The organism is Marinobacter sp., from assembly GCF_048259445.1.
GTDB lineage: Bacteria > Pseudomonadota > Gammaproteobacteria > Pseudomonadales > Oleiphilaceae > Marinobacter.
The window spans coordinates 1-47,868 of sequence record NZ_JBLXHQ010000031.1 but is presented as its reverse complement, the minus strand read 5'-3'; the positions used below and the strand labels follow the sequence as shown (position 1 = coordinate 47,868).

The following is a 47,868-nucleotide window of genomic DNA, read 5'->3' as shown; positions in this document are numbered from 1 at the left end:
AATCGTAGCCATAGAGCTTGCCGCCGGGGACGCCGCCGCGAAGAACAGCGGCAATGACGCCTCTGTGTGTTTTGTCGGCAAGGTCTTTGAGGTAGAGCGCATTCATCGTGCTTTTGAGGCCGATATGCAATTCGTTGATAAGGCCTTCACTGACTGTCTCAACGGGCACGCCCAGAAACAGCATTCTCTTAAAGAAGTTGGCTGTGTCAGCTTGATCGCGGCTGATGCGGCTCAAGTCCTCTGCGACAACAAGGTCGAACCTCCCATTGAAAGCCCCGATTAGCAGTGCGCTAAGACCTGGGCGGTTTACGATGTGGGATCCTGAAATCGCCTCGTCACGATAGATCTCTGCAATGCTGTAGCTTTTGCCTTGGCAAAATTCCTGACAGCGCCGGATCTGGTCCTGGGTGCTTGTTCCCTGTTTATCGGTGGAGTGGCGGGCGTAGATTGCTACATGCACTGATTGTGTCCTCGAAGGTTGGATCAGATTGATTACCTGTCGGAATGACTCATGTGCAAGGCAAAAAACGCATGTTCTCTTAAGGGTAGGTATTTATAAAAATATAACAGTTACAATGCATTGTCAGAAAGTGCCAAAGATTGCCAGAGATTGACGGAGATTGCCAGTTTGTGCCACTCTGTGCCTAAGATTGCACAACTTTACCCTGTCGTGCTGGGGGCAGGATAGGTTTGGTGGGCCCACCAAACAGCCCAAACGGGCTTCCTGCTTATTCGCATGGCGGTGCCATGCTCAACGGAAAAGAAAAACGATAATGCCAGATGTGCCACTAGATCTGTTGCATGTAAGGTTTCGCTGAGAGTATTGAGCAACTGAATTAGAATGATTTCTTGGTGCTCAGGCGTGGGCTGTCAGACATGAACTGGTCGATCTGGTTGCGCTGCAAGTCACTTATAAATGGTGGTCGTTAGGCGGATAGCCTTGACCGAGAAAGAAAATACAAAGGTCTAAATGGAACATATCGGTGAAATCGAAAAGCGGCTTTGGTCTGTAGCAGACCATCTTCGTGCAAACTCGAACTTCGCGAGCAACGAATATTTTCTGCCCGTTATGGGGTTAATTTTTCTGCGCCACGCCTATAGCCGGTTCCTTCGTGTCCAAGATGAGATAAAAGCCACGCTCCCGTCCCGTGGTGGTGTCACCCGGCCACTGACGAAAGAAGACTTCTCGCAGCGCGGTTCGATTTTCCTGAGGCCTGACGCTCAATTTGATCAGCTTGTCGCTATCCCTGACGGTGGCGACAGAGCTGGTGCGATTATTGCGGCAATGGAAAGCATTGAGGCCGACTATGTTTCCCTAGACGGAGCTTTGCCGAAAGCGGAATACCAGGAACTGGGAGATGAAGATCTCGGCCAGCTTCTACGGACCTTCAGCGACCCAGCGCTTGATAAAGCGGACGGCGATGTATTCGGCAAAATCTATGAGTACTTCCTGACCCAGTTTGCCGATCAGAAGGCCCATGACGGCGGCGAGTTTTTCACGCCGGTTTCCATTGTTCAAACCCTCGTCAATGTGATCGAGCCTGATCACGGCAAAATCATCGATCCGGCTTGTGGGTCGGGCGGGATGTTCGTGCAGTCGGCGCATTTCATTGAAAAGATGGAGGCGAACCCAAGCGACCGCGTGACCTTTTACGGGATGGAGAAAAACCCGACGACCATTCGACTGGCGAAAATGAACCTCGCTGTTCATGGCCTGGAAGGCGATATTCAAAAGGCGATTTCCTATTACGAAGACCCGCACGACATGGTCGGTAAGGCCGACTTCGTGATGGCCAATCCACCATTCAACGTGGATGAAATCGACGCCGAAAAAATCAAGAATGATCCGCGTCTGGAATTTGGCCTGCCGGGTGTGAACAAGGGCGGCAAGGTTTCCAACGGCAACTATGTCTGGATGTCGTTCTTCCATTCATATCTGTCACCGACCGGGCGCTCCGGCGTTGTAATGTCCTCGCAGGCGTCTTCTGCCGGAGGCGGTGAAGCCAAGGTTCGTGAAGCGCTGATCAAAACCGGCGATGTCGATGTGATGGTCGCCATTCGCGGCAATTTCTTCTATACGCGTGCCGTGCCGTGTGAGCTGTGGTTCTTTGACAAGGGCAAGCCGGAACACCTCAAAGACAAGGTGCTGATGATCGATGCGCGGAATATCTACCGCAAGGTGACGCGCAAGATTTTCGATTTCACGCCGGAGCAGCAGCAGAACATAACCGCCATCGTTTGGCTTTATCGCGGCCAGACGGATCGTTTCCTTGGACTTGTCGAAAGCTATCTGGAAACAGCCTACACCCAAATGCAGGCCTGCGATTTTTCAGGCCTCGTCAAGGCGATTGATGCGGTCACCACCGCGCATAAGAACGACGAACTCGATGCGCTGGCCGAAACCATCGAAGCCGACATAGACCTGCTGGCCGAGAAGGCGAAAACAGTCAAGGCGGAGCATTGGGATGATGTCGCGCAGGATAATGCGGGACTGAAAGATTCAGCCACTGCATTCGAGCCTTTGGCAGATCAGGCCAAGGCCTTGGCCAAGGAAATTGACCATTTCTACAAGCTGGCTACCCGCGTGCATGAGCAGGAAGTGCAAGATGGCACCAAACCGGCGGAGGGTAAAAAGCGCCTGAATGAGCTTGATGTCGCGCGTCATGAGGTGACCGAGCACCTGAAGATGGCGCGGTACTTTCACACCCAGGCCGAATGGCTGCAAACGCGTTTTCCTGATGCAGAGCTCTGCGATGTGGAAGGGCTGGTCAAGCTCGTCAGCCGCGATGAGCTGAAAGCCAATGACTGGAGCTTGACACCGGGGCGGTATGTTGGCGTCGCACCGGAGGAAGAGGACGAAGAGTTCGATTTCGAGGAAGCGCTCAGCGACATTCACATCGAAATTGAAGGGTTGAATACTGAGGCGGTTGAGCTAGCGGCTACCATCAAAAAGAACTTCGAAGAGTTGGTTATATGAGTTGGGCTGAATGCACTCTGGGAGACGTCTTACGTGTGAAGCATGGCTTTGCATTTAAGAGTGCACATTTTGAGGATGAAGGACCATACGTTGTCCTGACACCTGGTAATTTCTTCGAAAGTGGCGGCTTTCGATCTCGTATGGGAAAAGACCGTTCCTATAGCGGTGAAATCCCAAACGGATACATATTAAATGAAGGTGATGTCGTCATCGCCATGACTGAGCAAGGCCCAGGGTTGTTGGGAAGCTCGGCTGTTATTCCCGAAGGTGCACGTTATCTGCACAATCAGCGTATCGGTCTCATAAATCAGATCGATGAAACAAAAGCGGATAGGAAATTTCTCTATTACTTATTTAACACACGAGGTGTTCGGGGGCAGGTCAACGGAAGTGCGACTGGTACAAAGGTCCGCCATACAGCTCCTGAGCGAATCTATCGCGTTAATGTCTCTCTGCCTTCTGTTGATGAACAGAAGAAGATTGCGGCTACTCTGACCGCATATGACGATCTGATTGAAAATAACCGGCGGCGGATTGCGTTGTTGGAGGAAGCGGCGCGGCTTTTGTATCGCGAATGGTTCGTCCATTTCCGCTTCCCCGGCCACGAACACGTCAAAATCATCGATGGCGTACCGGAGGGGTGGGAACAAAAAATCTTTGCGGACGTTTGCGATACTATCGGTGGCGGCACACCATCCACCAAAGTCCCAGAATATTGGGCTGACGCTGATGTTACTTGGATTACTCCAACTGATATCACTAGAAATAACTGTCTCGCATTATTGGATGGAGAGAAAAAGATCAGTCAAGCGGGCTTGAAAAAGTCTTCAGCCAAGCTTGTGCCCGCTTACACAATTTTAATGACGAGTCGCGCGTCAGTTGGTTTTTTTGGAATCATTGATCGTGAGGTCTGTACTAATCAAGGCTTCATCAATATAATTCCCCATGAGGAAGTACTGCGGTACTATTTACTATTTAATCTGATACATCGCGTTGAAGAAATTCGGGCGCATGCTGGCGGTTCCACATACGCGGAAATTAGCAAAAGCAAATTCAGAGCGCTCCCTGCCACAATCCCAACTAACGAGTTGCTTGTGGATTTTGACGAGAGAGTCCGTCCTATCTTGGATCAGGTTCGTCGCTTAAAAAAGCAGATGGAAGCTCTTGCTCAGGCTCGCGACCTTCTTCTCCCCCGTTTGATGGATGGGAGGTTGGAAGTCTAGCTAGTGAACGATTACACCGAAGACAGATTGGCACAACAAACACTGGCGGAGTACCTGGAGCAGGAACTTGGCTGGGACAGTGTGTTTGCTTTCAATACTGAGACCTTCGGGCTCGAAGGAACGTTGGGGCGCAAATCTGATCGGGATGTCGTTCTCACCCGTCATCTGGGCGAAGCATTGGTTCGCCTCAATCCGGGATTGCCCGATGAGGCCTATCAAAGCGCATTGCGCCAAGTCACCGACACACTCGCTTTCCAATCCGTCGTTCAGACCAACCGCGAGAAGTATGAGCTGATCCGCGATGGCGTATTGGCGAGTTACAAAAAGAACGGCGAGATCAAGAAAAGCCGCCTGAAGGTGTTTGATTACACCAACCCCGACAACAACAATTTTCTTTGCGTCCGCGAGATGTGGGTGAGCGGTCCCAACGGGCACCGTCGCCGACCTGATATCATTGGTTTCGTTAACGGCCTGCCCTTGATGTTCGTGGAGCTGAAACGCCCCGACAAATCGCTGCGCCGTGCCTATGACGACAATTTCCGCGATTATATGGACACGATCCCGCAGCTTTTTCACTTCAACGCCTTTGTGGTGCTTGGAAACGGGGTGGAAGCCAAAATGGGCTCCATCTCTGCCAAGTACGAGCATTTCAGTGATTGGAAACGTCTGGCCGAGGGCGACAAGGGCGTGGTGCAGATGGAGACCCTGATCAAGGGGATCTGCACGCGGGCAAACTTCCTCGACATTTTCGAGAACTTCATCTTGTTCGATGAAAGCACCGGCAAGCTCGCCAAGATCGTTGCTCGGAACCATCAATATCTTGGCGTCAACCGTGCGTTACAGTCTGTGATCAATCGCAAAGAGCGCGACGGGAAGCTCGGCGTGTTCTGGCACACGCAAGGCTCGGGTAAGTCCTATTCTATGGCGCTTTTTGCGCAGAAGGTACGCCGAAAACTCGGAGGTGATTTCACCTTCCTTGTGCTGACCGACCGAACAGATCTGGACAACCAGATTTACAAGACCTTTGCCGGGGTTGGACTGGTCAACAACGACAAGGACCCTTGCCGCGCCGATAACGGAGCGGAGCTTAAAAAGCTTTTGGGTGAGCAAAAGGCCTTTGTCTTTTCGCTCGTGCAGAAGTTCAATCAGGAAATCGAAGACGGACACGAGTACTCGGCTCGCGACAATATCATTGTCATGACTGATGAGGCGCACCGTACCCAGTACGGGACGCTCGCGATGAACATGCGCGATGCATTGCCGAACGCCAGCTATATCGGGTTTACCGGGACACCGCTCTTCACCAGCGATGAAATAACCCAGCGTGTCTTTGGCGGCTATGTCTCGACCTACGACTTCCAACGGGCGATTGAAGATAACGCCACCCTGCCGCTTTATTACGATGCGCGGGGGGACAAGCTCGGCCTATCAGCGGAGGGATTGAACGAGAAGCTTTCCGCAGCGATTGAAGAAGCGGAGATTGAAGATGCCGATGTCGCGGCCAAGCTCGAAAATGAATTGAAGCGCGAATACCACGTCATCACGGCAGAGAAACGCCTACGCCATATCGCGGAGGACTTCGCGACGCATTACTCGACCAATTGGGAAACGGGTAAAGCGATGTTTGTGGCGATTGATAAGATCACCGCCGTCCGTATGCATGGCTTTATCAAGGAAGCCTGGGACGCGCGGATTGCTGCGCTGGAAGCTGAGCAGAAAGACGCCCGTGACGACCAGGACCAGGCAGTTCGGGAGCGCCAGATCGCGTGGATGCGGGAAACCGAAATCGCCGTTGTTGTCAGTGATGAACAGGGCGAAGTGGATAGGTTCCGCAAGTGGGATCTCGATATTGGCCCGCATCGTAAGCTGATCAAGGACGGCTTCTTGCTGGAAGACGGGAAGCGGTTGGACGTTGAAACCGCCTTCAAGCGAGAAGAGAATCCGTTTCGTGTGGTGATCGTGTGCGCCATGTGGCTGACCGGTTTTGATGTGCCATCACTCTCGACGCTTTACCTCGACAAGCCCCTTCAGGCGCATACGCTGATGCAAGCCATCGCGCGCGCGAACCGTGTCAAAGAGGGCAAGAATAACGGTTTGATCGTCGACTATTGCGGTATCCTCAAGAACCTTAGAAAGGCACTGGCGACCTTCGCTGGCCACACGGGAGAAGTTGGATTTGACGGCGAAGGGCCGGAAACCGATCCGCTCCATCCAGAGGAAGAGCTGCTGGATGAGCTGTCTGAGACCATAGAATTTGTCCGCCAGCATCTCCATGACAATGGCTTCGAACTCGCAACACTTAAGACCGCAACCGGCTTCGCCAAGAACAAGGCGCTGGTCGATGCGAAAGAAGCGGTGAATGTGGACGATGAGAGCCGCAAGAAGTTCGAAATTTCCGCTCGTTCTGTCTTTCGAAAATACAAAGCTTGCCTGACCTTCAAGGGCGTGCAGGACTATCGCAGCGACTGCGAGGCAATCAATTTCCTCTACAAGACATTGCAGGAAGATCGGGACAAAGCCGATACCTCGGAAATCATCCAGAAGCTGAATGCGATTGTCAGTGAGGCAATCGACGTCAAGGCCGACACAGAATCGGATGACAAGGTCTTCGATATCTCGAAGATCAATTTCGATCTGCTGCGCAAAGAGTTCGCGAAGAGTGAGAGCAAGCGTTCAGATGTTCAGGATATGAAAACGGTTGTTGAAGATCGGCTGCGTAAGATGCTGATGCAAAATCCGCTGCGTGTTGATTTTCAGGAACGCTTTGACGAGATCGTTCGCGACTACAACAAGGAAAAAGATAAAAACACCATTGAGGCGACGTTTGAAGCTCTTATGAAGCTCACAGCCGAGATGAGTGAGGAGCAACAGCGCCACGTCAAAGAAGGTCTTGAGAGCGAGGAGCAGCTCGCGGTTTTCGATATGCTGCTTAAGCCCGACCTTTCAAAGGCCGAAATCAAGAAGATCAAGTCTGTCGCTGTGTCGCTTTTGAAAGAGCTCGAAAAGCAGATGCGGGACGTGCAGGACATCTTCTCTAAGGTCTCAACCCGTGACCGCTTCCGCCAGTCGATCTATGATTTTCTCTATGATGATCGGACGGGGTTGCCGGTGGAGCAATATGACGAAGCAGACCTCGGCATCAAAACCGATGTGTTGTTTAGTTTTTTTGAAAGGCAACGTTCCTCTACCGTAGAAAAAGGTGGGGATTATGCAGCGATCTAATTGGATAGACATCGATAATTTTTATTGTTTTCGGGGTCCAGCTATAAGCCATCGAAGTCTTTCGAGGTTTGATTTCAACAACATATTACGCAGGCTGCCATGAGATTTCATGTCATTCCAAATAATAGCCATGTACCTAGTGAGGGTGCGTCCATCGGATACCTTTGGACAGACAATTGGAATGATTGGTTTGAATACTCAACACTATACAGCGCAACCTTTTTTGATGCTGACGGTGAAAAGCACGAAATAGGGGCGGTGAAAATCGGGCAGTTCGATATGGGTAAGAAACAAGCCCGACCAGAGCTACCTGATGTGTTCAACGAGCTGGATGAACGCTTTTTTTCATTGGGTCAGGACGCCGATTATTATACAGCGGTAATGTCCTTAGGAAAGAAAACAGCCGCTGAGTTCCTGGCAGCGCTCAACGACATATCTGCCGACAAAGAGCTTTATATTCAAGCCCTTGAAGAAAACGTGACGGGTGTATCGCTACTACGTTCCGTCAACAGGAAAACAATTGAAGGCCAATTTCGCCGCATTATTGGCGGCGGTGTCGAACTGACTGACTACAATTTTAGTTATGTAGGTCCAACTCCTTTGCACGAGAGCGTGGAGTCAATTCGTTTGGATTTCGAAGTTACACCAGAATCACTACCCCCTACGAACATCCACGTTTTGATAGGACGAAATGGTGTCGGGAAAACATACCTTCTAAACGCAATGACGCGGGCCCTAGTCTCTCCAGATAGTAGCCAAGATGTGAATGGCCAGTTTATCAGTCAGTTAAGTACATTTGAAGAAACGCATGAAAGCCCATTCTCAAACATTCTATCAATTTCATTTAGCGCTTTCGATGACTTTAAAATTCTGCGCCAACGTCGTAATGCTACAGAGGGCGTGAGGTATACTAATGTCGGCCTGAGAAAAAGAATAAAAGATAATAAAAATGAATGGATTATGACTACCCGTGATCCTGAAGAACTTGCGAAGAATTTTTCGGCTAGCGCAAAACTTTGTACGAGTGGAGTTCGGGCGGAACGGTGGCGCAAAGCGCTAACGACACTTGAGGCAGACCCACTATTCGCCGAAGCCGAAGTCGCCAGCCTTGCTGATGTAGATAAAGAAGATTTCGGGCGGGCGTCAGGCAAACTATATCGACGCTTAAGCTCAGGTCACAAAATTGTGCTTCTTACCATCACCAAGCTTGTTGAACATGTGGAGGAGAAAACGCTTGTTCTAATGGATGAACCTGAAGCTCACCTTCACCCACCTTTGTTAGCTGCTTTTATTCGAGCCCTGTCAGATCTGCTTATCAATCGAAACGGTGTGGCAATCATTGCGACACACTCCCCGGTGGTGCTTCAAGAAGTTCCGCGATCGTGTGTCTGGAAAATTGTTAGACATGGTCACGCAGCGGAAGCAAGCCGCCCTGGAATAGAGACCTTTGCCGAAAATGTTGGTCTCCTAACGAGTGAAATTTTTGGCCTAGAAGTTACGCGTTCTGGATTCCACAGATTATTGGCTGACTCCGTGGACGACGAACAGCAGATCAGAGAAGTGACAGAGAAGTTTGAAAATCAAGTTGGCGCTGAGGGGCGTGCTCTAATTAGCAGCATGATTGCATCACGAAATGCTGGCGAGGGCGAATAGATGTGGCGTGTAGAACAACCTGACTTTGATGCGGGCGAAACATTTACGACTTGCATTAGCCGCGTCAGAAACCCTGAGAACCGGCGCCGTTTGACAGCGATACGCCCAAACATAGAGACAGCAGCCGACGATTACGTAGCTAAAGCTGAGAACAGCGAACTGTGCCTGATACCAAAAATTGATCCTATAGGATTAGTTCCAGGTAGCGAGATGGTTAAGACTTATGAAGGGCGCATGGCAAAGAAAGGTCAGCCGGGCCGCCCTATTTATGATCAGATCATGCTTTTGCCCGAGGGCGATCGCTGCCCATTTTGTGATCATAGGAATGTCTCTACTCTGGATCATGTTCTTCCAAAAACACTGTACCCAATATTTGCTGTAACGCCGATCAACCTTGTTGGCTCATGTATTGACTGCAATAAGTTGAAGTGGCACGCCGAGCCAACAAGCGAAAACGATACGGTCCTACATCCATACTTTGATGATGTGACTGAAATACAATGGCTCGGAGCGCATGTTGTCCAGCAGACACCTGCCGCACTTATCTTTCATGTCTTAGAAGTAGGCGAGTGGGATGAAACCCTCAATGCTAGAATAGTGCACCAGTTTGATCTGTTGGAGCTCGCTAATCTTTATTCAAGCCAAGCCGCGCGCGAGATTACTGATATTAGGAAAAATTTACAGCGGCATTTCAACTCTGGTGGGGCCGGTGCTGTGCGAGCAGAGCTTGAGTTTCAAGGGGAATCGCGCAGGGCGAATCGTATTAATTCTTGGCAGACGGCTACGTATGAAGCACTCGCGGAATCTGACTGGTTTTGTACTGTGGGGTTTGACAGATTCTGAACGATTCATAGACTTTATGAGATCTGTTAATGCCTGCGGGGAAGCCAGAGGTTTTTTGCCTCTTTCTCCCTGCTCGGTAATCTGCTTGATCGCGTCAATCTTGAAATCTTCGGTAAATCGGGAGGTGCTCATAATCTTCTCCTTGTCCTCATTTTTAGGGGGCAAGGTGTCTACAAATCTAGGGGCTGTTCATATCTTATTACCTTGGCTTACCGCGCGATGATCCTTGACGCTGAGAGAGTTCGGTCATAACAGGAGCATTGAGCCTCGACGCTCATATTTTAATGTGTTACGGATAATTAAAATGTGTGCAATTAATGTGAGGCAGTCTTGTCATATGAGGAGTTTATATCGGAACTCGGCAAGGCTGGTTTGAGCGTGCGCAAGTTTGCCGATTTGGTCGGCATGCGTCCCAATTCTGTATCGAACAATGCGAAACGCGGTGAAGTCCCGACGCATTTGGCCGTGATCGCCGCGTTGCTCTCTGAGCTACGGGCTAACCGCATCCCAATCGACCCAATCTTCTCGCGTCTCAATTTGACCAAAAGCGCAAAGAAGCCCCGGGGAGCTTCTGCTGCAGGCAAGTTCGGAGGCGACAAGCAAGGTCGCCTTGATTTGCTGCCATGACTCAATCCGTCTCCATCACGCTTGATATGGCGCACGCGATGCTCGGATGGCCCGAGCCGAAGCAAGTGACCCATCCTCGGGGTTCCGGGGCGTCTGTCTATGCGTCGCTGGTCCATGACAAGATCGGGCGCTCCCTTGGATCTTCCCGCGATTTTCGCTATGCACGTCTTGGCGTATTGATGGCGGATCCCGACGCTGTGACTTCCGAGCCGCCTCTCGCGATTGTCGTTGAGTTCGATCAAAGCCCAAGCGCCGATGCTCTGCGCGAGCTTCAGCGTCTATCGTGGAACTTCTCGCACTCGCCCACGCTCATCACTATTGAACCAACGACGCTGCGGGTATGGAGCTGTTGCGAAGCGCCGGATCCGGATCGGCCAATCGCTGACTATCTTGTCACGGCTCTCACGGCCGGCGAAATTGCAGGAGATCAAGGGACAGATTTGCAGAGACGTGCGGCGCGCGCGCTTCACTGGGTTAACCTGATCTCCGGTCATTTCTTCGCCATGCATAAGGGGCGGTTCGACCGAGACGGTCGCGCCGATCAGATGCTGCTCGGCAATATGCGCTATATCCGCGACGAGCTTGCCGCGCGCGGGTTGGTCGATGACGATGTATGCCACGATCTCCTTGCTAGGGTTATCTTCGTCCAGTTCCTCTTCGATCGCAAAGACCAAGACGGCAATCCGGCACTGACTGAGGCCAAGTTACACCGCCTTCACAAAGATCAGGTTCTCGAAGAGCGCCATTCGTCGTTCAGCAGTGTCCTTGCAAATTACGAAGATACCTACAGGTTGTTCGACTGGCTAAACACTAAGTTTAATGGCGACCTCTTTCCTGGCAAGGGGGATACCGCTGAGGCTCGCGCCATCGGATGGAACAAGGAACGCAGCATCGTTTCGCGGGACCATCTTGAATTGCTCGCAGAGTTTATACGCGGTGATCTCGACATGCACTCGAGACAAGCCTGTCTGTGGCCGCAGTACGCCTTCGACGTGATCCCGCTAGAGTTTATTAGCAGTATTTACGAGACCTTCGTAACCAAACGTGCGTCGCAGGATGGGATCTTTTATACCCCGCCGCATATGGTCGACTTCGTACTCGATCGCGTGCTGCCCTGGCATGGCGCGGCATGGGATTTGAAGATCCTCGATCCATCCTGCGGCTCCGGCATTTTCCTTGTGAAGGCTTTCCAGCGGCTGGTGCATCGCTGGAAAGCTGCGAATCCGGATCAGCCGGTGCGTGCCGAAGTGTTACGGCGCCTCCTCGAGCGCAATATCTTTGGCGTCGATATCGATCCGCACGCAGTGCGTGTCGCGTGCTTTAGTCTATACCTCGCGATGTGCGACGAGATTGAGCCGCGGCACTACTGGACACAGGTCAGTTTCCCGTCGATGCGCGACGTGCGTCTGATCCAGTCGGATTTCTTCAACGAGGCCCACAAGGGATTCAGTTGTGAGAGCGATGAGAATTCCTACGACTTGATCATTGGCAACGCGCCGTGGGGCGACGGCGTGATCACTGACGGCGCACGCGAATGGGCTACGGATGAGCGCCGCAAATGGCCGGTCACCAACAATGACATTGGTGGCCTGTTTGTTGTCAAGGCAGCCGAGCTAGCAAAGGGCGACGGACGGGTCGCATTGATCCAGTCGGCGAATAGCCTGCTGTTCAACATTAGTCCGACTGCAATCGAATTCCGAAAAAAGCTGCTGGGCTCTCACCGGGTGGAGACCATTTATAATCTATCGGCACTTCGCTTCAGGGTCTTCAAGCGGAAGACACATACCACCAAAACATCGGCGGCGCCGGTTTGTGTAATTGTTTTGACCAAGGCGGCACCTACCGCTGAGGACACAATAGACTATATCAGCCCGCGATATTTGAAACCATTCGTCGACGAATTTACAGTTGTGATCGAGCCCAATGACCGGCGTGCTCTAACAGTGGCTGAGGCTATCGGCAATCAATTGATTTGGACGCAGCTAATGTGGGGCAGCAAACGCGACATTACTCTGCTCAAACGGCTGCGAGCTTACCCTTCGCTCTCAAGCAGGGCGGATATGCTGAGTCAACAAGGCATCAAGTTCGGAGATCGCACCAAAGTCGTCCCCGCTCTCAGCGAATGGCGCATCTTCAACGACACTTCTTTTCCCGATGGCGCATCCCGCTATTTAGATGTCGCCGATTTTCCAAAGATAGGAAATACGCCGATTCACTCGCGGGCATCTACGAGCGTTGCCTCCTTCGCCGCGCCGCAGTTGATCGTCAAGCAAAGTTGGACCAAGCCTTCAGGACGCTTTAACGCACGTCTGACACGAAGCGCGCATGGCGAAGGGATACTTTGCAACGAAAGCTATTATTCGATCCACTGCGATTCAGAGGCATTGCTTAATGCCGCGTGTTTGGTATTCAACAGCAAGGTCGCGGTCTATGTCCTACTCCTAACAAGCGGTCGTTTTCTTTACCGTCCCAAACCATCCAAGGGAGAATTACTCGGCCTGCCGGTGCCGGACAGCGACGCGCAATGGACCTACACACTCGATACGCCGGAGACGATTGATCGACTGAGCTTCGACTTGTTTCAGCTCAATGAGCCCGAGCGGATACTGGTCGAGGATATGATCGACTATACCTTGGGCGATTTCATCGGAAACGAGCAGTCCATTGGCCGCCAGTCCACACTATCGGCGGGGGCAGATCCTGATGAACATCTACGGGCCTATTGTGAGATTTTCACCCGAGTTTTGAAAGCAGGCTTTGGCGAGCAAAAATCAATTTCTGCAACCATTTTCCAAGTTGAAGAAGAGTACATCCCTTACCGGCTAGTCGCATTCGAGCTTGGGGGGCCGTCGATTAACAGCATCGGTGTTAAGAAAGTGGACTCTGACGAACTTCTCAATGAGTTCCGTCGGCTCGACATGCGCATGCGCTCGCAAGGGGGCATTTTTAATCAACGAGTGGTGCGCATCTACGATGTCGAAGACGGGGTGCCGACAGTTTTCGTTGTCAAGCCAGACCAGAAGCGTTTTTGGACGCGAAGTACCGCTCTGCAGGATGGCGACGAAGTCGCGCTGGATCTCTTCCAATGGACCCAGACCACCGAAACAACACCGGAAGGCTCGTTGCATTGATAAAGGAGGTTGATGATATCCGATCGGCAAAAATCGTGGACCCAAACTTCATCGTCCAAGCCAAGTCGTGGATGCAGAATCCGACGGAAGCACTGTTAGGTTTCATCTGGACTGCATATGCATGTATGCAGGCTGACAAGCCTCAGATTGACTCGCGTGACTTGGAGAGGAGTATTACCCAGTTGCTCGAACCGCGCGTGCGGTCTTCGATGTCAGGATTTGAGCCCTTCTACATTCAGCATGGTCCCTTCGAGCGCGAGACAATGATGCCTCCACCTGCACAACCGCCCGAATATGATCTTGCCTTCGTTCTTAGGGGCAACGAGCGAATTATGTGGCCGATCGAAGCCAAGGTTCTCAAAACCCCGAATGCCGTCGCAAGCTATGTGTCCGACGTCACCAACCAATTTCTGACATGCCGTTACGCTCCATTCTCTAACTCTGGCGCAATGTTAGGCTATTTACTGAACGGCGATGCAGACGATGCATTCGTAACGATTGCGCAAAAGCTCGCTTGCACACTCGATCCGGTACCTGGGCAGGTGGCGAGAAAAAACCGCGTTTCCAACCATTCGAGGACAGTGCCCGCCGGTAAGGCTTATCCCGCCGCCTTTTCTTGCTACCACCTCATCCTAGAGTATCCCGGTTTAACAAGAACCAGCGTTTCCTAATCGTCTTGCCATGAGTGCTTTCCCGGTACTCCATATAGCCATTGCCGGAAGAAATCCGTATCGCCCAGTGGTGTGCGGTGACCGGCGGTTTTATAGGGCCTTTGGCGGCTATGTCGCTAAGCTACTCCGAGATTGGGCGCGTCTTATCCTCGATGTCAAAGCCCTCAATCGATAGGCCGACGATCATATTAATAAACGCTTTCGTCTCAGTGATGATTTCATCGGCCTCCTTGGTTTTGCTAAAGGAGCCTCGATGGACGACGGCATTGCGGGCCAAGTTGATCTTCTCGGTCGACCTGATGAGCGCCTTCGCCGTCTTGCTTGTCCCCGGAGTTGCAAAATAGACCGGCACGAACAGGCGCGTCACCTTCAGTTGCAGTCCGTTGGCCCAGCGGAGAAACTGATCGATGATCACAGCATCGAACTGCGTCTTCTGGGCCCATTCGGTCCGGATTGCGTATTTGGCGGCGATCTCCGCTGCAGTCGCGTAGCGCACGTAAGTTAATCATTCTTGTAAATTATTGATTTTTACAAAGGGGCCAGCTCAGGGGCTGTTTCCCCGCAGGCGCGGGATAGACTTTACGCCCTCTAAGGAGATATCAGTCCCTGAGTGATTACTCGGCAGGAGCGAGAAACGGCCACTCTCCGAAGCCTTCGCCAAGCCCTGTGCAATCGCTTATCTTGACAAGCCTGTGTGGATATTTCTTCGTTCTTGAGAGTTCACACGGGCTGCGGCAGGTTTGGATGAGAGGATGTACAGCATCTCGTGGTGCGCTATGACCAACACCATGGCCAGCGGATCCTGGTATGCTTCCGTTAGCAGAAACATCTTCCAGTTTCGTAAGGCCCGGGCCGTCAGGCTGAGCTGCCGGGGCAGGGGTTTGCGCTCGTCAAGGTAACGACGCCAAAGGGCAGGGGTGTTGCGATGCCGAACAAGCGGTCGGGGCCTGTAGTGTCGTTTCGTTCTGGTTAGATGTTCACCTTTTTTGCGTGGTTTGGCTTGCTGCGCCTCAAACACCCCGAACCGTTCTTCGAGCTTCTTCTTGCTACAAGATCGATCCAATTGGCTTGCCTTTATCGCCTGATCATCCGGGCTCATCAGGACCATACCATTACCGCGCAGCTTTAGGCTAATGTCATATCCGGACAGAACCTCATGCGCTTCCTTCCAGTTTTTGGCTTTTCCCAAACCTTCCAGTATTTCCTCACGGTGCTTTAGAACATGCCGTTGGAATGACTCCTGCCAAGTATGGGCTTCATAATCCCGCGCTGCAGGCGAAAGCTTGTTTGGGTCGCGCTCTTTGCCATCGGTCATGCCGGGATCAATGGCGAGACCGTATTTCTTCTCCATCTCGCGCGAGACCTTGGCGAGGAGCTTAAAATCGCGATGCGGTGTGATGACCTTAAGTGTTTCCGGATGCACTTTGTTAAAGGCGATATGCATGTGGAAATTATCGGTATTGATGTGTGTTCCAACCACCCGCTGATGATCTTCGTAGCCAAGTGCCTTGGCATATTCGGCCTCAATCGCCATTAGGTCATCCTTGGTCAGTTTGTCCTGCTCGCCAGGGCGGAAAGAAACGACAAGATGATAGGTTTTATCTGCAATATCGGGCTTTTGCCGCCGAACCGCTTCGATTTCCAGAAGGGCAAGATCGAGATCCTCGATATTTGTGCCGGCATCGCAATTGCGGATCCAGAACTGATGAAGCTTCTCACCTTTTTCCTCGGCTGCAGCGATGTATTCGCCCAGACGGGTGTAGTTATCCGGCACCCCGGACTTTTTGCCGATTTTGGTCGCGATCATGATTTGTCCTGTTTGCGAATGCCCGGTTGAAGCTGGTCGCGGATATCGCCAATGGCAGCCTTCAGGTCTGCTCGGGTTGTTTCAATATCACGGACCAGGCCGTCAAACTTCTTGAGCAGATCTGCCGAGAGCGGCTCATCGAGAGCGAGTTTAAACAGGTTGCCCAATCGCGCCTGATCGGCATTGACCTTGAGAAGATCACGAATGCCCTGCCATGCCGCAAAGTCAGCGGCACTCGGCAGCTTGGTGTTCATCAATAGCCGCTTGAGCAATTCCGAGCGTGACAGACGCATTTGATGCGCAAGCTGATCGATACGCTCTTTCTCTTCGTCGTTGAGATAGGTCTTGATGACGTGACGTTCGGTGGCCATTTCTTGTTCCGCTATTGCCCGGAAGATCCTGCGGGAGAACCGCCTGGCATCATTTCGGTCTGGATACTCTCGGGAAGGGTGGCATCAAAACCACCAACCAGATTGACGATGCCACGCGTAAAATCGGCACCGAACTTACGGTCATAGACCTCTTTGGCCTTTGCGATGAGATGCGGCTCTCGTTTGTCGGGATTGCTGTAATTGATCAGGTTCGCAAAATACCGTGGATCAAAAGTGATGGTCTTGGCGAAGACCACGTTGCGATCTCCATCACAGACTTCAAACTCGATCATCTCGATCAGGCTGTCGTCTTCGGTCTTGAAGCGGTAATCAACAAAGCACCAGGTCACTTGGTAAAATTGATCACCTTTTGCGATCCGCCCTTTTTCATCAAAACGGGCATGGGGAATGCGCTCGGTGATCGCTTGGCGCAGTTTGTCCTGTCCGTTACTGATTTTCTGACCGAAGATCGAGAGTCCTTTGGAGCGATAGGCAAACATCCAAGGAATGTTGCGCAGGGTCGCATCGTGGAAGCGGTAGCCTTCTGCTTCAATCCAGTTTTCCAGCATGGTGACAGCAATTTTTGGTGAAATCCAAATGCCGGTCTCTTTACGGATGACGTAAATCACACGGTCAAACTGAGTGAGAACGATAGCAAGTATCTGAAGGCTAATTCCGCCCTCTCCACGTTTCTCGCCGCTGCCTTTACTCTTGTTCTTTCTGATGTAGGGGCACCAGTCAAAAATGCCTTCTTCGAACTCAAAGCCTGGGATTCTCCTCTCCGAGTGGCGTCCGTAAGGACGGTCGGTGTGAGGAAGTTCTTCATAAAGACCAATGATCTGGATCGGATTGTCACAGGCCGGGCATACGGCATACTCACGTTGCTTGTTACCCGCTACTTGATACCAAGGCTCAAGTTTTCTGGTGTCGCGTTCAAAGGCCGTCCGCTCGATGTCTTTCTCCCCAATCGTACCTGCCTGCAATTTATAAACGTGCATTATCTGATCTCCCGGCGACGGTCTCACGGATGGAAGAACCGATATTATAATGGTTTATGACACTGTTCCACCATGCAGCCCCCAGCTTGGGGACAGATGCCTTTTGCTCGGCAAGGTAGAGGCATTTCAGCAGGGTGGGCAGATCAAGCGAGAAGGTATGCTCGCCTACCTGCAGGGCGAAGACAACTGCCGGGCCACAAGCGTTGCAATCAAGGTCCTGAGCCCCTTTAATTGTGGCGCGCTTTTCAAAAATATCCTTCACATGCTTTTCGGTCATGAGGTGTTCTCCGGGTAAAATGGCAAATAGGAAAGAGGTGCCGGTGGCATTCATTGTGCCACCGGCTTTCGGGGGTCAGACTGCCAAGCTGGCAGCCTGATGCTCGCGTCCCCGTGTTCTGGTTTTGGCTTTCGGCTTGGTCAGGCCGAGCTGTTCGGTGACAAGGCGTTTCAGCGCCTCAATCCCGCGTTCCCGATGAATGTCGTTAAAGTCAGTCAGGCCTTTGGTTTTTTCCGCGTCATTCAGATCTGGACGCAGGATCTTCGCACCGGTCAGTTCAGATGCCCGTTCAGCACCCTTGATCCCGGCGTTAACATGCTTGGCATGATCGTCATCAGCGGCAATCACTAGGGCGCGATCCGGATGCTGCTTGTGAAGAGCCTCAGCAACGGGGGCGAGATTTCCGGAATCAAGTGCAACGACGACAGTCAACCCGCTGGCCATATGCAGACTTTGACCGGTGGAGTAGCCTTCAGTCACGATCATCGGACCTTTGGGATTACCATCGATCACATGCATCAGACCGCGCTTCTTGCCGTCCTTGAGGAACATCTTGGTGCCATCGGGATGGATGGTCTGGATGTTCTCGATAAAGCCCTTGTCATTGGCCATCGGCATCAGAAGGTTACCTGACTGATCAATGCGCAGATCCCCTGCGGGCACTTGTTTGTTTTGCAGGTAAGCATGATTGGTCGGAGCTGGTTCGGCGTTCTGGAAGATCCCATAGGCCCGTTTGGCAACGGCACGATATTGCGCACGCAATTCCTGTTCCTGGGCCGCCTTGCGGGCAGCGGCTTCGGCTCTGGACTGTTCAAGCTCCTTTGGATCGATCTTGGTGCCGGTCGCCACCCATTTGACCGGGTCCTGTCCCGATTTGTAATTGGTGATGTTGCCTGCCGGGAGACCTTCAAGGAACCCGCGATAGGACCCGCTTTTCTGGCCTTTGCGATCCCCATCAACCGCAACTCGGTGCCATTTGCCATCCATGGTCGGAGGTCCATCGAGGATCAGGCCGTTTTCCTTCAGCGCCTGGGCAAATTCGTCTTCAGGATTGATCTTCGGTTCCGGGGCTTTGGCTTTGGTCTCCTGCCAGCGTTTAAACGGTTCGAGCTCCATATCATCGCGCGCATACCAGGCTTTGGCGCGGCGATCCCATTTTGCCCCGAGCGCCTTGGCTTCATCCTTTTCACTGAACGGCACATTGAGATAGATGCGTTTGCGGTCAGTGTTGGCGTCCTGGTTCGGAGCCTGTGACATCTCGGCTTTCATGGCATTTTCCTTCTGTCGTTCAACAGCCGGGGTTTGGGCAATGGTCTTGGCTTGTTCTTTGGCTTTAACCGGGATCAGGCTTTGGCGCAGATCCGGCTCCATGATCCAGGTGCGGATGTTCTCTGCATCCCGCGCAGCGGCAAACAGCGCATTGCGATCTTCCTTGATGGCTTTCATCCAGGAGCCGACATAGGCGGCGTGGCGTTCCGGATAATGGCCAAGACCAAGCTCGGTGGTCAGCATGTAGCTGGCGATTTCGGCCCGCAGTTCTTCCTTGACATAAACCTCCGAGCCAAACGGCCCAAACTCACGCGCCATACGCGATCCATGGCCGGTAGCATGGCCAAGCTCATGCAAAGCCGTGGCGTAATATTCATACTGGCCTTTAAACGCGGCTTGGTGGGGCATGTGGATGTCATCAGATGAAGACCGGTAAAAAGCTCGGTCATTCTGATCATGGAAGATCGGGACATTGCCCTGTTTGAGGATCAGCTCAGCCCGTTCAACCGGGCTGAAGGTCGGCTCGGGCGCGATATAAGAGGCAAGGCCATCGATCTGATCGGCGTTAAACACGACAGCATGAAACACCCTTGGCCGATCAAGGCGCACGTCTCGGGTTTTGGCGACACCCTTGTCGTCGAGAACCGGCTTGCCAGTGTCATCGAGCACCTTCTCGCGCTCGGACCATTTCCAATATTCGATCATGGTGCCTTTCTCACCCTTGCGGACCTGGGCGTCCTGAGCCGCCGCCTGGCGGTAGGTCATCCAGCGCGGATCGGAACGCCCGCGCATTTCAAGCCAGAGCGCATTGATGCCGCGATAGTCCTTGCCGGAAACAGGATTGAACGGGGCCATGCGGACCTTTCCCGGTTCCCACGGCTTTTGCCCGGGGGCGGTGCCTGCTTCGATATGGCCAAGCAGTTCTTCGACCACCTGATCGCGATAGCTTTTCTTCTTCTCAGCCATGGTTCGCGCCCTCCGCATCAGCAGTCGGATCGATGCCGTCAAAGTGACTGTCGAGCGCGTCATCGGAAGACAGCGCGTCTTCGGTGAAAGCTCCCATGGCATCGGCAATGTCCGGATCAACCGGCACCGGGCCGTTCAGGCTTTCGGTATTAATCATCGAAGAGGCCAGAGCGAGATAGTCCTGGTCATTGAGGGCTGCAGACGCAGGCGTGCCTTTGTCAGGTGTATTGGGTGTTGTCATGATTTGGGTCCTTTGTGAGATGCAGAGGGTGTGGAAGAGATCGCCATTTGGGGGGGCGTCATTTGCGAACGGCGCGACAGTTCGCGATCAAGGAAGTAGAGCTTTTGACGGCCAAGGATGGGCGGCAGACCGGCAACAAAGATCAGAGCATCGCCGGGGACCGGTTTGCGGCCCTCGGTATCAATGATCTGCAGGCGCATGCATTCATCAGGGGTAAGCAACGGGCGGGAGGTTTCGGCGAGATTGTCTGAGACCGATCCGAGATCACCCATGCGCCCGGAGTGCGAGCGTCGCTTTTGCACAATGGTTGCCTTGCCGGTCATGTCCGAGAGCAGCTTGGCGGTTTCGAGTTTGTTCGGCGTGAAGGCAATGCGGATCTTGCAATTGGCCATGATCGACTCATCGCGACCGTAATGCTTGAACAACTGTTCGGTGTTCTGGACGATGATCATGGCTTTGAGGCCATAGCCCGCCATGAAGGCGAGCGATTCCTCAAAGATCTCCAGTTTGCCGATGGCGGTGAACTCATCGAGCATCAAAAGCAGGCGGTGTTTATATCCGGCCAGTGTCTGGCCCGATCCAAACTCCATGCGTTCGGTCATGCGCCGCATAAAGAGATTAAGGATGATGCGCAGCAAAGGCCGCAGGCGGTCCTTGTCCGCAGGTGAAACGACAAGGAATAATGCCATTGGCACATCGCCATTCATCAGATCATGCAGACGAAAATCGCTGGTGGCGGTATTGCGCGCAATGATCGGATCGGCAAAGACGGTCAACTGGGTTTTGGCCGTGGAATGTACGCCGGAGCGTTCTTGGGGGGCCTTGATCATCATGCTGTTGGCCCCGCGCCGGACTTCCTTATTTACATGAGCTTTGCCGTGATCAAAGGCGGCCATGTCGGCAAGAATATGCTCAAAATTATCGTCGCTTTCTTCTGCTTCGCCGTCGCCGGTAATGCCTGAGAGAAAGGTATTCACATCATCAAAACAGGCCGCGCGGTTTTCATCACGCCGCACGCGATAGATGACATGAAGCAAGACGACCGAAAGCCAGCCATAGCCTTCCTGTCGCCAATAATCCTTCATGCCCTGGCCATCGGGATCGATGATCATGGCTGCGATGTTTTGGCAGTCGGCGATGTCCTGTTCGGTATCGACGCGGACTTCGGCCAACGGATTGAAGCGGGCCGACCCATTGGTCGCGGATGGCTCAAAACGCAAGACTTTGTGCCCGATACTGGCAAGCCAACCACCGGTCTTGGCGAAGTTCTCCCCTTTGATATCAAGACAAAGAATGCTTTCACGCCAACTGAGCAGGGTCGAGAGGATCAGGCTCACCCCTTTGCCGGTGCGGGTTGGGGCCCAGACCAGAACATGCTCTGGCCCGTCATGGCGCAATTCACGGATCCGGCCAAACCAAGTTGGCCAGCCACCGACAACCACACCGTCTTTGCGAAACAGCCGGGCTTTCTTGAGATCACGCAGCTTGGCCCAGCGGGCGGAGCCATGCAGTTCATCGCCTTTGCGGTTGCCTCTGACCGTGCTGTTATTGGCACGAGATGCCAGTGCCAGTACGCCAAACATTGAAAGCAGCCCAGTGATGCCGATCCAAAGAGCGGGATAGAGCATTTCATCGGGAAGGCCAGCTGGGTGGGTGGCTGCACTCAGCGACCATTGCCACCAACGCAGATCAAGCGCGTCAAAGCCAACAGCCAGATGCCATTGCCAGAGAATGGCGGTGATCATGGCAACCAGAATGACCGGCAGTGTCAGACGATAGAGTGCTGTCATGACAACACCTCCTTGCTGTCTTTCAGCACATAGCGATCATTGCGTGGTTCCCAGATGTCGGTAATCCGTCGCCAGCCATCGGCGTTGCGTTTGATCTGAACGACAACATCAACCAGCTCGGCGAGAAACTCCGGCACACGTGGCATGGTCTCTCCCGCCCAGGCGATGTTTTGATCGAACTTGCGGTGAATGGCCTGCCACGGGCTTTCGGCATGGATGGTGCACATAAAGCCGGTCACGCCGGAGTTCAGGGCCGCTAAGGCAGCAAAGGCGTTCTGGGTGCTGATCTCGCCAAACAGGATATGGTCGGGCGTGATGCGCATCAGATGATCATAGATCTCGCGCCAGCCGACCATGCCACTGCCGGTCCCGGCCTCACGGGCTGCAATCAGGCCATTGCCATCCCAGAACTGCTCGATATGAAGTTCTGGTGTGTCCTCTATGGCCAGCACACGCCGCGCCGGATCGACGGTGGCCAAAAGCATGTTGAGCAGGGTGGTCTTGCCGGTGTTGGTCGCCCCGCTAATGATCATGTTGGCATCCCCCGCCACCTTATCGATCAGATAGTCGCGGATGGTTGGTGTCACCCCGGCCTGTTCCCAGGTCGGGGTGAAAGGATGCTTGCAGCGGATGGCAAGGCTGAGGTGGCTGCGCACCGATGCACCGACGAGGATCTCGCAGCGATGATTGCCCGGCAGGACGCAGGAGAGCTTTGGACTGTCATCGGGATTGAACTTCAGACCGCGCTGGTTGGCGAGGCTGATGGCGATCCGTTCGATGGCAGCTAGCGTAAGGGCTGGATCCTCGATCTCACGCTTGCCTTCCCCGCGTCGTTCGGTAACGACGCGGTGTGGGCGGTTCATACGGATTTCGACGGTGGAGAGATCGCCGTAATAGCTGGCCAGAGGCCCGAGGATCTTCTCAAATAGGGGATTGGGGGAAAGGGCGTTCATCACCACCATCCCCACGCAGCCATGCAATTGGTTTTTGCCGCGTTGGTATGTGCTGGAAAGGTGTAATTGTATTGTGCGAGGGCACGGTAGCTAAAGTAGCCGACAACATACGGATAGGTGTTCGGGGGCGTTTCGCAAAGCCGGGTATCAGGATCCCCGATAGCCACACCGTCTTCACGGATAATCGCTTTGGTCGCAGAGGCACGTGACCAGGTGCAGTTCATGTTGCGGGTATCAGACCAGGGGCTATCGTTACTCCCGACGGTTGTCGAATACGAACTTGTGCCGCATGGACCGCCAGAGCTTTGACCATTCGAACTATAGGTTCGGGTGGTGATCGTGCTCCACGCGACATTCGGAGTGCATTTGTCCCCAAGGTTTAATGGTGTGGCATCGCCAACAATGACCTTGTGAGTTGAGCCATCCGGACGTTCATAGGACTGGACCAAATCCCGCGCATCAAAGCGCGTGCAGTCTTCATAAAAATGCTCGCCGTTCGTTGCAGGGGCTTCGCCGGAATAGATATAGGCGGTCTGGGGCTCACCCGGCAAAACCTCACTGGTTTTGATGTTAAAGCGGCCTTTGGGCGTGCCTTCGATATAGACCGTGGTCAGACGATAGGCGAATAGCTGGTCATCATGGGGTTGCCAGCCGGTGGTTTCGACCTGATGCGGATAGGCAATCTCGCTATCCTGGCATTCGGTGACATATTGCGGAACGCCATCAAGCTGGTAGTAAAACCGCTCACGGCCATAGCTGGCACCAGCCGCCAGATCATGGTTCCAAAGCGATGGATTATCGCAGCCATCAATCGTCGACTGGATCGCAATATTGGCCGTATCGGGTTTGCATTCGGTGATGAATTGCTCAACCCCGTTGACCACAATCTGTTTGCGGCTTTGACGGGTTACCGTGCCAGCCGCCTGATTAATGATCGGTGCGCAGACTTCCTGCCCGGCAGCGTTCTTGTAAACCGTTTCGTGGGGATATTCGGTGCCATTGTCCGAGCAGGCATCTGCCTGCCAGGTGGTGCCGTTCAGCTCATAGATATGACGACCGGTTTGCAAGGACAAACCAGCGGCAAAATCATGCCGGATTGAACAGCCATCGGTGACAGATACCAGCGGAACAGGTTCAATTTCTTCAGACGGTTCGCAACTGCGTACCTGAACTTCGTTGTTGCTGGCATTGTCATAGGCGAGTGAGGCCTGTGGGACCGCCATCATCTCGTTGTAATCAAGATAGACCGAGCAGGCAGAGGCCTTCTCGGTAATATCAAAGACCTTGTCTTCGTCCTTCAGGCAGTCGGTAACTTCCTGTCGGTTGCCGCCGCCATCGGTGTAATAAAGCAGGTATTGCGCGACTGCCTGACGGGTTTCCATATCGACGGTATCGCCGCAAACTGAATAGCTGCGATCCAGCGGATAGCGATCTGCGCCATCTTCACAGGTGCCCGCGCTAACATTGCCGTCTTCGGTGGTTTCGACACGGCTTTGCTGGACAGCAACGAGCTGGGCCAGATCCACCCGGATGTTGCAGCCTTCTGTCGTCACACGCACGGTTGGCGCGCTGGTATCTTCCGCAACATCCAAAGCGGCAGGCGAGGAATAACCTGCCGCATCGGCATTCTTTGAGGCGTTTGATCCGACAGTGTTTGACGCCCCGGTATCGGCCTCTGACGTCTCGGTTTCTTTTTCTTCCTTGTCGTCGTCGTCTTCGACCGCATTCAAGCGCTGAAGGGCCGCAATCAGGGTTTCCTGATTGCCTTCAATGGTGACCGGCGAAGCCGGATCAAGCTCCGGGCTGTCCATATTGAACTGCGCGACAAAATCGTTTGAATCAAGTGGCTCGGATCTGCCGTCTTTCTCAACCCCGGTCAGGACCAGTTGGGCAATCAGGCTGTCTTCGTAATTGACATAACGGGCATAGGCTTTTGCCGTCACACCTTCGGTCAGTTTGGGCGGTGCACCGGGCACATCGACCAGACCAAGATCAATGGCCATCGGTTCATTTTGCGAGACGGCGGTGCGGGTTATCGCACGGGTCACGATGTTGACCTTGCGCACCATCTCCTCGATGCCGGGTTCAGAATTCGTTTCGGATGATGGGTTTGGTGTTTCTTGCATCTGTGCCAGTGCCGGAGACACCAGACAGGATGACAGGAGCAAACACCAAAGCGTTTGTTTGTTCATGCTATTACTCCACATTTGCGATGTACCAGTCCGTTGCCGGACGGATTTGAAGGCGTGTGCCTTGGGGAATGGTGATGATGGGTTGCAGGGAAAGGGTTTCTTCGAGCACGCTGGCGCTGATCTCACCAAAGCGGGTCGAGAGCTCTTCAGCGGCTTTTTCAGAAGCCGCCGTTGCGACTTCGCCGTCGCTGTCTTCGGATTTTGTTGAGGCCGCGGCATAGCGCACAGCCGTCGAAATGCCGGTCAGCATGAAAGCGGTGCCATAGCGCTCCCAGAAACGGCGATCCACCTCGCCAGCAGCCCCTTGTCGGCCCTGAATGTCACCGATGGGGGAGGCAAGCTGGCGGATCTCGGCACGATGTCCGGCAATCAGAATGCGTTCACAAGAAATCGACAGGCGTGAGCTGCCCATATCCTTGGGTGGATCATAATTACAAATCAGCCGGGATCCTTTGGGGATCAGGACATTGCGCCCGTGATAGCCATAAACATCACGCGCCGACTGCACGATCACGGTGCCGGTTGCGTCACCGCCAACCTGGCTGTTGATCCCGGTTTCGAGAATGACGGTGATGTAGCGATCTGCCGTAATGATCCGGCTGTTATCGACCGGCAGCGTCGAGGTGCGACGTGGACCTTCATAATCAGCCTTGTCGTTTTCACCGACCGGCAGATCTAGCGGATCCATTGCCGCAGGTGCCGTCATGCCGGGCAGGGAGGCTTTGCCCGACAATCTTGCCATATCGCCAGACTGCCACGCCGGAGCCCCCCAGCCTGACGACAGGGAAACGCGCTGTTGCCAGGCGGCCTCCAAGGCCGTGCGGTATGGATCTGGCGCAGGCGGTTCAGGAACGGGTTCAGGTTCCGGCGCGGGTTCGGGTGCCAGTGTCGGTTCGGGGGCAGGCTTTGCCTCCTTGATGATGATCGGTGGCATTGCCGGGGCAGGCGTTGCAGGCGCTGGTGGTGGCGGTGCCGGAAGTGCCCAGACCGATGGATCATCGGCAGGCAGGGTTGGTGGTTCATTGACCACCGGTTCCGCACACACGCCACCAAAGGTCAAACCAAGCACCAGGGCAATATCACAAAACGCACTCATGCTGCGTCCCCGGTATATTCAACACAGAGGAAGCTTTGACCGCTTTTGAGCGTGATCAGCGGACGCGTGCTTTCGATGATGTAGGTCTCGCCCTGAACGCGGGTATTGACCAACTCATCAATGCCATCGACCACGACATAGGCGGTCGGCAGTTCGACATCCTTCCAGCGTTTGCCAAAGCGGATATACGTAAAATGATCATCGCGAAAAACGGTTTCGGGGCGGAGCGTTTCATCGCCCCAGAGGTCATACTCACCCCAGCCGCGCAGCGCATTTGGATCGAACGGGGATTGGGCAACAAAGTCACCGTCAGGCGTGCCGGGATTGGTCTCACTCAGTCCGGCAATCGCACTGTCGATAGCAGCAGACTTATTGCCTTGCCTCGGAACAGACATCGCCGGAAGGGCCGGTTTTCCTGTGTCGTCCAAAACACCAGTAAAGCCGGGGACAGCCGGATCGCTATCGATTTGCACCGATCCTTCGATGCGGACAACGAGATCGGGCACATTGACCGAATTGAAACTCTCGGCCCGCAGATAGAACGGATAGACTGCACCGGACTTGCCATAGACGACCAGTGAGGTGTCGTAGCCATAGCCACTTGGACGAACAGCAAGACGGCGCTCCCCACGCGGTTTGACCGAGAACCCGCCATCATCCCCCAAATCAACAGCTTCGATGATCTCGCCGCGTGGCAGTTCAACAACTGTGACCATGAATTCACGGGTGCGGATTTTATACGTGCAGTCACTGCAGAGATCCGTTGCATAGACCGCATCATCAGGTTCGGCCCGATCCCAGACATCCTGAACTTGCCCGCTTGTGCGCGGTCGGCGCATGGCCGAGAAATAGCCTTCATTCTGATCGCGTGCCTGATCGACCACGCTGTCAGGTACGGGCATGGCCGGGGCGGAGTGTTGTGGTGAGGCAGACGAATCAGAAAACGGTTGCTGCGATTGACCGGGCATTGGTGGGCGGGCTGCTGTTTGCGCATTGGCGCGTTGATAGCCAAGCACGAGGACAGCCAAAATCAGGCTGCCCAGAACAAGATGGAAAACAAGATTACTCAGGCGTTTCATGACGCACCTCTTTCTCTCAGCACCATGTCGAGCACGGTGACGCCAAAGGGATTTGTGTATTTGTCGGCTTCGGAGACGTTCTGCTGGCGGGTGGCCAGCGTCAGGTAAGCGCGCAAGGCTTTGCGCGAGATCTCTTTGCCGCGACGGTGATCGATCTGGATAAAATCGACTGCGTATTTATGGTCCGATGACAGGGTGGCGATGGGATCGATGGAGACGATCCGCACTTCGCGTTCGATGCCTTTTTCAAGGGCCTCGGTGATCAGGCCGCTATCGATCCGTTCGCGTTTAAAACGTTCCCAGAAGCGGGCATCGGATAACCGCGATGCTTCGCGCTGGCGTTCTTCCTGTGTGACCGGATCGATCTCGTTGGTGATCAGGACAAAGCGCTTTGCCTGGGCTTCAAGGAAAACCTCAAAGCCACCAACTTTCTTGCTGATCGGTTCAACGACATAGGTGCGCTCATCCGGGCCATAGGTCCGAACCAGGGCAATCTCGGTTTCCTTGAGCGGTACGAGATGGGAAATGGTTTGCGCTAAAACGACAACCCCGGCCCCCAGCACGATGTTGGTTCCGGCAGACAGCCGCAGCATCCAGGCCAACCGGCGATGGCTTGCCTGAAAGCTGTAAGGATCTGCTGCGACCGTCTGCGCATGAGGGGATACCGGAGCCGAGATCGACGTGCGCTCGTGATCGCGCTTGCCGATACGTCCTAACCAAGCCATGAGAAACCCTCGCCGTTGAATTCGACGGGATCGCAAACGCACGGGCTGAGTTTCATTTCATCGGTGCCGGTTCCGTCTTTGGGGATCTCGCGATCCTTTGAAGCGGTGACACAGCCCGACAGAAGAACGACAAGGCAAAGCATGGGAATGAGACGTGGTTGGATCAGGCGCATGGCTGCGATCCTTTCTGATTGGTAGCGGTTTGGGGGGAAGAGGCACCAAGCCCGAATGCAAGTCGGGCAAGGGCAAGGACGATGGAAAGTGCGATCCAAATATGGACGGCACTGCGCATCAGACCGGCAAGCTGGGCGGCATCGACTTCTCGAAGCGCCATGACAAAGACAATCAGGCTTTCCGGCGAAATCATGCCGGTCAGAATGAGCAGCCAGAGCGCGACTAGGGGGAAGGCGAGGATGATCCGCAGGGCATCACGCAGGAACTGTTTGAGGCGACTCATGACTTGTCCCCCCGATCAAAGGTCGGGGTTTTAAGGCGTTCCATGACGCTTTGACGATGGGCATCAAAGGCTGAACCGAACCGACCAAATTGACCTTTGGCCGCATTCAATGCGCCAGCGGGGTCGCCCGCAGCAGCTTGTCCCATTCCAAACCCTTTTGCGCCTGCAGCAAGAGTATTCCCCGCAGCCTTAAGGCCAGAAGGTGCGAACTGTTTGGCGTGGTTCAGAACAGTAAGACCGGTTGCGGTCATGCCTGCGGTAATGACCGCAGCCGCCTGATTGGTCAGCTGAGATCCGGCAATCGAGTTGGCCATGCCGGTTGCCTCGGCCATAAAGGCCGTGCCCATCCAGCCAAGAACAATGGCGACCCACAGACCGGGATTATCGATGGATGTGATCTCACGAACGTTTTCGGTGTTCTGGATATCAAGCGAGGCCGCACCATAGAGGCACAATGCCAAAGCCAGTGTTGAACCAAACAACACCATGAAGGCGGCGAAGACGGTACGAACACCGGTAATCGCCATCCCGCGTCCCCAGCCAAACCCGAGGGCGAGCATCAGGATCGGGGAGAGGGCTGAAAACATCATCACGCGGAAGATGCTAACAACGACCTGGCTGAAATAGACAATGATCAGGATGATATAGGGCAGGGCCAGCAGCACGCCGTATACACCGGCCATAAGGTTGCCCAGCGAGATTGACGCCCAAATCTCAAAGGCAATCCGCAAGACAACCATTAAGCCGCGTTCGGCGACATAAACCAGTTGGGCCATGCCACCCAGCGATGATGCTTCGCTTGGGATTTTGGCGCTTGCGATGCCACCTTCCATTCCGGCAGACAGCACCACTCCGGCAGCACTACCCATCGTTGATAAAGCCATCTGATAGATGGAATTTACGAGAGTGGGCCCTTGCCCGCCGAGCAGCAGACCGGCTATAGTGATGAACGCGAATTCATGAGCGAATCCAATCAGATCGCCCTTTCCCATGATCATCTTGCCGCCATGAATGACGATCCACAGACTAACGACGGAGAGATAGATGAACCACATGGGGTCGAGCAGCACACTGCTCAGGTTTTGGGTGAAGCTGTTTGCCAGATCGACATACTCCGTCACCACGTCGCAGGTCATGCAGGTGATGTCATCTTCATTCATTGCCGCTTTCCTTTTGATTTTTTGGGGAACCGCAAACGCGCAAATTTATGCCCAGAAATCTGACTATCTGGACTGGAGTTACGCGGTATCTCTTTGGGAGAGTTACGACCGCGCAGAAGCGGTCGCTGAATGGGATCTCGTGATGCCGGTATATGAAGCTAACAAAGCGCTTTTCTCTGGCTCGCGAGATGAAGTGCTGCAGCGTTTGGCAAGTCATCCGGAAGGCGATCTGATTAAACGCGGGCATGACTTGGACCGGGTCTATCAAGTCTGGAAGCACGTCTATCGCGCCGTTACCAACAAGGACAAAGCGTTCGCCTGGAACGATTGGAAATCGGGTGGGTCTTGCTGGACGATGGAACAGCGAAACGTTTTCACGCACTCGTGCCGCGATCTTCCTGATTGGCGCACAGAGAATGACATCAGACGCGACAACGCCATACTTTCCGAAGCAAAACAGTAGAGAGTGAATACGATGCTTGAATTCGTCCTTTACATCGTCTGCATCACCGGGTTGCTTTTTCTCAGTGTTGGGATGGCGGACGCATGGAACAAAAAGACTCCCCTGCGGATATTTATTGCAATATCGATTTTTGTTGGAGGTACTTACATCGGGTATCTCTACCCCTTTGTTCCGGCCATATTTCTCGTATTTCTTTTGCTCGGCGTCTTCGGAAAACTTAGGAGCGGTAAGGATAAAAATCCTGAGAACACAGGAGCCCCAAAATTTAAGAAAAACAATGCAGATACTGACCAGAAAAATGATGGTCCAATAACGGGTTCCCGCGCTACCGAGGCGATACTTTTCGATGGAGACCCAATACGCATAAAGCGGGCACGAAAGATCAAAAAGACGTTTGGACACTATCCCTGGTATATGGGCGGGGATTTGTAATTTCTTGACGATCATTCCGCTTCCTCCCCACCATCACGTTGCTGGGGCGGCAGGTATTGCAACAACATCGTCGACTGGATCTTGACCAGTTGCGCCGTAAGCTGCTGTTGTTGAACCTGCTGGCGGTTTGACATTGCCATCCATTTGGCAAGCGCCATCAAAAGCCGCTTCATATCCGCCGCACCATTGGTGGCGGCTTCAAGCTCTTCAATGGCCTGCTGGATTTCCTCTGTGCTTTGAACGATCAGGTCGCTCTGTGCGAGCCCCGTGGTGACAGCATCTTTGGTCAGCTCTTCGCGCCGGGCTTCGACCATCGCACGGGCTTGTTGTTGTGCTTGCCATTTGGCCTTGTTGACCGGGTGATCCGGATCCGACCAGACACCGCTGCCTGAACCAGAGCCACTATTGGTTCCTTCAAATTCGCTGCCCTCCGGAAACGTCCAGGTCGAAGGATCGTTCGGATCGAACCAAAGCGATTTACGGTAAATGCTGCGCCCTTCGCAGATGCTGAAGAAATCAAGATCATCAAGATTGAGGCCCGGCATCAGACCCGACAGATCCGGTGTCAGACACTGAATGTCGCGCATGATCCGGCTGGTGAGTTTTTGCATGTTGAGGATCGGCAGGGTGATCTGACCCATTGCGCCGATAGCATCAATCGTGCCCTGTGCCTGGGCACTGAGTTTGGTCAGCCATTCGGTATGTTCTTTAAGCTGATCGATCTGCTTTTGCATTTTGCTCAGCTGCTCGCCCAGTTTGGCGATGGCCGACACATCGATCACCGGATAGGTGGCATAGGCAATGGCAGGTGTTGCCAGAACAATCCCGAAGGCCAGAGCTACTGAACGCAGACGCCTGTTCATGACGCACCTCCTGCACGGAGAATGGCGACAAGTAAAAGGATCAGGATCGCGCTGGTGGTGATTGGCCAGTTCAACATGCCAATCAGGCCGATGACACCAATGAGACTGGCAACGGTGATAGAGGCCAAAGGCACTTTCATCATGTCCGGGTGATTGGTACGGGTTACAGATGGCTCTGCCATGCATCCCCCCATTTGGTTTGGATGGTGGCCAGATCGTTGTTGGCATCCGGGCCAGAACGATAGAAACGGACGGCATCACCAAGCGGTGTCAGATCGACATCAAGAATGGCACTTTCCTCAAAGCCGCTGGCTTCATCGCGCTTGATAATCAGAACCCGCCGATCATTCTTTTTGCGCGAACGGGTACGGCCCTGGACAAACAGCTTTTGTTCTTCATTGAGATTGAACGGCTTGAGGCTTTCTTCCGTCACCTTGGAGTTCGGGAAGAAAATCATCGTCGCGGTGTTCTCGATGATGGCTTCCGCCGCCCCGGTTTTGCCAAGACCTGCCGGATCCTGAAACGCCATGCCGACCGCACCACCAAGCTTGCGGTATTCGCGGTACATCTCAGCCCCGAGATCCCGGAAGCCGGGGTTGGAAAGAAGTTTGGCGGCTTCATCAATGAAGATGACAAAGCCACCATTGCGCCCGGCAACCGATTTACTGATCGCCTCAGATATATGGCCAACCACAGGCGCACCCAGCGCTGGATCGGCCAGCGCCTCGTTCATATTGATCCCAACCATGTGTGATTGGTTCAGTAACCCGCCGAGGCTGTCATGGGGGGCATTGAAGATATGGCTGCGAAGTCCGGTGTTTCCCTTGTCGTCAGAAACCCACTGCGCAAAGGCACGCCGGAGTGTTGAACGGCGGGCAAAGGCAAAGGGATAGATTGCATTGAGCGTGCGGTGTGGCGGTTCAATCTGAAACGCAAGATCGACGGCATGGTTCAGCGCATCAATGTCTCCGTCTTCCAGATCAATCCCGGCCAGAGATTTGAGGATCGCATAGACACGTTCACGGTTCTTTGGGCTATCGTCTCCGACATCCAGCGGGTTAAGCGACAATCCATCATAGGCCTGATAAAGGCCGCCCATGGCTTCGACCATGAAGCGCGTGCCTTCCTTGGAATCAAAGATGTAGGAGCGGATATTGTCGAACTTTGCCAGCCCACCCATCAGATGCATGATCAGGGTGGATTTACCGACACCCGACGGAGCAAAGACAAGGAAGTTGCCCAGCGAGAAGGGCTTGTTCACGACCTGAAACTGAAACGCATAGGATTGGCCTGTCGGGGTTTTGAACCAGCGCACGGGTGCCGGGCCAAACTGGCTGGCCAACAGGCCGGTGGCTGAATGCGGTAAAGCCCAAAGGGCCGCGATGTTCTGATCGCGCAGATCAAGCGGGGCCATAAACTGACTGCCCGGCAATCTGATCTTGCGTTTGGAGACGACAGGCAAACGGTTAAACCAGCAAACCGGTGCGCCGCGTGTTTGCACCGCATAGCCGATCCGTTTGTTGCCAAGAATCTCTGTGATCTCGCGGATCAGGGTGTTGAGTTTATCTTCGGTTGCAGCACGCGGAATGATCTGGAACTGGGTGGCAAAGAGGGCTGTTTTGCCTTCGGCCAAAAGATCGAGCAGGGTCGAGACTTCTGCCGCAGCTGCCGGATTTCCAAACCACGAGTTTGACTCACCTGCCATACGGCGCTTGTTGACCAGCATCGCCTGATCACTGCCCCATGGATCACAGATCTGGCAAATCTCGATATCACCCTGCAGGGCAAGGATCTCGCCGATCAGATGACCAGACACTGTTTCTGGCCACAGGGTAACCGTGATGACTTTCTGAAACTGCTGTGCCGGAACCTGAGTGGTGATGGCGCCATTCACCTTGTTGCAGTGAAGGTCGGAAGCAGGCAGGTTGGCCGACAGATTGCGGCTGATCGCCGGAAGATCGCGGCGATATTCGCCACTGACCAACCCATTGAGGAACCCGGTCAGAAGACAGGGTTGATCGTCGTTAGAACGGGCAAGCAACTCCGGGCGGTATTCGGAAAGAATGGCCGGGATCTTCTCTTCGGCATCCAGCAAGGGCTGCATGGCCTGTGTTGTTGCCATCAGATACCAGTCGATGAAATAGCTTGATTTATATTGCTGAGCTTCAGCCCTGCCGATCTCATCCAGCACAGTGTTTGGCCATGTGGCATCTGCGGCAATCTCGCGTCGGCGTTTAATCGCAAACAGGCGGACAGCGATGTTGCGTTTGCCAAGCTCCTGCAGAAGCGATTGACGGCCTAGCAACAAGCTCTGCTGCTCGGTCTCAATCCTTGCGTCATAGCTTGTGCCCTGCAGGTGCCAAACACGCGAAAGCGATTCATCCTTGCCACGGACGGTGACGCCATCAACAGGATCGATCCCGTCGAGTTCCAATTCGTCTTGGAGCCAGTCTTGGGTAATGTCGCCCAGCAACAGGCGGCGGCCTGCTGGAACGACCAAGCCGCCAGCCATCCCGCTCACAAGGCCCGTCGTGATCACATCGGTCCAGATCATTTGCGCCCTCCTGTGGTCAGGAGGCGCGCACCCTTGCGGCTGCCCCAGAACATTGGGGCAACCAGCAACTCGCGGTCATGGTTCGGATTGATCTGCTGATGTTTGACAAGATAGATCCATGCGACGATAAATCCGAGAAGACCGCCTGGAATAACCAAAACCGGAAAGTCGAACACGACCGGGAGAACAAAACCCAGCACACCGGCAAGCCCTGCGACGAGAAGCAAACTGACGGGCAGGCCGATTAGGGTCATTTGGCGCTGGGCCTGGATAAGAACAGCACTGGCAGCTTTCATTTGAGAACCCCCAGAAGACCCGAAGCAATGGCCGGTCCTGCGGTGACCAGAATGCCGCCAATCACCATCATGATGCCGCGTTGCGGATCAAGCCGACCGGTAAAGGCCGCCCAGCCGCCGTAAACGACAAGACCAAGACCCAGTGCGATGGCAAAGATCTTGCCAAAGCCTTCGGCCAGCAGTTCGAGGAAGGAAACAACCGGATCCCACCAGTTCCCACCGGCAGTACTTTGAGCAAAGGCCGGTTCGGTCATGGCCAGTGTGGCGAGGCCTGCGATGGCGACAATTTTGAGAAGGTTACGTTTATCCATGGTGTGTTTTCCTTGTCGTCAAATCGTCAAAACGGTGAGGACGCCCAGCGTGAAGACGACGGCGACCAGATTGAGGGCGGTGAGGATGGAGATCAGCTTGACCATCTTGCGAAAGCGGTCCTGTGCCGTATCGGCAAGACGGGCAGCTTCCTGCATGGCCGACAGACGTTCGCGCACGGCATCTGTCAGAGCTTCATTCTTGAAGTCCTCGATGGCGGCGGTGACATCATTGGTAAAAGTTTCTGCCTGTGCCTGGATGATCCCGGACAAGGTCCGGTTATGCTGATCAATCAGGCGACGATGCTCGTCGAGCACGACCTTGTGGATGGTGTAGATCATCAGCACCGGATCACCGTCCTCGACGGTGACCTGATGAACTTTCCACAAATGCGTGCGCAGCTCTTCGATGCTGTCCATGGTCAGGGGCGGCGGGGGAGCCTCATCAAGAACACTGGCCATTACAGCACCGCCTGTTCCATGGCGGATCCAATGCTGCGCCAGGTCATCATCAGGCGTTGGCGCGACATCAAGGGAAAGTCTGCGTGGCTGCCTGCTTCATCAAAGGTCAGGCGGGCACGCATCATCTGTTCGATGTCATGGCCAAAGGTTTCTTTGCGAACCTCGGGCAGACGAACCAGCGCGTGAATGCGGTTCTTGTTTTTCTTGTAAAGCCCGGACTGCTCGAAGCTCTCGATCTCGCCGGATGCATTCTTGCGTTCGATCCGCCCGAAATACTCATTGAGCCAAACGACGACGGGAATATCAGGAACACTCTGCAACACCTGATGCAGACCTTGCATGGTGTCGTTAAGCGCCTGGCCGCCTGTCAGCACCGTATGGAGGCGAACTTCATGACCGGCATCGGCGAGCATCTGCAGCGCCTGCGCTTCGACCATATAGCCAAGCAGCGGCAAGAAGGTGCTGGCCCCGTTATCAATCACGACAACGCCGTCTTCCGGGCCGGTCATGATCTGTTCGATCAGCGCATCGAAATAGCGTGGGTTGATCTCGTCGGGACGTTCGCCAAGGCGAATGGTCTCGACCGGGAAAGCTTTGTATCCGGCAAAAGTCTGGTTTACCGGATCTGTGTCATAGCAATGAAGCGGGGTGTCACGTTTGAGGTAATGCTGCGCGAGAAGGCTGGCGACAAACGACTTGCCGACCCCGCCCTTGCCCTGAAGGGTGAGATTAATCAACGCCATCGGCGATAACTCCATCTGAAATGATAATTTTGATGCCCAGCACATGGGCGAGGCGAAAGACATGGGCGGCAGGCAGATCGGTTCGGCCTGCTTCAAAATCGCGATAGGTGCGTTCGCACACGCCAATGCGCTCGCCTGCACCTGCTTGAGTGAGACGTTTGGACTGGCGCGCTTGCCGCAGCCGGGTATGGAGGGTGAGATAGTCAGATTGCCAAGCGCTCATTGGGTGTCCTCTCCATCATCGGAGGGTGCATCCCATAGGCGATTAAACTCGGCCTGTTCTTCGGCTTTGAGCGTTGGCAATGTGCTTGAGATTGGAGTGTTGTTTGGTCGCCGTGCCGGATTGCTGACTTGGCTGGACTGAAGCTGTGTTCTTGCCGTGGTCTTGGGCGCAGAGCGCTCAGCACGAAGCAGTTTCACGCGGCGATAAAACGACCGGCGTGAAATGGTGATCCGCTTGGCGGCGGATAAATTGTCAAAGATTTGGCGGGCGGAAATACCCTTCTCGATTTCTGCAAGGATTTCATCCTGCAGAGCGAGAATTTCGATTTTTGCCTGACCCCATTCGGCTGGCATTATAGACCCCCATCGCGTCGTTAACGACTTGACAAGGATCGGAAATGTATGGTCTCAATTCTCTACCGAAGGCACCAAAACTGATGTTTCTCGGGGAAAAGAATTGGGCAATCAGGTATGCCCCCGCAACCAATAATATCAACGCCTTAGCTGAGAAATCAGCTGAGGTGTTTTTTTATTTGGAAGCTAAACGGATGAAAGAGAACAGGTGAATGCTGTTTGTGGCGCCGGTGCAACCGTCCTTCCGGCCGTCGATGATCAATGTTTGATTTTAGCAAGGGAATGGCAGCGGCTGTGCTCTAAGCCGTGGACGCTTGAGAATGCCTGTATTTAAGTAAATGAAGCTATTGATCGTGTTACGCTGAGTTCATGCTCTACGAAGACGATGACTAAGTTCGTATGTTTCAGACGGGGTCTTATCATTTGGCAGGCGTTTTTGCTTGGTCACGGTTGAGAGCAAGAAACAGATCGTGCGGGACGCCGTCAAGCGGCAGATAGACCCGTGGCGCGGCGGCGATGACTTCTCCGTCAAGCCGAGTTATAGCTATGTCTGTTTGCTCTACGTGAATGTTGCATACAGTATCGGCCACCTTCAGTCGGGCGGAAAAGCCCGGCCAGTCTTTTGGGATGTTAGGGGCGATACGCAGGCGGTTGCCCTCACGAGTTATGCCAAGGATACCCTCAATCGCGGCGCGGTGCATCCAGGCGGCAGAGCCGGTGTACCAGCTCCAGCCGCCGCGTCCAACATGAGGGGCGACGGAATAGACATCGGCAGCCACAACATAGGGTTCGGTCTTGTAGCGCTGAGTTGCCTTCGGTGTGCGTGCATGGTTGATCGGGTTGAGCAGAGCAAACAACTCGGCTGCGTGGTCACCATCGCCCAGTCGGGCCCAGGCGAGAATTGCCCACATGGCAGCATGGCTGTATTGCCCGCCGTTCTCGCGCAAGCCTGGCGGATATCCAGCAATATAACCTGGGTCATGCGCCTCGGGTACCGGACCTGTTCCGAAAGCCGGGTCGAAAAGCAGCGACAGACCGTCGTTATGGCGGACAAGATATTGGTCGAACGCTTCCATCGCTTGTTTGGCACGCGCGGGATCGGCCTGCCCCGATAGCACCGACCAGCTTTGCACGATAGAGTCTATGGCGCAGGCAGGGGACGCAGCTGTGCCCAGCCATGTGCCATCGTCAAAGGTTGCGCGTTTGTACCATGCACCATCCCAGGCATTGGCTTCGATGGACTGGCGCAGTTTCTCGGCCTGTTCGCGCCAACGATGTGCAATGGCGCCATTGCGTGGTTCGGCCAGCGATGCAAAAGCCAGCAGCGTTTGCAACAGCAACCAGCCGAGCCAAACGCTTTCGCCTTGTCCTTCGGCACCCACGCGGTTCATGCCGTCATTCCAGTCGCCAGTGCCAATTAGCGGCAGGCCATGTTGACCGGTTAGCCTCAAGGCACGATCCAGCCCCAGCGCGCAGTGATCAAACAACGAGGCACCATGGCCCGCATCATCGGGCAGGAAGAAAGCATCATGTTCGTCCTCGTGAAGGCTATGCCCGTCGAGGAAACTGATTTTTTCGTCCAGTACTGCCGTGTCACCTGTGGCAGTGACATAGGTGGCAACTGCGTGCCCGAGCCAGACACAGTCATCCGAAATACGGGTGCGCACTCCTTGGCCGGAATGGGGGAGCCACCAATGTTGAACGTCTCCTTCGGGGAATTGACGCGCGGCGGCGCGTAGCAAATGTGCACGGGTGCGCGCAGGTTGGGTCAGGGTTAAGGCCATATTGTCTTGTAATTGGTCGCGGAAACCATATGCACCGCTTGCCTGATAGAAGGCAGCGCGGGCCTCGATCCGGCAGGAAAGTGTTTGATACGGCAGCCAGCCGTTGACCATGATGTCCATGGCGCGGTCTGGCGTCTCGATTTGAAGATCCCCCAGGGTTTCTTGCCAATACCCCTGAACCTTTGCCAACGCTGCGTGCGGATCGGTAGAGCGCATCTCTTTCACGAGCGCAACAGCTGCTGTCGCGTCGGAGCATTGTCCAAGCAGATGTATAAACTCCACGCTTTCGCCGGGGGCCAATGTCACAGTTTTCATCAGAGCCAGACAGGGATCAAGCCCGGCACCAAGCCTGCCCGACAGTGTCACGTGATGGCGCAGGCCTGCGGGCGCGGCCGGGCTGCCGCCTGATCCGAGAAACTCTGTGCGGTCGCCTGTCCAGCTTTCGGTGTTGCTGTCAGGGGAGAAGAGGTCGGCAAACATGACACGGCCTGGAAAGGCGGTGTTCCAAGGGTTGCGCACCAGAAGTGCACCCGTCTCATTATCGCGAGACGTTATAAGGAAGGGGGCCGAGGCTGCGCGCGAGACACCCATGACTGGTTCGCTATAGGCCGCAACGCTAAGCTGACGTGGTTTTGTTCCGGTATTGCTCAGGCGCAATATAGATATTCGGACCGGTGCATCACGCGGAACAAATTGCACCATGTCACAGGCGATGTTGTCGGCCTGATGGGTGAACCGGCTATAGCCAAAACCGTGGCGCACGACATGCAGCCCGCCCTCACGATCCTGCCTGTTCCCGGTTGCAGAAAGCGGGCGTGCTGTCGGCGAGATCAATACGCCGCTCGTGTCGTCGCGGATGTAAAAAGCCTCGCCGGACGGGTCGACTACGGCATCGTTGGACCATGGTGTTAATTGGTTGTCTCTGCTGTTTTCGGACCAGGTGAAGCCACTGCCGCTTGCCGAAACCTGAAAGCCAAAGCCGGGATTTGCGATGACATTGATCCAGGGCGCGGGGGTTGTGTCGTTCGGACCAAGCTGGATTACATATTCCCGTCCGTTCAGGTCAAAACCGCCTGTGCCGTTAAAGAACTCGAGCCCCTCTCCACTGGCTTGGGGGATTGTTGCATTGAGACGGATTGGGCGTGTATTCGGAGCTGTGACCGCTGTAAAGACGAGTTCAGGATCATGGAGTAATGTACCAAGTTGGCCACTGATGTCACCACGCCGTGCCAGCAAAACTACCCTTGCGGCGGACAGAAGCTGCGCACGTGCCTCGGGCGAAATCAGATCAGCGCGTAGCGCGAACGCCGATCCGTGTGCCATGTGTTCGCCACTGCCTGGCCGTGATTGGCTACGGCGAAGGGCGGTATCAATCGCTATCTGCAGGTCTTGGACATAGGACGCCGGGTGTTCATTCAGGATGACCAGATCGACGGTGAGCTGTTTGTTGCGCCAATATTCATGTGCCTGAAGCAAGCTACGAACTTGTCCGATATCAGCTGGGTCGTCAATACGCAGTAATACAATCGGCAGATCACCCGATATTGCCAGAGGCCAGAGTCCTGATTGACGTCCCGCGCCTTGTGCAAGCACCTCGGCGGGGGGACGAAAACGGGCGTCGTGATAGAGGATCGGGGCGGCAAGGCGTTGAAAATCGGCAGCTTCGCTCGGCGAGATGCCGAGGTGACGCAATTGTACCTGGGCCCGTGTCCAGGCCAGCGTGCGAGCACGGTCATAGGCATTGCGATCATGGTGACGATCAATCAGATCGATCAGTGCCTCGCGGCTGTCGGCGGCCACCATCCAGATCATCACACGTGCGGTGCGCCCCGGTGCGATACGCAGCCGGTTGCGTAAAGCGAAAACGGGATCAAGCACGGTGCCTGTATGCCCCGCCAGTGGGGCAGGGTCACTTGTGGCGTACGGTTCCACTTGTGCGTGGTCACGACCAAGCGCAGTGGCTCGATCGCTGTCATATTGCAGGGGGGCAGTCGTCTCGCCTTCGACGATGGTGAACTGCGCGGCCCAGATCTCGGGCTCTTTCGGGTTGCGCCGACGCCGCCAGGCAATTAGTGCGCCGTATTCGGGAAGGAATTCTGTCTGTACGAACATCTGCGAAAAGGCGGGATGTGCTGCTTCGGAGGCGGGTGTGGCGAGCGTCAGTTCAACATAGGAACTGACCTCCATCTCGCAGGCTTTACGTCCAGAGTTGGTAACCGACAGGCGGCGCACCTCGGCATCCGCCTCGCCCGAGACGAGGATGTCTAGTACCGTGTCGAGCTGGCCGGTCCGGGCGGTGAATGTCGTGTGGTCCTCGAAGAATTGTACATCTTGCTGGGTATTTTTCGTGTCAGGGCCACAGGGGCCAAAGCTCTGCTCTGTCCCTTCCGAAAGGTTGCGCAGATGCAGAAAGGCGCCCTGATTGTCGCGCGTGGCATCTTCACGCCAGCGGGTCAGGGCGATGTCGCCCCAGCGGCTGTAACCACCCCCGGTTGCTGTCAGCATCACCGCGTAACGTCCGTTCGACATCAGATGGCTGACTGGCGGTCCGCTCGGGCAGCCTTCGATCCGGCGACCGCGCTCTGCGTCCGAAGGGAGGGTACGTGGCGCTGAGGGCTCCTCAAGGGGGGGCAGAGCGCGGGCGATGTCGCGGGGCAGGCGTTCGTGCAGTAGCAATTCACTGGCATGGATCATTGGTTCGCGGTGGAACCTTCGGCGCATCAGCCCGTCACTGAGCGCATTGGCGATGGCGACGATGGTCATACCCTGATGATGCGCCATATAGCTTTGCACCACTGAAACGCGTTGTCCCGGCAATACCCGTTCGGGTGTGAAGTCCAGCGCCTCGTAGAATCCGTAGACGCCAAGCCCGCCTAAGGCCTCCAACGCGTCGTAATTGCGTCGCGCGGCACCCGGGTCGAGCATCGTCGCAAGCCCGGTTGCATAGGGGGCGATCACCAGATCGCCGGCAAGGCCGCGCTTCAGCCCGAGCCCCGGTACGCCGAATGTCGAATACTGGTAGGTGAATTCGACATCTCGCGCGTTGAAGCCGGATTCAGAGATGCCCCAGGGTACGCCTTGCGCTCGACCATAGGCGATCTGACGTGCGACGACCAAACGGCAGGTGCGGCCGAGTTGGCCGCCCTCGGGTTCGCGCATCACCAGTTCGGGCATTAGATATTCGAACATTGATCCGGCCCAGGAAACCAGCGCTGTGCCGCCGGGGATCGCCGTCGCGGCGCGGCCCAACCGGAACCAGTGGCGCAAAGGCACGTCCTGCTTGGCAATGGCGAAGAGGCTGGCCAGACGAGCCTCGGAGGCCAGAAGGTCATAGCAGGATGGATCAAGGGTGTTTTCGTGGACCGAATAGCCGATCGAGAGCAGCTTGCGCTCGGGATCCAAAAGGAACGTGAAATCCATATCTATGGCCAGTTGGCGCGCGGTTCTCCCAAGTTGGCGCAGATGTCCGGTCAGTTCTGCACATTCGATTTCGGTTACGGTGGCGTCGACGATCGCCTTGACCAGACCGTCGCGCAGCAAGGACATCCACGAGGGGCCAATTCCGTTTGCCAGGCTACCGGCCCAGGCGGGGCTTTCGACCTTGGCGGCAAGGCGTTGCAGATCGTGCCAGTCGATCTTTGCCTGCTTCAGGCCTTTGCGTAGCTCCGCGATTGTTGCGGTCAGGGATGGATCCGTTGGGGTTTGGGACTTGGCGGCGTCAATCTCTGCCAGATCCAGAAGATCGATCATTCCGTGTGCCCTGCGCTGCAGGTCGGGTGCGGGGACTTCAGCCCACTCGTCGCAGGTATTTGCCAGCGCGATCAGATGACCCGCCAGATTACCACTGTCCACTGATGAGATATAGGGCGGGTCGAGAACCCGGCCGTCCCGCGTGTCATACCAATTGTAGAAATGCCCGTTGAGACGCGGTAACGCCTCCATCGTGGTAAGGGTCGCTGCAATCCGTTCGGCGGCCTGCCGGCGCCCAATCCAGCCGAAATCCCGAGCCGTGGCCGTCGCGAGAAGATAGAGCCCGATATTGGTGGGGGAGGTCCGGTGAGCAACTGTTGGGCTCGGTTCTTCCTGAAAGTTGTCAGGTGGTAAGTTGCTGTCCTCGGCGGTGACGAAGGTTTCGAAATAGCACCATGTCCGGCGGGCGATCAGGCGCAAGGTCTGCGCATCCTGCGAGGTCAGCGCAGCATCTGGCTGAGCTTTGGGCGGCTGACTGACGCGGAAGGCTATGAATGGGGCAGCAAGCCAGACCCCGGCAAAAGCCAGGATCAGAGGTAGCGCGGTAGGAGCAGCCATGCCGACCAGCCCGGCTGCTGTTAGTCCCAGAGCAGTACCGGGCACCATGGCACGGGCAAAACCGCGTAGGTCGGGGCGCGGCGCGGCGGCGGCGGAGGCGGCCGTGGTCCATTCCAGCAGGTGTCGTCGGGATATCCCCAGTCGCCAGAGCGTACGGGTGATGGCGTCTAGTGATCGCCATGCGGCGTCGGCCAGAAATGCCGCAGCAAGCCCCATTTGCAGAAGTGCTAGCGCCAGATCCTCGCGCATTAGGCGCAGATGCGTTCGAAGGTGCAGACCTGTGCGGTGCGGTACGGCGGAGATCGCCGCATGAAGGAACGCAGGAAGCATCAGGACTACCAGAGCCAGCGCCGTCGCCAACGCAGCAGCCAGACCGGGAAACAGCCAGCCCAAGATCAGCATCGCCAGGGTCGCAGGTGCCAGCAGCGAGCGCCGTAGAGTGTCGAGTACCTTGACCCGTCCCAGCGTACTCAGCCCGCCGTTCGGGCCGAGCCAGGGCAGAAGTTGCCAGTCGCCCCGGCACCATCGGTGCACGCGTCGAGCGGCAAGGTCCTGCCGATCAGGGAAAGCCTCGACCAGTTCCACGTCCGAGGCCAGCCCCGCCCGCGCGAAGATTCCCTCAAGCAGATCGTGACTCAGCAAGGTGTTTTCGGGTACGCGTCCGGTCATTACCGTTTCAAAAGCGTCGAGATCATAGATGCCCTTGCCGGTGAAGGAACCCTCGCCGAAGAGGTCCTGATAGATGTCCGACGCGGCGGCGGCATAGGGGTCCATCCCGCCTGGCCCGGATGTGGCGCGCAAAAAGGCCGTACCGGTTCGGCCTGCAGGCAGGGACGGGGTGACCCGCGGTTGCAGAATTGCGTGGCCCGCACTTACCCGACGCAGATCGGGGTCAATCACTGGCCGGTTCAGCGGGTGGGCCATCTTGCCGATCAGTCGCAGAGCTGTGTCGCGCGGCATCCGTGTGTCGGAATCCAGCGTCAGCACATAGCGTACGCCAGAGGGCACGACGGGAGTGCTGCCATCGGGCCCACGGTAATCGGTGTCTGTGGCGCCGCGCAGCAGGCGGTTCAACTCGTGCAGCTTGCCGCGCTTGCGCTCCCACCCCATCCAGATCATCTCGACCGGATTATAGCGGCGCTGGCGGTGCAGGTGCAAAAAGCGAACACCAGAGGGCCCCGGACCGTAGCGTTGGTTCAATTCAAGCATCCGCTCGGTGATAAGTGCCAGAAGTGCAGCATCTTCCGGCATGTCCTGTTGCGGTGCGTCCAGCCCGTCGGTTAGAAGCGCGAAGGTAATATCTCCCTGCGCGCCGGAGAGAAAATGCATTTCCAGCCCCTCGACCTGCTCCTGCATGTCATCGCGGGAATTGGTCAGAAGGGTCGGTACGACCACAAGTGTGCGGAGCGTCGCCGGAATCCCGCCGTCAAGCGAAAGTCCCGGCAGCGCTGCTGCGGGTACGGTCCAGCCGACCAGCCGGTCGACCAGAAGCTGTGCAATGGCGCTGGCCGGGATCAGGGCGGCAAAGGTCCAAAGGGCCCACAGGGCCCACAGGGCCAGTGATGGTCCGGTTGTGTTCGGTCCAGCCAGAATGCCTAGCGCCCAGAGGCCGATCGCAAGCAGTCCAAGGGTGACACCGATGAGACTGCAGATATAACCGGAGAGCCCGGGGCGGAAACCTATCCGATGCCATCCCGTTTGCCGATAGCCAATCTGGCGGTTAAAGGCTGTTCGGCCCTCGGCTAGCAGATGCCAGCCGGGATCGCTGCGGCGCAAAGTTTCCGTATCGGCAAGTCGTGTATCGGCCGTCCCCGGTGCTGCCTTTGCAGCCGCCAGCACCTGCTCTGCTACCTTGGTTTCGCTGTTGTCGCTGTGGCGGGAAAGATCCTCGATGGCCGTGCGGTAGAGATTGCGGCTTGCGAAATCCATGTCGGCAAATCCGGGATGTTCCCGTAGTTTTGCATCGACAAGGCTGACGCCTTCGAACAGATCCTGCCAGTCCATCTCGGAAATTGTGCGCAGGCTGGTGATGACGTTGCGCACAGTAACGTTGGATGCCCCTTGTCGTTCCTGGGCATGTTGTACCACCAGATCGACTTTGGTGCCCTGCGTCGCTAGCCGTTTTTCGAGCCATGCAATGGCTGGTGTGGTAAGCGGATCGCAGTCGCGCAGTCGTTTGGCCAATTGTGCGGCAAAGACTTCAGGCAGGAGGTCGCCATTAGGGCAAGCATCGACGTCGGTAAGCTGGACGGGCTGCACGCTGTCGATGCCCAGAATTCGGTCGGCCAACAGGTCAGCGTCGTGGCGATGTTGATGCCCGAAGGCGATCTGATCAGCCAGACGCCGGAGATTTTCCAGAAGGACGAGGCGAAGCGTAATCGGCACGGCCCAGAGTTCGCCGATGGTAAGAGGCTGGACCCGTTGATATGCGCGCAAATACCGTGATAGTGCTGGCCCGTCTAGATGGCTGTCAGTATGTGCGACATAAGCCCAGACCAGTCCGAATACCCTTGGATAGCCGCGAAATGGTCCTTCGGCGAGTTTTGGTAGTATCCGATAGTAGCTGGGGGGCAGATCAGTGCGGCATTCGCGAATTTGAGCGTCCACCTGGTGGTAATTGTCCAGAAACCACTGAGCCGCAGGTACAATCGGGTGACCTGCGGTAAGTTCAAGGCTGCAGGCTCTGCGGGTGGCCAGCAAGGCGATTGCATTGTCTTCCAGTCGTTGCTGAAGCGAGGCAACATGCGGTGGAGATGCAGAGACTTTCTGTTCCCGTGCAAGACTACTCGCATGCTGTTCCAGCCGTTCCAGCCCGAAAAGCTCGGCCCGTACGGGATTAATGTCATTCCAAGGGGCTGTGTCGCCACGGCGGAGCGGTAACCATCTAGGCAATCGGCCGCTCATTAAGAAGCCTCCAGGGCAATAATTGGCTAAATACGCGCCATAGAATGAAATATCCCGCATACAGAACGATGAATGCGAAAATATTCGCGCTACAGTTTATAGCTACGGGATGGACAACGATCTGCCCTGTATGGGCCTTGGGGCGTTCGCTGTGCTTCTCATTTCGGTTTGAAAGATCCGTATCTGGAATCCGGGTTAGGTTTTTTTGGCCTTCGGTTTTTTCGCGATGGTCAGGCCCTTGTTGAGTGACAGGATCGGCGCGGGCGCAGTCTTTTTCTGCTTCGGTTTCTTTTCTTCTCTGCCGCGGCGGTTGTTGCCTTTTGCCATGTCGTTCTCCTGAGATGTTTGAAGCTGTGAAATTGTCGCCAAACGTTGATGTTCGGCAAAAGTTATGGCCGCGAGTTATCGGTTCCGATACGCACGCAGGCGCTGGTAATGCACATGACGAAGAGTTCCGAAGAATGTGTGGAGCAGAGTTGATCGACATTAGGTGTCGGATTTTTTTTAGGTAGGTATATGGCAACCCGGTTCTGTGGCCATTTCACAAGTGGGATGGCTATGTTTCGGGCTTTACGTTCGGCAATAATGGCCGATTGGCTGACTTTGCGATCAGGGAGCTATGCCGGGAGGACTCTGAAGGTCGAGATCGCGTGGAGGTCGAGCTATGGACAGGTCAGAAAAGGGGATCTGATTGTGTTATGCCGCAAATGTGAGGATTTTTTATTCGATCAATCTCAGGGTATATGAATTGCATGCATAACAACTGCTTTTCGTACCTCTGATCCATTCAATTTATAAGCGTCACGAACTCAATCGGAAAGAGAAAAATTATCATAAAAATCGACTTAACAGCGAATTGTCGCTTGCAAGGGGATTTAGGTCCCCATTTTTGAATATTTTGTCCTTAAAAATAGCTGTTGCTACGACGGAGCGACCAGTTTGACTGTGCAGATTTTTATGATGTTGAAGTTCATCCGGTTAGGCCGAAAAGAGTGTTCCGTGCTGCTTTCAGTCTTGTTCTGCAGTCGGTGTTTGTTGATGCGACAGCCGGAACCATTCGTCTTCGTCACGTAAATAGGTGGAGGTACAGAGCGCTTCGTAAATTGGCACCTCGGCCCGTTCTGCCGACACGTGATAAGCAAGAACAGCGACATCGCCTTTGAGGGTTATGACAGGTTCGGTGAATGCAACCGTTCGCCATCTTTGTGCGACGGCATTATCACGCCAAATGGCTTCATCAACAAGAATTCCGGCGGGATATGGAAGAACAGCAAGTGCTCCTTTTGCGGTCAAATGGTGAACACCGTCCGCACCTTCTGTCCAGAATTTTTTTTCCAGTACCCATAGGTTGTCTGTATCGGTCATCAAAAGCCCTTCCGGCAGGATGTCGCACACAATTTACGAGTTATTGTGTGAAGCGCATTCTAGTCTCTGAATATCAGAATGCTTACTTGCACAATAAAAACTGCGATTGCGACAATGAAATAAATGCGTGTGTCGAATGCTTTTGGCGTTCGATTGCCGGTCGTTTTGGTATTGTCGTATAGGGTGCCGTGCGGCAAAAATGCAATGAGGCGTGTTGTAACGTCAGCGCGTTCGGTAATCAAAGAAGGGACATCGGTGAAGCGTGCCATCAGCGCGTCTAACCGTTGCCAAGCAGAACCTTTGGGGAGAGCTGCCAGATCAGATGCTTCTTGCCATGGGTCGACGCCAAGCCTTGCAAGCATCGAAAGCACCGTAACGCGGGTTCCTGTTTGATCGTTGCCGACCAGTGTTTGCAGGAATTGATCATATTTGGTGTCTAGGCCAAGTGGTGTTGGAACATATGCCAAGGCAATATCCTTAACCAGCTAGGTGTGGTTCAGCCAGATTGACTAATCCAATGTACTGTTAGGCTGGTTAAATGAAGCACATGGTTGTTACCATAGATGAAATGGGCGAAAATGAACAGAAATCATATTTTTTCTTATGATTTTCGGATGTTATTCCGGTGCCCAATTTAATAATCTCGGCAGTAATTTCCTCTTGTCGGGCCCGACGAAGCTTAGCCTAAGTTCGCGCTCGATTTGGCGGCCTGCCGAAGACATTGCTTCCAATCGTGCCTCGTTTTTTGCAAGAAATTGCTCCAGTGAAGCAATTTTAGTCTGAAGGTTGAGTGCGGGCGTTAGACCGCGCGCAGACTGCATCATTGCAGGATATTTAAACATATTGGTTATCAGCTCGTCTTTATGGATAACCACTGCGTTTGGGGATAAGGCACGTGGATCTGTCAGAGGCTGCGGCGCAAGGTTTCAGAAGGTAAAACACCAAAGTGCTTTGCATAGGCATGGGAAAAGCGGCCCATATGAATGAAACCCCATTTTGCCGCAATTTCGGAAACTGTACCATCCGGGCCTGCATTCATAAGGTCGAGGTGAGCCCGTGCCAGTCGCACCGACTTCAGATAG

The 47,868-nt window shown here is 54.7% G+C and carries 41 protein-coding genes; 10 read left to right on the top strand and 31 right to left on the bottom strand.

Features of this window, described 5'->3' with window-relative positions; translation table 11 throughout:
- A partial coding sequence (locus ACN0RL_RS17555; RefSeq protein WP_417519132.1) for a recombinase family protein occupies positions 1–460 on the bottom strand: 460 nt, incomplete at its 3' end.
- A gap of 510 nt (positions 461–970) precedes the next feature.
- Here ACN0RL_RS17555 and ACN0RL_RS17550 point away from each other — a divergent pair.
- The 8 genes from ACN0RL_RS17550 (at position 971) to ACN0RL_RS17515 (ending at position 14,347) form a co-directional block, all read left to right on the top strand.
- Entirely contained in the window at positions 971–2,977 is a 2,007-nt protein-coding gene (locus tag ACN0RL_RS17550) for an N-6 DNA methylase (RefSeq protein WP_417260436.1), read from the top strand.
- Entirely contained in the window at positions 2,974–4,200 is a 1,227-nt protein-coding gene (locus ACN0RL_RS17545) for a restriction endonuclease subunit S (RefSeq protein WP_417260435.1), read from the top strand. The genes ACN0RL_RS17550 and ACN0RL_RS17545 overlap by 4 nt, the downstream gene beginning before the upstream one ends.
- A 3-nt stretch (positions 4,201–4,203) precedes the next feature.
- Complete coding sequence (locus tag ACN0RL_RS17540; protein WP_417260434.1) at positions 4,204–7,422, top strand: type I restriction endonuclease subunit R; 3,219 nt, start codon at positions 4,204–4,206, stop codon at positions 7,420–7,422.
- A gap of 99 nt (positions 7,423–7,521) precedes the next feature.
- Positions 7,522–9,075, top strand: a complete 1,554-nt coding sequence (locus tag ACN0RL_RS17535) for an ATP-dependent nuclease (RefSeq protein ID WP_417260433.1) — start codon at positions 7,522–7,524, stop codon at positions 9,073–9,075.
- A complete protein-coding gene (locus tag ACN0RL_RS17530; protein WP_417260432.1) occupies positions 9,076–9,918 on the top strand; it encodes a hypothetical protein in 843 nt (280 codons plus the stop codon).
- 330 nt (positions 9,919–10,248) lie between these two features.
- Positions 10,249–10,545: a hypothetical protein gene (locus ACN0RL_RS17525; protein ID WP_417260431.1), complete on the top strand. Its 297-nt coding sequence runs from the start codon at positions 10,249–10,251 to the stop codon at positions 10,543–10,545.
- The gene (locus ACN0RL_RS17520; RefSeq protein ID WP_417260430.1) at positions 10,542–13,676 is read left to right on the top strand and encodes an HsdM family class I SAM-dependent methyltransferase; all 3,135 of its coding nucleotides are present in this window, start codon (positions 10,542–10,544) and stop codon (positions 13,674–13,676) included. The genes ACN0RL_RS17525 and ACN0RL_RS17520 overlap by 4 nt, the downstream gene beginning before the upstream one ends.
- The gene (locus ACN0RL_RS17515; RefSeq protein WP_417260429.1) at positions 13,631–14,347 is read left to right on the top strand and encodes a hypothetical protein; all 717 of its coding nucleotides are present in this window, start codon (positions 13,631–13,633) and stop codon (positions 14,345–14,347) included. The genes ACN0RL_RS17520 and ACN0RL_RS17515 overlap by 46 nt, the downstream gene beginning before the upstream one ends.
- Before the next feature lie 121 nt (positions 14,348–14,468).
- Here ACN0RL_RS17515 and ACN0RL_RS17510 read toward each other — a convergent pair whose 3' ends face one another.
- The 16 genes from ACN0RL_RS17510 to ACN0RL_RS17435 form a co-directional block, all read right to left on the bottom strand.
- Positions 14,469–14,843, bottom strand: a complete 375-nt coding sequence (locus ACN0RL_RS17510) for a hypothetical protein (protein ID WP_417260428.1) — start codon at positions 14,841–14,843, stop codon at positions 14,469–14,471.
- 180 nt (positions 14,844–15,023) lie between these two features.
- Positions 15,024–16,154, bottom strand: a complete 1,131-nt coding sequence (gene traI / locus ACN0RL_RS17505; RefSeq protein WP_417260427.1) for a TraI/MobA(P) family conjugative relaxase — start codon at positions 16,152–16,154, stop codon at positions 15,024–15,026.
- Complete coding sequence (locus tag ACN0RL_RS17500) at positions 16,151–16,525, bottom strand: plasmid mobilization protein (RefSeq protein ID WP_417260426.1); 375 nt, start codon at positions 16,523–16,525, stop codon at positions 16,151–16,153. Before ACN0RL_RS17500 ends, traI begins: the two co-directional genes overlap by 4 nt.
- An 11-nt stretch (positions 16,526–16,536) precedes the next feature.
- Positions 16,537–17,523: a hypothetical protein gene (locus tag ACN0RL_RS17495; RefSeq protein ID WP_417260425.1), complete on the bottom strand. Its 987-nt coding sequence runs from the start codon at positions 17,521–17,523 to the stop codon at positions 16,537–16,539.
- Positions 17,510–17,854, bottom strand: a complete 345-nt coding sequence (locus tag ACN0RL_RS17490; protein ID WP_417519126.1) for a hypothetical protein — start codon at positions 17,852–17,854, stop codon at positions 17,510–17,512. Before ACN0RL_RS17490 ends, ACN0RL_RS17495 begins: the two co-directional genes overlap by 14 nt.
- 21 nt (positions 17,855–17,875) lie before the next feature.
- Positions 17,876–20,035: a zincin-like metallopeptidase domain-containing protein gene (locus ACN0RL_RS17485; RefSeq protein WP_417260423.1), complete on the bottom strand. Its 2,160-nt coding sequence runs from the start codon at positions 20,033–20,035 to the stop codon at positions 17,876–17,878.
- Positions 20,028–20,276: a hypothetical protein gene (locus ACN0RL_RS17480; RefSeq protein WP_417260422.1), complete on the bottom strand. Its 249-nt coding sequence runs from the start codon at positions 20,274–20,276 to the stop codon at positions 20,028–20,030. The genes ACN0RL_RS17485 and ACN0RL_RS17480 overlap by 8 nt, the downstream gene beginning before the upstream one ends.
- A complete protein-coding gene (locus tag ACN0RL_RS17475) occupies positions 20,273–22,021 on the bottom strand; it encodes a type IV secretory system conjugative DNA transfer family protein (protein ID WP_417519123.1) in 1,749 nt (582 codons plus the stop codon). The genes ACN0RL_RS17480 and ACN0RL_RS17475 overlap by 4 nt, the downstream gene beginning before the upstream one ends.
- Positions 22,022–22,062: 41 nt before the next feature.
- Complete coding sequence (locus tag ACN0RL_RS17470) at positions 22,063–23,019, bottom strand: ATPase, T2SS/T4P/T4SS family (protein WP_417260420.1); 957 nt, start codon at positions 23,017–23,019, stop codon at positions 22,063–22,065.
- Positions 23,019–25,211: a hypothetical protein gene (locus ACN0RL_RS17465; protein WP_417260419.1), complete on the bottom strand. Its 2,193-nt coding sequence runs from the start codon at positions 25,209–25,211 to the stop codon at positions 23,019–23,021. Before ACN0RL_RS17465 ends, ACN0RL_RS17470 begins: the two co-directional genes overlap by 1 nt.
- Before the next feature lie 4 nt (positions 25,212–25,215).
- Positions 25,216–26,307 carry a TrbI/VirB10 family protein gene (locus ACN0RL_RS17460; RefSeq protein ID WP_417260418.1) on the bottom strand — a complete coding sequence of 364 codons (1,092 nt, stop codon included), beginning with the start codon at positions 26,305–26,307 and terminating at the stop codon, positions 25,216–25,218.
- The gene (locus ACN0RL_RS17455; protein ID WP_417260417.1) at positions 26,304–27,386 is read right to left on the bottom strand and encodes a TrbG/VirB9 family P-type conjugative transfer protein; all 1,083 of its coding nucleotides are present in this window, start codon (positions 27,384–27,386) and stop codon (positions 26,304–26,306) included. Before ACN0RL_RS17455 ends, ACN0RL_RS17460 begins: the two co-directional genes overlap by 4 nt.
- On the bottom strand, positions 27,383–28,111 hold the full coding sequence (locus tag ACN0RL_RS17450) for a type IV secretion system protein (RefSeq protein ID WP_417260416.1): 729 nt from the start codon (positions 28,109–28,111) through the stop codon (positions 27,383–27,385). The genes ACN0RL_RS17455 and ACN0RL_RS17450 overlap by 4 nt, the downstream gene beginning before the upstream one ends.
- The gene (locus ACN0RL_RS17445) at positions 28,099–28,284 is read right to left on the bottom strand and encodes a hypothetical protein (protein ID WP_417260415.1); all 186 of its coding nucleotides are present in this window, start codon (positions 28,282–28,284) and stop codon (positions 28,099–28,101) included. Before ACN0RL_RS17445 ends, ACN0RL_RS17450 begins: the two co-directional genes overlap by 13 nt.
- A complete protein-coding gene (locus ACN0RL_RS17440; RefSeq protein WP_417260414.1) occupies positions 28,275–28,568 on the bottom strand; it encodes a hypothetical protein in 294 nt (97 codons plus the stop codon). The genes ACN0RL_RS17445 and ACN0RL_RS17440 overlap by 10 nt, the downstream gene beginning before the upstream one ends.
- Complete coding sequence (locus ACN0RL_RS17435) at positions 28,565–29,728, bottom strand: hypothetical protein (RefSeq protein ID WP_417260413.1); 1,164 nt, start codon at positions 29,726–29,728, stop codon at positions 28,565–28,567. The genes ACN0RL_RS17440 and ACN0RL_RS17435 overlap by 4 nt, the downstream gene beginning before the upstream one ends.
- Here ACN0RL_RS17435 and ACN0RL_RS17430 point away from each other — a divergent pair.
- On the top strand, positions 29,712–30,191 hold the full coding sequence (locus tag ACN0RL_RS17430) for a hypothetical protein (RefSeq protein ID WP_417260412.1): 480 nt from the start codon (positions 29,712–29,714) through the stop codon (positions 30,189–30,191). The two genes, ACN0RL_RS17435 and ACN0RL_RS17430, sit on opposite strands and share 17 nt — an antisense overlap.
- Positions 30,192–30,203: 12 nt before the next feature.
- Complete coding sequence (locus ACN0RL_RS17425) at positions 30,204–30,623, top strand: hypothetical protein (RefSeq protein WP_417260411.1); 420 nt, start codon at positions 30,204–30,206, stop codon at positions 30,621–30,623.
- An 11-nt stretch (positions 30,624–30,634) separates the two neighbouring features.
- Here the strand turns inward: ACN0RL_RS17425 and ACN0RL_RS17420 are convergent, their stop codons facing one another.
- The 14 genes from ACN0RL_RS17420 to ACN0RL_RS17355 all read right to left on the bottom strand — a co-directional run bounded on the left by ACN0RL_RS17420 (position 30,635) and on the right by ACN0RL_RS17355 (position 47,855).
- On the bottom strand, positions 30,635–31,486 hold the full coding sequence (locus ACN0RL_RS17420) for a hypothetical protein (protein ID WP_417260410.1): 852 nt from the start codon (positions 31,484–31,486) through the stop codon (positions 30,635–30,637).
- On the bottom strand, positions 31,483–31,668 hold the full coding sequence (locus ACN0RL_RS17415; protein ID WP_417260409.1) for a hypothetical protein: 186 nt from the start codon (positions 31,666–31,668) through the stop codon (positions 31,483–31,485). The genes ACN0RL_RS17420 and ACN0RL_RS17415 overlap by 4 nt, the downstream gene beginning before the upstream one ends.
- A complete protein-coding gene (locus ACN0RL_RS17410; protein WP_417260408.1) occupies positions 31,650–34,040 on the bottom strand; it encodes a VirB4 family type IV secretion system protein in 2,391 nt (796 codons plus the stop codon). Before ACN0RL_RS17410 ends, ACN0RL_RS17415 begins: the two co-directional genes overlap by 19 nt.
- Positions 34,037–34,336 (bottom strand): hypothetical protein, encoded by a 300-nt coding sequence (locus ACN0RL_RS17405; protein WP_417260407.1) that lies wholly within the window; start codon positions 34,334–34,336, stop codon positions 34,037–34,039. Before ACN0RL_RS17405 ends, ACN0RL_RS17410 begins: the two co-directional genes overlap by 4 nt.
- Positions 34,333–34,647: a TrbC/VirB2 family protein gene (locus ACN0RL_RS17400; RefSeq protein WP_417260406.1), complete on the bottom strand. Its 315-nt coding sequence runs from the start codon at positions 34,645–34,647 to the stop codon at positions 34,333–34,335. The genes ACN0RL_RS17405 and ACN0RL_RS17400 overlap by 4 nt, the downstream gene beginning before the upstream one ends.
- Positions 34,648–34,665: 18 nt before the next feature.
- Positions 34,666–35,106, bottom strand: coding sequence for a hypothetical protein (locus ACN0RL_RS17395; RefSeq protein ID WP_062952323.1), 441 nt, complete (start codon positions 35,104–35,106; stop codon positions 34,666–34,668).
- Positions 35,106–35,849 carry a conjugal transfer protein TraL gene (locus tag ACN0RL_RS17390; RefSeq protein ID WP_417260405.1) on the bottom strand — a complete coding sequence of 248 codons (744 nt, stop codon included), beginning with the start codon at positions 35,847–35,849 and terminating at the stop codon, positions 35,106–35,108. Before ACN0RL_RS17390 ends, ACN0RL_RS17395 begins: the two co-directional genes overlap by 1 nt.
- Positions 35,836–36,072: a helix-turn-helix transcriptional regulator gene (locus ACN0RL_RS17385; protein WP_007092567.1), complete on the bottom strand. Its 237-nt coding sequence runs from the start codon at positions 36,070–36,072 to the stop codon at positions 35,836–35,838. The genes ACN0RL_RS17390 and ACN0RL_RS17385 overlap by 14 nt, the downstream gene beginning before the upstream one ends.
- Positions 36,069–36,425, bottom strand: coding sequence for a hypothetical protein (locus tag ACN0RL_RS17380; protein WP_417260404.1), 357 nt, complete (start codon positions 36,423–36,425; stop codon positions 36,069–36,071). Before ACN0RL_RS17380 ends, ACN0RL_RS17385 begins: the two co-directional genes overlap by 4 nt.
- A 419-nt stretch (positions 36,426–36,844) precedes the next feature.
- Positions 36,845–45,481 (bottom strand): GH36-type glycosyl hydrolase domain-containing protein, encoded by an 8,637-nt coding sequence (locus tag ACN0RL_RS17375; protein ID WP_417519116.1) that lies wholly within the window; start codon positions 45,479–45,481, stop codon positions 36,845–36,847.
- 135 nt (positions 45,482–45,616) lie between these two features.
- Positions 45,617–45,748, bottom strand: a complete 132-nt coding sequence (locus ACN0RL_RS17370) for a hypothetical protein (protein WP_281251311.1) — start codon at positions 45,746–45,748, stop codon at positions 45,617–45,619.
- A 681-nt stretch (positions 45,749–46,429) separates the two neighbouring features.
- A complete protein-coding gene (locus ACN0RL_RS17365) occupies positions 46,430–46,786 on the bottom strand; it encodes a hypothetical protein (protein ID WP_211274840.1) in 357 nt (118 codons plus the stop codon).
- A 59-nt stretch (positions 46,787–46,845) separates the two neighbouring features.
- Complete coding sequence (locus ACN0RL_RS17360; protein ID WP_417260402.1) at positions 46,846–47,253, bottom strand: hypothetical protein; 408 nt, start codon at positions 47,251–47,253, stop codon at positions 46,846–46,848.
- Positions 47,254–47,690: 437 nt separating this feature from the next.
- Entirely contained in the window at positions 47,691–47,855 is a 165-nt protein-coding gene (locus ACN0RL_RS17355) for a helix-turn-helix domain-containing protein (protein WP_417519134.1), read from the bottom strand.
- Between the last annotated feature and the right edge of the window lie 13 nt (positions 47,856–47,868).

Coding starts and splice junctions, on each gene's coding strand:
- ACN0RL_RS17410 (WP_417260408.1), bottom strand. CDS start 34,040: ATGATCTGGACCGATGTGATCACGACGGGCCTTGTGAGCGGGATGGCT.
- ACN0RL_RS17485 (WP_417260423.1), bottom strand. CDS start 20,035: ATGGCTGAGAAGAAGAAAAGCTATCGCGATCAGGTGGTCGAAGAACTG.
- ACN0RL_RS17450 (WP_417260416.1), bottom strand. CDS start 28,111: ATGGCTTGGTTAGGACGTATCGGCAAGCGCGATCACGAGCGCACGTCG.
- ACN0RL_RS17490 (WP_417519126.1), bottom strand. CDS start 17,854: ATGAATGCCACCGGCACCTCTTTCCTATTTGCCATTTTACCCGGAGAA.
- ACN0RL_RS17550 (WP_417260436.1), top strand. CDS start 971: ATGGAACATATCGGTGAAATCGAAAAGCGGCTTTGGTCTGTAGCAGAC.
- ACN0RL_RS17415 (WP_417260409.1), bottom strand. CDS start 31,668: ATGGCAGAGCCATCTGTAACCCGTACCAATCACCCGGACATGATGAAA.
- ACN0RL_RS17395 (WP_062952323.1), bottom strand. CDS start 35,106: ATGGCCAGTGTTCTTGATGAGGCTCCCCCGCCGCCCCTGACCATGGAC.
- ACN0RL_RS17420 (WP_417260410.1), bottom strand. CDS start 31,486: ATGAACAGGCGTCTGCGTTCAGTAGCTCTGGCCTTCGGGATTGTTCTG.
- ACN0RL_RS17445 (WP_417260415.1), bottom strand. CDS start 28,284: ATGCGCCTGATCCAACCACGTCTCATTCCCATGCTTTGCCTTGTCGTT.
- ACN0RL_RS17465 (WP_417260419.1), bottom strand. CDS start 25,211: ATGAACAAACAAACGCTTTGGTGTTTGCTCCTGTCATCCTGTCTGGTG.
- ACN0RL_RS17455 (WP_417260417.1), bottom strand. CDS start 27,386: ATGAAACGCCTGAGTAATCTTGTTTTCCATCTTGTTCTGGGCAGCCTG.
- ACN0RL_RS17430 (WP_417260412.1), top strand. CDS start 29,712: ATGTCATCTTCATTCATTGCCGCTTTCCTTTTGATTTTTTGGGGAACC.
- ACN0RL_RS17515 (WP_417260429.1), top strand. CDS start 13,631: ATGGACCCAGACCACCGAAACAACACCGGAAGGCTCGTTGCATTGATA.
- ACN0RL_RS17530 (WP_417260432.1), top strand. CDS start 9,076: ATGTGGCGTGTAGAACAACCTGACTTTGATGCGGGCGAAACATTTACG.
- ACN0RL_RS17470 (WP_417260420.1), bottom strand. CDS start 23,019: ATGAACGCCCTTTCCCCCAATCCCCTATTTGAGAAGATCCTCGGGCCT.
- ACN0RL_RS17365 (WP_211274840.1), bottom strand. CDS start 46,786: ATGACCGATACAGACAACCTATGGGTACTGGAAAAAAAATTCTGGACA.
- ACN0RL_RS17500 (WP_417260426.1), bottom strand. CDS start 16,525: ATGGCCACCGAACGTCACGTCATCAAGACCTATCTCAACGACGAAGAG.
- ACN0RL_RS17495 (WP_417260425.1), bottom strand. CDS start 17,523: ATGCACGTTTATAAATTGCAGGCAGGTACGATTGGGGAGAAAGACATC.
- ACN0RL_RS17425 (WP_417260411.1), top strand. CDS start 30,204: ATGCTTGAATTCGTCCTTTACATCGTCTGCATCACCGGGTTGCTTTTT.
- ACN0RL_RS17400 (WP_417260406.1), bottom strand. CDS start 34,647: ATGGATAAACGTAACCTTCTCAAAATTGTCGCCATCGCAGGCCTCGCC.
- ACN0RL_RS17460 (WP_417260418.1), bottom strand. CDS start 26,307: ATGAGTGCGTTTTGTGATATTGCCCTGGTGCTTGGTTTGACCTTTGGT.
- ACN0RL_RS17480 (WP_417260422.1), bottom strand. CDS start 20,276: ATGACAACACCCAATACACCTGACAAAGGCACGCCTGCGTCTGCAGCC.
- ACN0RL_RS17380 (WP_417260404.1), bottom strand. CDS start 36,425: ATGCCAGCCGAATGGGGTCAGGCAAAAATCGAAATTCTCGCTCTGCAG.
- ACN0RL_RS17390 (WP_417260405.1), bottom strand. CDS start 35,849: ATGGCGTTGATTAATCTCACCCTTCAGGGCAAGGGCGGGGTCGGCAAG.
- ACN0RL_RS17375 (WP_417519116.1), bottom strand. CDS start 45,481: ATGCGGGATATTTCATTCTATGGCGCGTATTTAGCCAATTATTGCCCT.
- ACN0RL_RS17535 (WP_417260433.1), top strand. CDS start 7,522: ATGAGATTTCATGTCATTCCAAATAATAGCCATGTACCTAGTGAGGGT.
- ACN0RL_RS17405 (WP_417260407.1), bottom strand. CDS start 34,336: ATGAAAGCTGCCAGTGCTGTTCTTATCCAGGCCCAGCGCCAAATGACC.
- ACN0RL_RS17520 (WP_417260430.1), top strand. CDS start 10,542: ATGACTCAATCCGTCTCCATCACGCTTGATATGGCGCACGCGATGCTC.
- traI (WP_417260427.1), bottom strand. CDS start 16,154: ATGATCGCGACCAAAATCGGCAAAAAGTCCGGGGTGCCGGATAACTAC.
- ACN0RL_RS17475 (WP_417519123.1), bottom strand. CDS start 22,021: ATGATCACCGCCATTCTCTGGCAATGGCATCTGGCTGTTGGCTTTGAC.
- ACN0RL_RS17370 (WP_281251311.1), bottom strand. CDS start 45,748: ATGGCAAAAGGCAACAACCGCCGCGGCAGAGAAGAAAAGAAACCGAAG.
- ACN0RL_RS17435 (WP_417260413.1), bottom strand. CDS start 29,728: ATGAATGAAGATGACATCACCTGCATGACCTGCGACGTGGTGACGGAG.
- ACN0RL_RS17385 (WP_007092567.1), bottom strand. CDS start 36,072: ATGAGCGCTTGGCAATCTGACTATCTCACCCTCCATACCCGGCTGCGG.
- ACN0RL_RS17545 (WP_417260435.1), top strand. CDS start 2,974: ATGAGTTGGGCTGAATGCACTCTGGGAGACGTCTTACGTGTGAAGCAT.
- ACN0RL_RS17440 (WP_417260414.1), bottom strand. CDS start 28,568: ATGAGTCGCCTCAAACAGTTCCTGCGTGATGCCCTGCGGATCATCCTC.